This window comes from Gemmatimonadales bacterium (genome assembly GCA_036500345.1).
Lineage (GTDB): Bacteria > Gemmatimonadota > Gemmatimonadetes > Gemmatimonadales > GWC2-71-9 > Palsa-1233.
Map to the genome: position 1 here is coordinate 170,769 of DASYCE010000032.1, position 44,634 is coordinate 215,402.

Genomic DNA, 44,634 nt, shown 5'->3' on the forward strand with positions numbered 1-44,634 from the left:
TGCAGCGCCAGCGTCGGTGACTTGCTCATCGCCGCTTGCTGGAGGTTGACCAGGCGGGCGTTGCTGCGAGGGCAGAGCTGATCGTACACCAGGAAGTTGACGACGGCGACGCAGGTGGCTGCGAGGAGTGCCGGGCGCGCCATCCGCCAGACGGAGATGCCGTTGGCGTACATCGCCACCATTTCGAGGGCGGCGGCGAGCTGGCTGTAGCCATATAGCGTGCTGACGAGGACCGCCATTGGCAGGGTGAGCGCCACCAGCGCCGGCAGGAAGAGAAGTACAGCTTCGACCATGATCCAGGCGGGGAGCGATCGCCCGCCGAAGCGCTCGATCAATGGCGGGAGTGACTGCAACAGCATCATCCCCGTGAGCGCCGCAACACCCCACAGAAAGGGGCCCGTCAGAGACCGCAGGATGTGGCGGGAAATCAGGCGCATTCTGGCTCAAGTCGCGGTAGCTTTGGACGTTACCTTGCAAACTAATCGGCCCAACCTTCGTTTCGTGGCGCGTCTCGCGCTCTTCGTTGCCGTGGCCGTCGCGGGGCGGTCGCTCCCGGCGGCGGCCCAGGGCGAAAGCCGCGTCGTGCCGGCCGATAGTGCGGGCTTTCTCAATCGCTCGCTCCTCTCCCAGTACGTCACCTCGATCCCGACACTGGAACCTCGCCTGCTCCGCGGGCCGCTGTTGCACGATCCGGCGCGGCGCCTGGAGCCGCAGGTCCTCTCGGCCTTCGACTCGGCGCTGGCGGCCACCGCCGCCCTGGTCACGACCGGCGTGCGACACCAGTCCGTGATGCGCCGGCTCATGATCCGGTCGCTGGCGGTCGACACGGCGGCACAGGACACCCATCACGGCCTCTTCGGACTTTCGCCCAACACCGCCGACGTGCTGTTCGACGGCAACTGGGAGGCGCAGCTCAGCTCCACGAAGCAGCGGAACCTCTCATGCACCCCGGCGCAGGCGGCGCAGCTGTCGTCGGGATGTTTCGGCGGATTCGGCGCGCCGAAGATCGACAACTCGGTGCAGCTCCGCTCGGCCGGCGTCTTCGCCCAGCGCTTCCACATCAACATCGATTTCGATTCGAAGCGCGACTACGCCGCAGGGAACATCGTCAGCGGCTACTACCAGGGGCTGGAAGACGAGAAGCTGCAGCGGGTCAACATCGGAACGGTGCAGTTCATCGCGCCGCCGTCGCGCTTCCTCACCGCCAGCATCCCGTCGAACAACTTCGGCATCAGCGCGCTGGCGGTATTCGGCCCGGTCTCGGTGCAGGCGATCGCCGCGACGCAGAAGGGGAGCGTCGTGGCCGACAAGCACTACGTGGTGGGAAGTACCACCGTCGAACCGCAGGACCGGCTGGTCCGCGACCTCGACTACGAGCAGGGGCGCATTTTCTGGGTGGTCGACCCGCGGACGATCCCCGGCTACCCCGCGGTCGACATCCTCAACAGCAGTGCGATTTCGCTTCCGACCGATCAGCAGCCGGCGGAGGTCCGCATCTATCGGTACGTGTCGGCCAATCAGGTTGCCGGCGCGAACTCCAACTATGACGGCGTCACGGCGACCGGGCTCAATGGGTCGGAACACGTCGGACCGCTGCGCTGGCGCCTGCTCAAGCCGAACGTCGACTACTGGATCGACCCGTCGGGCCTCTGGTTCATCCTCAAGACGCGGATCGATCCGAACGACAATCTGGCGGTCAGTTACACGACGAAGGCAGGAACGCAGGTCGGATCGATCCCGGTCACGGACAACCCCGCCGCGCGCGACTCGGTCCGGCTGATCTACCTGCCGAACCGCGGCCCGGCGTCACCGATCTTCCCCTACGAGATGCGCCAGGCATATCGCGTGGCAGGAACATCGCTGGTGCGCAGCTCGCTCACTGCGTCGATTCTCGTCGCCAACTCCGAGCGCCCGGCCAATTCGCCCGGGACATTTCTCTCGCTCCTTGGCCTGGCGGTCCCCGCTGATCCGGCGGCGCTCGATGTCGACAACCGCCTCTTCCCGAGGGTTCGTGACGCCGGTGCGAGCCAGGTGATCCAGGATGCTTTGCTGATCTTTCCGAGTGCACAACCATTCAGCAGTACCGGCCTGAGCACGGCGGAGCGGAACGATTCGCTGTATGCCACCCCGGAGTACCTCCTCCTCAGCCAGGGGCCGCCGTCGAAGTTCCAGTTGCATCTGCAATACAACGCGGCGGGCGGCGCGGGGAATTCGATCACCCTTGACGCGGTGCAGATCACGGAGGGAAGCGAGCACCTGACGGTGAACGGGCAGCCGCTGGTGCGGAACGTCGACTACACCATCGACTACATCACCGGCCGAGTCACCTTCCTGAACCCGACGGCGCTCTATGGCAACGGGACCGCCGACGTGGAAGCGTCGTTCGAGCAACGCGGTCTCTTTGCGGTTGCTCCGACGAGCATCGGAGGGCTGACGGCGACATGGAACCTCGGCCTGCGAAAGTCGATCTCCTTCGCCGGGCTCTACCAGGCCGAAGCGACCGGGTACACTCGTCCCGAAATCGGGTACGAGCCGAGAGCGTCGCTGCTGCTGGGGATGACCACGGATCTGCAGTGGGACACACCAGCGATCACCCGGTTGTTCAACCATTTCCTCCCGAAAGCGTCGACCGCGCCGTCGTCGGTCCAGGTCACCGGCGAGCTGGCGATCTCGCGGCCTGATCCCAACCGGTCGGGCGACGCCTATCTCGAGGAGTTCGAGAACAACAACGATATCAAGGTCCCGGCGAGCCAGAACTTCTGGCTGATGGGTTCTCTGCCGCAGTCGAATGCGGGAGTGGAATCAACCATTCCGCAGGGATTCGATTCGACCAACGCGGTGCAACTGATTCTGCAGAATCTGGTGCCCAGCACCCACGATTCCATCACGCAGCTCACGCCCACCGACATCGATCCGACGGTGGCGCTGACGAAGTCGAGCACGCCGACGATCGAGCCGGTGCTGTGGACGACACTGCACGCCGACACCGCCGGCGGCATCGTGGATTTCCAGTCACGGTCGCACTGGACCCAGCCGGCGCGGCCGGGGCAGCCCCGGTTCCGCTCGATGACGACCGCGCTCTCGGCGACGGGGACCGACCTCAGCCGCAACGACTATTTCGAATTCGCGCTGTACCAGTCGAGCGACCATCCGATCGACAAGGCGCAGATGAAGATCGTCATCGATCTCGGCCGTGTCAGCGAAGACGAACTCTCTATCGCGCCAACCTCCTTCCACGTGCTGGGGCCGGGTGACGCGATTCCGAAGGGCTTTGCGGTCGGGGACACCATCTATACCGGCAGGCAGTACATCGGCTCGGGGCGTCTCGATACGGAGAAGAGCTCGTTCGGCACCTGGAACGCCACAACCGATGACAACGGCATTCTCGCCGACCGCCCCGATTCGCTGCTCGGGCCCAACGGCAGTGTGGTCCACTTTCCGACGCTCTGCGAGGATTCGCTCGGCACGACGATCTCGTTCTTCCCGTGGGGCGATCTCGGTGCGCGATGCTCGCGACACAACGGCGTGGCGGACGCCGAGGATCTCGATGGCGACAACGTCCTCGATGCCCAGGGTTCCGCTGACAATGTCTTCCGGTATGTCGTCGACCTGCACGCCGATTCAGTCCGCAGCCATGTCATCGTCGACCCGACCTCGGGGGCGAGCGCCTCGTGGACGATCTATCGGGTGCCGCTCCACAACGCCACCGACACGATCGGCTCGCCCGACATTCATCTGGTCAAGCAGCTGCGGATGACGTTCGTCGCGCCGGGGACGACCGCCGATGCCGAACTCCCGGTGCGATTTGCGCTGGCGTTGATGCAATTCACCGGCGCGGCGTGGGCGGCACGCGCCGACCGGCCGATCGCCACATTGTCGGGGCCGACCGCAGGATTTTCCGGTTCGGTCCTGGTGGGGAGCGTCTCGACGCAGGACTCGGCGTCGTCGGGGCTGGGGTACACCTCGCCGCCCGGGATCGGCGACGCCGCGGCGACCGTGTCCGTGACGCAGACGCAGGCGGCAGAGCAGATCAACGAGACGTCATTGCGGATCCAGGTGGCGTCGCTCGACAGCGGTCAGCGCGCGGAAGCGTATACGCGGCTCGCGAGCGGAACGCGAAACCTCCTCGCCTATCGGGAACTTCGCGTCTGGATGCACGGTCACGGTCCCGGCTGGGACAACGGACAGCTGCAGGCGTATGTGAAGGTGGGGAGCGACGCCTACAACTTCTACCTGTACCGCGCGCCGGCGCACACGACGACGTGGGATCCGGAGATGCTGATCGACTTGCAGCAGTGGCAGGACCTGCGCGATCAGATCGAGAACGCCCGATTGCGCGGCGCGTTGCCTGACCCGGCGGCAGCGCGCGCGTGCGGTGGCGATTCGACGGCGTACGTCGCCTGCAACGGCAACTACATGGTCCAGGTTCGCGATCCGCAGGTCAACCCGCCGAATCTCGCCGCCGTGCAGGAACTGGCGGCAGGGATCTACGATCCGGGCCCGAGCGCCATTCCGATCGCGCAAACCGAACTCTGGGTCGACGATATCCGTGTCTCGCAGCCGGTGTCGTCCATGGGGGTCGCCGGTGCATTCACCGGCCATGTCAGCGCGTCGGATGTTGCCACCTTCGACGTGGCCGGCGTGTACGAGAATGGCCAGTTTCACCTGATGGGACAGGATCCGACGTACCAGAACACCTCGTCGCTGACCACCAATGCCACGGTGCATTTCGACAAGTTCCTGTCGCCGCGGCTCTGGCTCCGGATTCCGTTCAACATCGCGAGCTCATGGGGATGGGTGGCGCCGCAGCTGATCAGCGGTACCGACGTCAACGCGACCGGTATCGATGGGCTCCGGCTGCCGCGCAACGATGCGACGACCTGGTCGTTGAGCGTGAGCCATGTGTCGCACGTCGGCGAAGCGAACCTGACTCGGCTGATGTTCAACCCGATCTCGTTCAACCTCAACGGATCCGGCGCGACGAACATCTCGTCGCTCTCGGATGTCACGTCGTCGTCGTGGAGCGCGACGGTCGGATACTTCCTGAACAATCCACGCCGCACCTACCGGCTGCACCTCGGAGGGCTGACCAGCGGACTGCCGCGCTGGCTCCGCCAGAGCGCCGCGGGCCAGGGAGTGACGAACGCCGCGTTCGCGCCATGGCCGACGGCGATCCAGTTGCAGTCGTCGCTGTCGCACACGATGGGCGACATCGCGTCGTTTTCCGTCCCGATCCGGACGCTGGCCGATACCATTCTCAAGCCGGTGACGTCGGAACAGTTTCTCTGGCGCAACCTGGCGGGAATGAACTGGGATCCGCTCGGCATCCTGCATTTCACCAGCAGCTGGTCAAGCACGCGCGATCTGCGCCAGTACAGCGACTCCACCACCCTTGGCCGCGTGGTGAACGCGTCGCATCAATCGCTGTTCGGAACCGACGTCGGTGTTGAGCGCGACCGCACCATGGCCAATACCTTCGGCTTTGCGCCGAGGATTTCGAGCTGGCTCGCGCCGCAGGTGACCGTCGGCACCAACTTCATCCTGTCGCGCTCCCTGACGACCCGCAATCCGGTGCAGATCGTCGGCGACACGGCGGGTGCCTACATCCTGCCGCAGACGCTCGACAATTCGCGCGCCACCGAATTCCGGCTGTCGATGGATCCGAGGATCCTCGCGCAGCGGATCTTTGGTGATTCGGGCGGATTGTCCAAGGCGCTGGTCCGCGTCCGGCCGATCGAATTCTCGCGCCGCTCGACGATCAGCTCGACGTACGACCTCGCGACGTTCTCCCCGGACCTGTCGTACCAGCTCGGTCTCGGGTCATTCGATTCGTTCCTGCACCACCAGGGGCAGGACGCGATTGGCGCGGCGAAGGGGACCACCACGAATGTGACGGCATCGGTCGATCTGCCGTCGGGCTTCTCGGCGCAGCTTGCCTATTCGGCGAGTACCAACGACCAGTCGCAGCGGCTGAGCACCGGCGCATTTCTCACCACGACCGGCACGACGCAGAGCTGGCCGCAGGGGCGGTTCAACTGGTCGCACGTCTTTGCCTCGGGGCCGCTCCTCCAGATGGGGGCAAGTTCGGGGGTGCAGCGTGATCACTCGACGTCGATCTCTCCCTTCACCGACGGCACGGTCAGCAGCGCGGCCCAGACCAGCAGCCGTGTGACGCCGAGCCTGACCCTCGCGTTCCGGAACAACGTCCAGTTCATCGCCAGCGGCGAGAACGACCAGAGCAGCACGGTCTCCGACGGGAACATCACGCAGACGACGTCGTTGATGCTGAACGGCACGCTGTCGTGGAGCACCAGGTTGCCGAGCTTCATCTCCGCGACCCGGCGCAGCATCACGCTCAACTTCACCGTGAGCCAGAACAACAACAATTCCTGCATCCAGCGGAGCACCGATTCGACCTGTGTCCCGTATTACGACCTGCGGCGGTTCGAATTCCAGTCGGGATTTGCGGCGTCGCTGCAGCACGCGATCCGGACCGGCTTCCAGTTGAGCTACGTGCTGAACAACGTCGTCTCGCTCGGCCAGCCGACCCAGACCATCACGCTCAATGTATTCTTCAGCGTACCCCTCAACAGTCTGGGGATGTAGATGCTCGGTCGAATCCGCTGTGTTGCTCTTGCGACGCTCGCCACCCTCATCGGTTGCGGGGCGGGGAGCCCGCCGGCCAAGGAGTTCAACGGCAAGGCGGCGCTCGAGTACCTGACGACGCAGGTGGCGTTCGGTCCGCGGATCCCCGGAAAACCGGGCCACGCCGCGATGCTGACGTGGCTCGATTCGATGGCTCGCGTGCGCGCCGAGAGCGTCACCGTGCAGCGGTGGTGGCATCACACGGCGTCGGGCGATTCGATTCCGCTGGCCAACGTGCTGGCGCAGTTCAATCCGAAGGCGACCCAGCGCGTCCTCTATGTTGCGCACTGGGATACCCGCCCGCACGCCGACAACGACAAGACCGACAAGAACGGCGTGATGCCCGGCGCGGATGACGGCGGTTCGGGAGTGGCGATCCTCCTCGGAGTGGCCGATGCGCTCAAGAAGGCGCCGCCGACCGTTGGCGTCGATCTCCTCTTCGTCGATGGCGAAGACTACGGCGATTTTGGTCCGCCGATGGTCGACGTGCTTCTCGGTGCGGCGTATTACGCCAAGCATCAGCTCGCGCCGTCGCCGATGTTCGCCGTGCTCTGGGACATGGTCGGACACAAGGATCTCAGGATTCCGCAGGAACAGTTTTCGACCATCGCCGCTCCGGACCTCGTGAGCCGCGTCTGGAAGATCGCCGACCAGATGGGGTACGGTCACATCTTTACCGATGAGAAATACGGCGGGATCACCGACGATCACATACCACTGATCGATGCCGGCATTCAGGCGATCGACATCATCGACATCAACTATCCGTACTGGCACACCACGCAGGATACGCCCGACAAGGAGTCGGTCGAGAGTCTCGAGGCGGTGGGCAACGTCGCCGTCGGCGTGATCCGTCGCGCCGGGAAGTGACGACGACCGCGCGAACGAGAACCGCCTTGCGCTGAATCCGCCCTCGCGACGGCCGCGCCCGCGGCATCGTCGAGGGGATGAAAGACCTCTTCGCCGCTCTCTCGCGCCGCGAACGCCGCGCGATCTCGATCCTCCTCGGGCTTGCGGTTGCCGGCCATCTCCTCCGCGCCTTCGCAGCCGCACCCTCGGCGCCAAGGGTTGCCGCGCAACTCTTCGCACCGGGGTCGGATGGCGACCCCATCGCACACCGCGACTCGATCCGGCGGCTCTCGCGGCCGCTGGCCCAGGGAGAGCGGGTCGACGTGGACCACGCCTCGGCGGAGGAGCTGGCACGGCTTCCAGGAATCGGGCCGGCCCTGGCCAGGCGAATCGTGGCGGATCGCGAGAGCCATGGTGCGTTCGGCGGTGTGTCGGGGCTCTCCCGGGTTCACGGAATGGGGAAGGCGTTGATCACGAAGCTGATATCGCGCCTCAGCTTTGGGGGCGTCCCGGCCGAAGCTCAAGTGACCAGCGAGACCGACTCCGTCGACCTCAACCATGCCACTGTTGCGGATCTGGTGGGTTTGCCGGGGATCGGACCGTCTCGCGCCAGGGCAATAATCGCATTTCGCGACAGCGTAGGGCCATTTCGCGAGGTGGATGACCTGAAACGTGTACCTGGGATCACTGGAGCCCTGGTCAAGCGGCTGGATGGCCGAGTGGTGGCCCGCTGACCGACAACCCGGCGAGCTGACTCGCCAGTCAAGGCATCCCCTTTGCACCCACGGGCCGGGATGACCGCGCCGAATCCGTCTGCCGCCCCTCCCGCCGATCCCCGTCACGCCACGGATCGGCTGGGCGAGCTGTTGCTGGCCCAGGGGCTGGTCACCCGCGATCAGCTTGCCGCCGCATTGCAGGAGCATCGTGCGTCGCACCACCGCCTGGGGCTGATCCTGGTCCGGCAGGGAGCGATTGACGAACTCGAGCTGACGAAGGTCCTCGCCCGCCAGTACCGGATGCCTGCGGTCGACCTGTCGCGTTTCGAGGTTGATTCGCGGATTCTCCGGCTGATCCCGGCCGACCTCGCCCTCAAGCGAATGGTTCTTCCGCTCAAGCGCGAGGGGCGGACGCTCACGGTCGCGGTGGCAGACCCCGCCGACCAGGGGCTGCTCGAAGACCTCAAGTTCATCACCCGCTACGACCTCTTCGCGGTCCTCGCCGGCGAGCAGACGCTGCGCGCGCTCCTCGAGCGCCACTATGAGAGCGGCGACGAGCAGCTGCAGACGATCCTCAAGGAGATGGAAGGAATTGGCGAAGACGTCGAGGTCGTCTCCGACGAAGATGAAGACGCGGCGGCCGCGGCCCAGCAGCTCGTCGATGATGCACCGGTCGTCAAGCTGATCAACGGGATCCTGACCGACGCCGTCAAGCGCGGCGCCTCCGACATTCACATCGAGCCGTTCGAGCACGAGATCCGGATCCGCTATCGGGTCGACGGCGCGCTGCAGGAAGTGATGAAGCCGCCGCTCAAGATGAAGGCGGCGCTGACCTCGCGCATCAAGATTCTGGCGCAGCTCAACATCGCCGAGCGGCGGGTGCCGCAGGACGGGCGGCTCAAGCTGAAGATGGGGACGCGGGTGATCGACTTCCGCGTGTCGACGCTGCCGGTCCTGTTCGGCGAGAAGATCGTGCTCCGGATCCTCGACAAGGGGAACCTGACGCTCGATCTCACCAAGTTCGGCTTCGAGCCGAAGGCCGAAGAGGACCTGATGCGCGCCATTCTCAACCCGTACGGCATGGTGCTGGTCACGGGGCCGACCGGTTCGGGGAAGACCACAACGCTCTACTCGGCGCTGCAGCGGATCAACACCGTCGAGACGAACATCATGACCGCCGAAGATCCGGTGGAGTACAACCTGCCGGGGATCAATCAGGCGCCGATGCGTCCGGAGATCGGCCTCACCTTCGCGGCGGCGCTGCGTGCATTCCTGCGCCAGGATCCCAACATCATCATGATCGGCGAAGTCCGCGACCTGGAAACGGGCGGGATCGCGATCAAGGCGGCGTTTACCGGGCACCTCGTGCTATCGACGCTGCACACCAATGACGCGCCGAGCACCGTGATCCGCATGATCGACATGGGGATCGAGGCGTTCAACGTGGCGAGTGCCGTCAACCTTGTGGTGGCGCAGCGTCTGGTCCGCCGGATCTGCACCTCGTGCCGGGCGCCGGCGACGTACACCAACGCCGAACTCAAGTCGCTTTCGGCCGACATCGAATCGCTCCGCGGAATCGCCTTCCAGAAGGGGACCGGCTGCGAGCAGTGCGGCGGGACCGGCTATCGCGGCCGCGCCGGCCTGTACGAGGTCATGGCAATGTCGCCGGCGCTTCGCCGCATGGTCCTCACCGGTGCGTCGACGGTGGAGCTGCGCGATCAGGCGGTCAGCGAGGGGATGCTCACGCTGCGGATGGACGGGATGAAAAAGCTGGAGCGGGGAATCACGACACTCGAAGAAGTCGTCAAGGAGACCGCCGAATGACGCTCAACCTTCGCTCGCTCCTCGAAGAGATGATCGCCAAGGATGCGTCCGACCTTCATCTCACCACCGGGGTGCGCCCCAAGTTGCGCATCGACGGCGAACTCGCCGACGCCGACGGGGAAGAGGTGCTGGCACCGAAGGACACCCTGTCGCTCGCCTATTCGGTGCTGACCGAAGCGCAGAAGAAGCGGTTCGAGCAGGAAGACGAACTCGACTTCTCCTTCGGCATCCAGAACCTGGCGCGCTTCCGCGGCAACGTCTTCAAGCAGCGCGGCTGTGTTGGCATGGCGATCCGGATGATCCCGTTCATGGTGAAGTCGTTCGACGAGCTCAAGCTCCCGCCGATCACCGCCAAGCTCGCCGAGCGGCCGCGCGGCCTTGTCCTCGTGACCGGGCCGACGGGATCAGGGAAGTCGACGACGCTGGCGGCGATGATCGACAAGATCAACAAGGAACGGACCGGCCACATCATCACGGTGGAAGATCCGATCGAGTTCATTCATCGTCACCAGAGTTGCATCGTCAACCAGCGGGAAGTCGGTACCGACACGCCGTCCTTCTCGTCGGCGCTCAAGTACGCATTGCGCGAGGATCCCGACGTGATTCTCGTCGGCGAAATGCGCGATCTCGAGACGATCTCGGCGGCGCTCACCATCGCCGAAACGGGCCATCTCGCGCTGGCGACGCTGCACACCAACTCGGCGCCGGAAGCGATCAACCGCATCATCGACGTCTACCCGAGCAACCAGCAATCGCAGGTGCGGGCCCAGCTCGCGTTCGTCCTCGAAGGGGTGATCACCCAGACGCTCCTGCCGCGCGCCAAGGGCCGCGGCCGGGTGATGGTCGCCGAGATCATGGTCGCCACGCCGGCGATCCGTGCGGTGATCCGTGACGACAAGGTGCACCAGATCTACTCGCTGATGCAGGCCGGCAAGAAGCATGGCATGCAGACGATGAACGATTCGCTCTATCAGGCGTACATGAGCCGGGAAGTCGCCAAGGAGGACTGCATCCGGGTGTCGCCCAACTCGGCCGAGTTCCTCCGGTCGATCGGCGAGACGCCGATGGAAGAGGGCGCCATCATGGAAGCGAAGCGATGAGCCGACGCTATTAAGAATGATTCATAGCCACTGGAGTCCCCATGCCCGTCTTTGAATACACGGCGAAGAACGCCACCACCGGCCAGATCATGAAGGGGAGCTACGACGCTCCCACGCGTGATGAGGTCATCGGCCACCTGCGGAAGAACCGGCTCCTGCTGGTGTCGCTCCGCGAGGCGCCGCGGGAGATCAAGCTCGCCCTGCCGGGGCGGAGCATCAGCACGCGCGATGTGGTCATCTTCACCCGCCAGTTCGCGACGATGATCAACTCGGGTCTCCCCCTGGTACAGTCGCTCACGATTCTGGCGGCGCAGACGCAGAATCCACGGCTCAAGGACGTGACCCGGTCGGTCGTGTTCGACGTCGAGGCCGGCAATACCCTCGCCGACGCGCTCGCCAAGCATCCCAAGGCGTTTCCGCAACTGTACGTCAACATGGTGGCGGCCGGCGAAGCGGGCGGTATTCTCGACACGATTCTTCTGCGCCTGGCCGCGTTCCTGGAAAAGAACGACAAGCTGATCCGCAAGGTGAAGAGCGCGATGATCTACCCGGCGGTGATCTTCACCGTCGCGCTGGGCGCCATCGCGATCCTGCTCATCTTCGTGATTCCTGTCTTCCGCACGATGTTCGACTCGGTGCACATGGAATTGCCGCTGCCGACACGGATCGTGATCGGGCTGTCGGACTTCCTGCGCTCGTTCTGGTGGGCCGTGGCCGGTGCGGTCGCCCTGGGCGGTTTCCTGTTCAAGCGGTTCTACGATACACCGATCGGTCGCCGCCGCGTCGACGGCCTGCTCCTGGCAATGCCGGTGCTCGGCGACGTGTTGCGCAAGTCCGCGGTGTCGCGATTCACCCGGACCCTCGGTACGCTGGTATCGTCGGGCGTGTCGATTCTCGACGGACTCGAGATCACCGCCAAGACCGCAGGCAACACCGTCATTCACGACGCGATCATGGCGGCGCGCACGTCGATCGCCGGCGGCGACACGATCGCCGCTCCGCTCGACAAATCCGGCGTCTTCCCGCCGATGGTGATCTCGATGATCGCAGTCGGCGAACAGACCGGCGGCCTCGACGAGATGCTCAGCAAGATCGCCGACTTCTACGACGACGAAGTGGACGTCGCCGTGAGCGGCCTCCTGTCGCTCCTCGAGCCGATCATGATTCTCTTCCTCGGCGTGATCGTCGGCGGGATGATCGTGGCGATGTACCTCCCGATCTTCGGAGTGATGCAGACAGTGCAGTAATCGCGGCATCCGCGGTGATACGGAGCGGGAGAAGGGGCCATGCCTCTTCTCCCGTTTCGCGTTCCGGGCCATCCCCCGCCCCATTGAGCGCCCGTTCGCGTAATATTCGAGACCCTCTTCCCGGACAACTTTGCATGCGCGTTTCGCGTTGTGTCGTCGCGGCAATCGCTCTTGGCCTGGCCGCCGCCCCGCTGGCGGCGCAGGACAACTACGAGATCCAGGTGTATGGCTCCGAGCTCGTCGCCCCCGGCGCGACGATGGTCGAGCTCCACAGCAACTACACCAACCATACCGGCGTCGACATCGGGCCAGGGATGGTGTCGACGTATCACGCGCTGCACGAGACGGTCGAGATCACCCACGGCTTCAATTCGTTCTTCGAACTGGGGTACTACAACTTCACGTCGATCAATCCCGATGGCGGATTCAACTGGGTCGGCACCCACCTGCGGCCCCGGTTCTCGGTCCCCGCCAGCTGGCACTGGCCGGTCGGCGTGTCGATCTCCCAGGAGTTCGGCTACCAGCGGAAGGAATTCTCCCCGGATACCTGGACGTACGAATTCCGTCCGATCATCGACCAGAAGCTCGGGCGCTTCTACTGGGCGGTCAATCCATCACTGGAGCTCTCGCTCAAGGGCGAGGGGCAGCACAACGGCTTCGAATTCTCGCCCAATGTGCAGGTGGGCCTGGACGTGAGTCGCCGGGTCAACCTGGCGCTGGAGTATTACGGCAACTTCGGGCCGCTGTCAGGGTTCGATCCGGTGTCGCAGACTGAGCAGGAGCTCTTCCCGGCGATCAACTACGATTTCGGGCCGGACTGGGAGTTCAACCTCGGCGTCGGGATGGCGCTCACCAGCCACACCGATGTGGTCGGTCTCAAGATGATCATCGGGCATCGATTCGGGATCACCAACCGGAAAACGCCGTAGCCATCCAGTATTAGTTTTTTCCCCGACTCTTTCGGAAAGTTTTCCATGTTCCGCATGGCTTGTGTCGCGTCATGTATCCTGGCGATGCCGCTTGGTGCCCAGGTGGTGCAAGGGCTTCCTCCCAATCCGCCGCTTCGGCCATCGGAGGCGGTGGCCGACACGTCGATCTTCGCGCCACTGGTCCTGCCGAGCGCGAACCTGATCCGGACGGGGAGCGGGGCTCCCGGCGCGCGCTACTGGCAGAATCATGCCGATTACGACATCGCGGCGACGCTCGACACGGCGGCGAAGACGCTGCACGGGCAGCTCACCCTTCGCTACACCAACAACTCGCCCGATACGCTGCAGTACATCTGGATCCAGACCGAACAGAACGCGTTCAAGGCGAATTCACTGAATTCGTACATCTTCCCCGCCGATTCCCGATTTGGCGCCAAGAATTTCGAGGGCGGGGACGTCATCGAACACTTCAATCAGGTCCTTCCCGGTGCCACGCGGACCGCGGCGGGTCGGCACCTCCCGCTCCACCTGCGCGACAACGAAACAGTCACCAAGGTTGATCTCGCCGAACCGCTCGCGCCGGGACACACCGCCACGTTCGATGTCGCCTGGCACTTCCTGATTCCCGAGCACGGCGCCGACCGGATGGGTCGCGACGGCTCGCTCTACGAACTGGCGCAGTGGTATCCCAGAATGTGCGTCTACGACGACGTCCGCGGCTGGAATACCGAGCCGTATCTCGGCCAGGGCGAGTTCTATCTCGAATATGGTGATTTCAACGTCGCCGTGACCGTCCCCGCCGGCTACATCGTCGCCGCAACCGGCACGCTGCAGAATGGCCCCGAGGTGTTGACGCCCACCGAGATCTCGCGGTTGGCGGCGGCGTCCAAGTCGGCGACGCCGGTCCACATCATCACCGCCGACGAACTGAAGAGCGGTTCCGCGCGCCCACGGGCCACGGGGACGATGACGTGGCGCTTTGCTGCGAAGGATGTGCGCGACGCCGTCTGGGCCGGATCGCCGGACTACCAGTGGGACGCGTCGAGCTACAAGGGTGCGATGGCGAACGCGTATTTCCGTCCGTCCGCGGCGTTCAACTGGAACGATGCGGCCGACCAGGCCCGCATGTCGATCATGGAATACTCGGAACGCTGGTATCCATATCCGTGGCCGCAAATCTCCGCGGTCGAGGGACCGATCAGCGGGATGGAGTATCCGATGCTCGCGATGGAGACGGTGAGTCGCGACAAGTACGATCTCTACAACGTGGTCACCCACGAGATCGGCCACATGTGGTTCCCGATGCTCGTGGGGTCGAACGAGCGGGAGTACATGTGGCAGGACGAAGGGTTCAACACCTTCATCAATACCTTCTCCGAAGCTCGCCGCTACCCCGAAAAGGGCGATCAGATGGCGCGCGCCGCCGAACAGCGCACCGAGATCGAGTATGTGATGCGCGTCGGTGCTGACCAGCCGGTGATGATCAATCCTGACCGGATCGACCCGAACCTGCTGGGGATCTCGGCATACGACAAACCGAGCGTCGGCCTGCAGCTTCTGCGGCAGGAGATCCTCGGGCCGGCCACGTTTGACGACGCCTTCCGCACCTACGTCAAGCGCTGGGCGTTCAAGCATCCTACCCCTGCCGATTTCTTCCGCACGATGGAGGATGTGAGCGGTCGCCGGCTCGACTGGTTCTGGCGCGAATGGTTCATCGAGAACGCGCGCTTCGACCAGGCGATCGACACGGTGGCCATCCGGCAGTCAGGCGATACCAGTCAGGTCGCCGTGATGTACGGCAACCGGATGCGCGGCGTGCTGCCGATTCACGTCCGGTTCACCTTCGCGGACAGCTCGAAGCAGGACTTCACCTATCCGGCGGAGGTGTGGAGCACCAACACCAGCCACTACGTGCGCGAGTACGCGTTCGTCGGCAAGAAAGTCGCGAAGATCGAGCTCGATCCCGATCACCTGCTGGTGGATGTGGAACGGACCAACAACTCCTGGACGCCGAAGTAGCGGTTCGCTGACGGGATGGCCAGAAACGAAGAGGGATCTCGATCGCCGGTCGAGATCCCTCTTCGTTTGTGCGGTAGCTGCTGGTCAACGATCGATCGGCTGGGCGGCGGAACTGTCTGGCCGGGCGCGGCGCCGCATGCCGAGCGAGTCGCCGAACGGGCGCCGTCCGCCGCGGCCGCGGAACGCCATCGCCGAATCACCGGGCCGCCCGCGGCGCAGCATCGCTCCGTTTCCCATCGACGGGGCGCCGAACCGTCCTCGGGGCCCGAGTGCTGCAGGGCCGCGCATCATGCCTGGACGCATCAGTCCGCGCCGCATCTCCATCGGTGCACCTCGCATCGCCATCGGTGGCCTGCGGTTCGCCATCGCATTGCGTCGCATCGCCATGCCGCCGCGTCGTGGTCCGCGAAAGCGCGCCATCCGGGCCCGCATCACGCCGTTGGCGCGGCCGAACCTCCGTCCATGCCAGCCGGCGGCGTCGAGCTCCTTGCGCATCCGGTCGCGGGTGCGCCGAAGCGATGCGCGCTGATTGTCGAGCTCCTGCTGATACCGTTGCCGGATCGCGTCAAAGCGCTTGGCCGAGTCGGCGCTCGACCGTGGCGCTGCGGCGCGGGCTCTCGGCGCGGGACGAGCCGGCACCTGCGCCGTGAGAGGAACTGCAAGAAAGGTTGCTGCTGCCATCACCATCCACGCGTTGCGCATCGGATCCTCGTCGTTGGCGTGTCGTGTCCTTCAGATCGTACGCGCGCGAGATGGTGGTGGTTGTCCTACTTGTCGATCCCCGACCACGCGGACCATCCGCCCAGGAGATTCGTGACGTTGCGAAATCCCATCTGCTCGAGCATTGATGCACCGATCGCCGAGCGCGATCCTCCAGCGCAGTGCAACGCGACCGGCGTGTTGCGATCGATCGACGCCATCGCCCGGGGGAGCGTGCCGAGCGGATGATGCTCGGCGCCATCGAGGTGTCCCGCGGCCCATTCATCGGGATCGCGCACGTCGACGATGACCACTCCGTGCCGCTGCAGCTGCTCCACCTCGGCCATCGGAACCTGCTTGCCGCGGACCAGCGATCCGTCGCGCTTCCCGGCGTCGAGCAGCCCTGGTCCGAACATCCCCTTGACCCGGTCGATGCCGATGGACGCCAGTGCCGTCCGGGCGCCGGCGCCAATCGCCGGAGTCGGTGCCAACAGGTAGATGTCGCGATCGTAGGGAACCAGCCATCCCGCCCATTTGGTGAACGCGCGTGCGAACGGGATGTTAAGCCACCCCTCGCGGTGCGCCTCGGCAAACGCTCCTTCGAGCCGGACATCGATGAGGAATGCCTTGTCGCCAAGGGTGTCGAGCGTGGCCGGATCAAGGATGGGGAGATCGGTGGACGGCAGGACCGGCGGACCTTCGCGGTTGAGTCGTTTCATTTCGGCGAAATACACCGGCGGCTCCGATTGCCCCTCGAGCACCGATGCGACGAACGCTGCTTCGTCCCGAGCGATGAACGCCCAGCTGGAGAGCCGCTCGTACCCCAGCGTCGATGACGGCACCGAGCCGAGTGCCTTGCCACATGCGGAGCCGGCGCCGTGCCCCGGCCAGACCTGCATGTAATTGGGATACGGCGCGAGGCGTTGCAACGAACGGAACAACGCCGCCGCAGCGGCGCGCTTCGAGTCGGCAACTCCCGCCGCACGTTCGAGGAGATCAGGACGGCCGACATCGCCAACGAAGACAAAGTCCCCGGAGAGGATCGCAAACGGCTCGTTGCTCCGGGCGAGGTCGGTGACGATGAAGGAGATGTGCTCGGGTGTGTGTCCGGGGGTGTGGAGGACGTCGAGGCGGACGCGTCCGAACGAGATCGAATCGCCGTCATGCAGCAGTACCGCGCCATCCGACGCCGCGAACTGGTATTGCCACTCCGTGCCGCCTTCTCCCGACAGGAGCGGTGTCGCTCCGGTTGCCGCGGCGAGCTGGCGCGTCCCCGATGCGAAGTCGGCGTGGATGTGCGTTTCGGCGACACGGGTGATCGTGACGTGCTCCTGCCGCGCCGCGACGAGATACTGCTCGACGTCGCGCGCCGGATCGATCACGATCCCTTCGCCGCACTGTTCGCAGCCGATGAGATAGCTCGCCTGGGCGAGGCGGTCGTCGTAGAAGCGGCGGACAATCACTGTGCTGTCCTCCCAAGGGTGCGCTCGAGGAGCGCGCCGAGACGGACGCCGGCGCGGAGCAGGCGTTCCTGGATGATTGGACGTGCGCTGTCGGCGTAGTGCTGGTCGATCACCAGTGATTGCGGCAGATCGCGATAGACCATGTCGCGGGCGATGTCGTGCGATTCCATTGCCCACTGGACCGCCGTGCCGCCGCTGATCGCCGCGACATCGGGCCGGTGCGAGAGTTCGTTCATGATGTTCTGCTCGATCTGTTCGTCACTTTCGCCCCATGAGAGCAGCAGTCGGCTATCCCAGAGGGAGTGGAGATTGGTCGGGTTCGCGTCGAACGTGAGCTTGATGCTATTGCCGCCCTGATCATTGCGGTCGCCGGCGTGCAGCGGTTGATGTACGTCGCCGACGAGATGGACCACCCACTTGAGCGCCGTGCCGCGGGTCGAGTCGGGCAGGGACCGGTTGCCGAGGATCGCCGCCTGCCGCGTGATCTGCACGATAAGACAGTCGTCGTTCTTGCAGTCGCGCGACGGGACGTAGGTCGAGTCATAGACCTCGATGTTGACGTAGTGCCACGGCGACGTCTGCGGCATCTCCCGGCGATGTTCGTCCGCCCAGGCAGCGACGTCAGTGATATTCTGGCCGTCGAGGAGGCGCCGGGTTTCGTCGGCCACGGCAGGGGAGAGTCGGTTGAGGGCGACCTGCGCCACGATCCGGTGTCCGTCCGCTCCCCAGAATCGGGTCAACGACTCCGATCGTGGCGTGGGAACGAACATGACGGCGGCCGCGCCGATCGAGGCGACGTGGCGGGAAATGAGCATATCCGATCCGAAGCTGGGGTCACGCCCGAGCGCCGCGGCTCGGGAACGTCCACATTGTAGCCGGAGCAACCGTCAAATGCATACCGGCGGCAGAGGGTTCCCCACCGCCGGGAACAGCTGGCGGGGACGCGACAAGGAGCAGGGAATGGGCAGGAAATTGTGGGTATTCCTGGCGTTGGTCATGGTGGTCGCGGCGCTCCGGCTCGGGGCGCAGGACACCCTCGGGTCACGCATCACCAACGCGGGGGCGGTACGGGCCAACGCGGCGACCGATTCGGTCTTCATCTCCCGGACCCGGCTCGCCGATACCGTCGACATCGGCGATTTCGCCAGCGCGATGCTCGCCCGCATTGGCGCGCCGCCGTTCGACGATTCCCTCGGCTTCCGGGTCTTCTCCGATGGTCGATCGATCAGGATCCGCGGTCGCCTGATGGATTTTCCTCCCGATTCCCGCGCCGAACTCGGTCCGATCTTCTCCTTTCTCGACTCGACCTCAGTCTGGGAGGCGCAGATCTCGATGCCACAGCGGGACAGCGGCATCATGCGCTTCCGGCTCGACCGCGTCACAGTCCGGGGCTTTCCGATTCCCGACCTGCTGCTGCTCGCGGCAGTGAGTCAGTACAGCAAGCGCTACCCCGGAATGCTGCAGGCAGGTGGGCGCGCGTTTGATGTCGGCATGCCGAAGGAAGCGAAGGTTTCGCTGATCACCAACGGGATCGTGCTGAAGATGCCGCCGAAGCCTTAGCTTTGGGGCCGATGCACGACCCCTGGGCCGCCCTGCGGCATCGCGATTACCGACGGTTTCTTGCGGGACATTTTGCCACCACCCTTGGTGTCCAGATCCAGGACATCATCGTGGCGTGGCAGATGTATCTCGACACCCACGACCCGCTTTCCCTGGGCCTCGTCGGCCTTGCGGAGGCACTCCCCAACATCGCGACATCGCTCCTGGGCGGGCACGTCGCCGACCGGATGGACCGGCGGCGGCTCGCGATGATCTCGACCTGGATCCTCCTCGCATGTGCGTTCATTCTGGCGGCGCTTGCGGGAATCGGGACACAATCGCGGCATTGGCGCGTGGTCGGTGTCTATCTGGTCGTGGCGATCAGCGGCGTGGCGCGCGCCTTCCTGCAGCCGGCGCGAACCGCTCTCGGCGCCGGGATGATGCCGCGCGAGCTGCGGTCCAACGCGGTGACGTGGCGCAGCACCATCTGGCAACTCGGCGCCGTCATCGGGCCCGCACTCGGCGGTGTGCTCAACGCCGCCGTGGGGACCCGCGGGAGTTATCTCGTCGGCGCCGCGCTGGTCGCGATCGGGTTGATTGCGCTCTGGGCGATCGAATTCCGCGGTGTGCCATCCGAAGCGGGGAACGCCGTGCCGATCCGCGAGTCACTGGCCTCGGGGATTCGATACCTGCGCGGGCAGCAGGTCCTCCTCGGCGCCATGACGCTCGACCTCTTCTCGGTGCTCTTCGGCGGTGCGGTGGCACTCCTCCCGGTCTTTGTCGTCGACATCCTGCACACCGGCGTGTGGGGGCTCGGCCTGCTGCGCGCAGCACCGGCGGTCGGCGCGTTGGCAATGTCGATCTGGCTGGCGTGGCGGAAGCCGATGCAGCGCGCCGGCCGGTCACTGTTCATTGCCGTCGCGGCGTTCGGCCTCTTTACCATCGGATTCGGGCTGGCGCGCAGCATCTGGCTCTCGTTCGCGTGTCTGGCACTGGGCGGTGCCGCCGACATGATCAGCGTGGTGATCCGCTCCACGCTGCTGCAGCTGCTCGTCCCCGATCACCTGATGGGGCGCGTGACGAGCGTCAATCAGATCTTCATCGGATCGAGCAACGAGATCGGGTCCTTTGAATCGGGGATCACCGCCAAGATCATGGGAGCGGTGCCGGCGGTGCTGATGGGAGGATTCCTCACGCTCGGCGTGGTCGGCGCCACGGCGGGGCTGGCGCCGCAACTCGTTGCCGTCGGCAGCCTCAACGACGTGCGGGAGGTCCCCGCCTAGCTGCGGCGGAGCCGCCGCCAGTCGAGTATCACAGCGATGACCTGCGTGGTGATGGTGATCGCGCTCTCGGCGCACCAGCGACAGAATGATTTCATCACGAAGAATTCGTAGTACTTGAGCCGCAGCGTGAACAGGAACGCAAAGACGATCAGGATCGTCAGCACGGTCGTCACGGTGCGGTTCATGTAGTACTTCGGATTGAGCCCAACCATCGCCGTGATCAGGATCAGCGTGTAGCCGATCGTTCCGATCAGCGCCACATCGATCCCCCAGAACATTCCCCACCGCGACGTCATCACGAATTCGCAGGAATGCTGCGCATTGCACACCAGCGGCCCCATGTAGCCGAGCTTCCAGAGGTGCAGATAGAGCGCGACAAGGCCGGCGATCACCGACGTTGCGGCGATCCAGTGCCGGGGGGTGAACCCGGGCTCTGCTGATGTGGAGTTGGTCACGGCGGGATTCTATCGCGTCGGCGCCCAATTGGGAATCTCGATCGTGGTACCTTTGGCACCCACCCATGGCCGACGCTTCCGAAACCGTTCAACCGGCGCTCCGCCGGCGCACCTTCGCGATCATCTCGCATCCCGATGCCGGGAAGACGACGCTGACCGAAAAGCTGCTCCTCTACGGCGGCGCGATTCATCTCGCCGGGTCGGTCAAGGCGCGAAGAGCGGCACGGCATGCCACTTCGGACTGGATGGAGCTCGAGCGGCAGCGCGGCATCTCGGTCACGTCGAGTGTGCTGCAGTTCCAGTATCGCGGCTACCAGGTCAACCTCCTCGACACGCCCGGTCACGCCGACTTTTCCGAGGACACCTATCGCACCCTGATCGCGGCGGACAGTGCCGTGATGCTTCTCGACAATCGTCGTGGCGTGGAGGAACGGACTCGACAGCTGTTCGACGTCTGCCGGTTGCGCCGGATGCCGATTTTTTCGTTCGTCAACAAATGCGACCGGCCGGGCGGCAACCCGTTGCAGCTCGTCAGTGACGTCGAGGCCGATCTCGGTCTCGGCATCTACCCCGTGACCTGGCCGATTCACGCCAGCTCCGGATTCGTGGGCGTCGCAGACCGCCGCCGCCGCGAAGCGCTCCTCTTCGACCGCGCCGCCGATCACGGAGCGACACTGGTCGGCACCCGCCGCCTGTCGCTCGACGATCCGGCACTCGCCGAGCTCCTTGGCCCGGAGGGGGCGAGCACCCTGCGCGATGAACTCGACCTCCTCGATCATGCGGGACATGCATGGGATGAGGGCGCGGTCCTCGATGGAACACTCTCACCGATGTTCTTCGGATCGGCGCTCTCCAACTTCGGCGTCGAACCGTTCCTCCACGACTTCCTCGATCACGCACCTGGCCCGCTGCCGCGGCCGGCGACACCGGCCGATGTCCGACCCGACGACGCGGAATTCACCGGCTTCGTCTTCAAGATCCAGGCGAACATGGATCCGAGGCATCGCGACCGGATCGCGTTCGTGCGCGTCTGCTCGGGTCGCTTCACGGCGGGGATGACGGTGTCGCTGGCACGCACCGGCAAGGCGCTCCGCCTGTCGCAACCGCAGCAGTTCCTGGCGCGCGAACGGGTGGAAATCGAGGAGGCGTGGCCCGGTGACGTGATCGGCGTGCACGACCGCGGAACGTTGCGGGTATCGGACTCGCTGTCGCTGCGCGGTGACGTCACCTTCAGCGGTATTCCGCGATTCGCGCCGCAATTCTTCGCCCGCGTCGTCGTGGCCGATCCGCTGCGCCGCAAGCACCTCGACACCGGGCTCCGCCAGCTCGGAGAAGAGGGTGCGGTCCAGGTCTTCTATCAGGAGTCGATTGCCGGCCCGGTCCCGATCATCGGTGCGGTTGGCTTGCTCCAGTTTGACGTGCTCCTCTTCCGGCTCGACAACGAGTACGGCGTGCCGTGCAAGCTGGAGCCGCTGCCGTTCAAGCTGGCGCGATGGGTCCGCGGGAGCGATGACGCGATCGAACGCGTGGTCGAGGGGCGATCGCGCCTGCGCCTCTACGACGCCAAGGGGAGTTCGATCCTTCTCTTCGAGGATGAGTGGTCGCTGCGGCACACACTGGAAAAGGGCGAGGGGCTCGAATTCCTCGACGTCGCGCCGTGACGATCACGAACTGCAGCTGAGTGCCAGATCGGCCGCCCACGCCGGCGGCCGGCCTGCAAATCGCTCTGCCCCGGGATGCTCGTCGAACGGCGCCGCGACAATCGATCGCAGCTCGTCAATCGACGCGAACTCTCCGCTCTCCGCCGCCACAATCACTTCCTGCGCCATCCAGTTCCGGAGGACGAACTTCGGATTGGTTCGCAGCATCCGTTGGTGCCGCTCCGCGTCGATCGAGTGCTCGCGGCGGAGCCTCGCGGTGTACCGCGCGAGCCACGGTTCGATCGCTGGGCTTTGCTCGACCGCATCGCGCACCGCGCCTGCGCTGCTGCTGGCGTCGGGATTCGTCGCGGAAGTGACGCGCGACAGGGCGCGAAAGGCTCGCGTGTAGTCGCCGCGGGCGGCGTTCAGGATCGCGAACAACGCTGTCGCGAGGTCGGCGTCGTCCGGCTCGTGCGCGACCAGTCCCAGCTTGGCGCGCATCAACCGCCCCAGCTCCGCGTCGAACACTTCGCGATACGACTCGAGCGACGCGAGTATGTCGCTCTCCGTGAGCAGCGACCGGAGCGCCTCGCCGAGCCGGGCACAATTCCAGAGCCCGACCATCGGCTGCTGGTCGAAGGCGTAGCGGCCGGCTGGATCAGAGTGATTGGGAATGAAGCCGGGATCGTAGCGATCGATCCAGCCATACGGGCCGTAGTCGAGGGTGATCCCGAGGATCGACATGTTGTCGGTATTGAGGACACCGTGAGTAAAGCCGGTCGCCGTCCACGCCGCCATCAGCCGCGCGGTGCGTGACACCACCTCGCGGTACCAGCCTGCATATCGCTCGGCGGCCGCGAGAGTCAGCAACTGCGGCAGGTGGAGTCCGATGACGTAATCCGCAAGCTGTGCCACCGCGTCGAACATCGACCGCGACGCGAAGACCTCGAAACTGCCGAACCGGACGTGCGTCGGGGCGATCCGGACCAGGACTGCGGCGCGCTCGACCGTTTCGCGGTACACCGGCAGATCACTCGCGACGATCGCGAGCGCGCGTGTGCTTGGAATGCCGAGGCCGTGCATCGCCTCACTGGCGAGGTATTCGCGGATGGTGGAGCGGAGCACCGCCCGTCCATCGCCCATCCGTGAAAAGCGCGTCAGCCCCGATCCCTTGACCTGAACATCCCACCGCTCGTGCCGGTCATTGACGACCTCTCCGAGGAGAATGGCCCGTCCGTCGCCGAGCTGTGGAACCCAGACTCCGAATTGATGGCCGGCGTAGATTGCCGCCACCGGATCGGTACCCGCGATCGGTCGATCGCCGTTGATTCCGGCGACAAAATCGGGATCGCCGCCGGCATCCGGGCCCAGGTCGAGCAGTGCGGCGGCATCGGGGTTGAAGGCCGCGAGCCGCGGCTGGGTGAGCGGAGTCGGCGTGACGCGCTGGTAGAATATTCCGGGGAGCCGGGCGAACGAGTTGTCCCAGGTCAGGTCGTCGAGATGGCGGGTCACGATCGAAAGGTATCGGCCCGCTGAAACCTTGGTCGGGTTGGATACGTTTAGGATTGCAACAATGCCGGCTGGGCCGGCGGGAGCGCGCCGATGACTCGGAAATACTGGATGGGGATCGTCGCCGGGATGCTGGCGATCTTCTGCGTGGGACTCTTGGTGGCCAAGGGGATCAACCGCGGCACGAGCTTCGTGAAGAGCAACTTCCCGTCTGCGATGCCGTTGATGGTCGACGCCGGCTTCCGGGTCGACGGTCGCCGCCTTGGCGACATTCAGCGCCTGCAGTTCATCCGGTCGCAACCAGGGATGGTCGATTCGGCGGTCCTCACCGTCGCAATGAAGGACAGTGGCAGCGTGTCGGCGGTGAACGATTGCGTGCTTCGGGTGACCAATGGCCAACCGTTCGGAAGCCACACCCGCTTCGCCTGTGTCTCGAAGGCGGATTCGGCTGAGCTCGACCTGATGCCGTTCGGACACGTGATCCTGGAGCCGTCGGGGAAGACCGTGACGCTCTATGCGCCGGGTGACGACATCGACGATCTCCACGAGCACGCGTATCGCGGCACCGGCAGCAGTGATTCGGGGAACGTCGACATCCAGGCCGCCGACGACAAGGTGTCGATCAAGGTGAATGGGCAGGAGATCGTCCATATCGACGGGCATGGCGATCACGGGATGGTCGTGATCCGTGATGCGCATGGGCATCCGATCGTGCAGATCAACGGCGACAGCGGCTCGGTGAAGATCAACGACGCCCAAGGCCACGCCAAGGTCGACATTCACGGCGGCGATTCGAGTCACTAGCGCGCCCCGCCGCCCGCACCTGCCCGGCGGGGCGGTACGGATTACGTTTCCCGCCCCGCAACCGGACCTGCCGTGGCGTTGATTTCAGCCAGTGGGCTCGGCGTCTCTTTCGGCGCCGACGTCCTTTTCGATGACATCACCTTTCAGATCGAGCGCGGCGAACGGTGGGGTGTGGTCGGTCGTAACGGGACCGGCAAGACCACGCTGATGCAGCTGGTGATCGGCTCGCGCGAGCCTGATCGCGGTGTGGTCGCGCGTACGCCGGGGATGCGCGTCGCGGTGATGGACCAGTATCGCGACCTGGGCGGTGCCCGGACGGTGTGGGACGCCGCGGCGCGGGGATTCGCGGAGCTGCTGCAGCTGGAGCACGACCTGGGCGCGCAGGCTCACGCGATCGGCGAGATGGGCGACCGCGTGACGCCGGAGATGCTCGACCGGTACGCGCGCGATCTTGAGCGGTTCGAGCATGGCGGCGGCTACGAAGCCGCGGCGCGGGTCGACGCCGTGCTGGCGGGGCTGGGGTTCGACCCGGTCGACGCGAAGACGCGCGATGCCGAAACGTTGTCCGGTGGCGAGCGGGGACGCCTCGCCCTTGCGGGACAGCTCGCCGCGCCGGCCGACCTGCTGATCCTCGACGAGCCGACCAATCATCTCGATCTCGCCACTGCCCGGTGGCTCGAAGCGTACCTGCACGATCTCGACGAAGCGGTGCTGCTCATTTCGCACGACCGCGCCTTTCTCGACGCCGTCGCCGATCACGTCCTCCACTTCGAGGGTGACACGGCCACGCCGTACAGCGGGAATTATCAGCGCTTCATCGTGCAGCGCGCCGAGCGGCGGATGGCGCTCGAACGCGCGGTGAGGAAGCAGGACGCGAAGTTTGCGGCGGAGGAAGACTTCATTCGGCGCAACATCGCGGGTCAGAAGACGAACCAGGCGAAAGGGCGGCGCCGCCGGCTCGAGCGAATGCCGCGCCTCTCGCCGCCGCCGGGTTCGGACGGCGCGATGGCCGTGGCGTTCGCGCCCGGCGAGCGTGGTGGTGATCAGGTCCTTGCCACCGAGCGGCTCGAAGTGCGCGTGGGTACTCGGCAGCTTCTCGCGCCATGGTCCGGCGCGCTGCGACGGGGAGATGTGGTCGGCCTCATTGGCGCCAACGGCGCGGGGAAGTCGACGCTGCTGCGCACCATTCTGGGCGAGCGGGCGCCCGACGGCGGATCGGTCCGCATCACGCCGTCGATCACCACCGCGTACTACCGCCAGGATCTCGGTGACGTCGATCCCGCCGCCACGCTGTACCAGCTGATCGCCGCGCGGCGTCCCGCGTGGAATCGCGGCCAGATCCAGGGCCATCTCGGCCGCTTCGATTTTTCCGGCGACTCGGTGCAGCGACGCGCGTCATCGCTGTCCGGGGGCGAGCGCGCCCGGGTCGCGCTGGCGCTGATGATGCTGCAGGAAGCGAATCTCCTCGTGTTCGACGAGCCGACCAATCACCTCGATGTCGAATCGATCGAGGCGCTCGAAGACGCCGTCGAGGAATACGAGGGCACGGTGATCCTCGTCACGCATGACCGGGCGCTGCTGACCGCGCTTGCGACACGAATCTGGTCGCTCGAAGGGGGAACGATCCGCGACTACCCCGGGAGCTTCGCGGAATGGGAGGCGGAGCGGGCCGCCGCCCGTCCCGCGGCGGCCGAAGCGAGGGCGCGACGCGCAGCCGAGGAGAAGCCGGCGCCGCCGCAGCGATCGGATGCCTCGCGGCGGCGGACGGCGGAACGGACGCTGGCCCAGGCGGAGGAACTGGTGGCGCGCAGCGAGGAGGATTTGCAGCGGCTCGAACGAGAGCTGGCCAATCCGGCGCTCTATCAGAACTCGACTCCCGCCGTCGATGCGAAGGCACTGACCGCGGCGCGCGACCGGGCGCGGCGCGCCCTCGACCAGGCGTACGCCGCATGGGATGTGGCGACCAAGGCGCTTGACGAGGGCTGATCGTTAGATTTCACGCCATCCCGGAGCGTGCCGATGACCACCGCGCCTCACCCCCTCGACGCTGCGCCCGATCGCGCCGGGAGCCGCACGCGCGGCATCCGGCGGCACGGCGTCCTGGTACGGGTCACGCACTGGCTCAACGCGCTCTTTCTGGCCGGGATGATCGCGAGTGGCCTGCAGATCTACGCCGCCTATTCCCATTTCGGCTATCACGGCAACACCTTCGGCGCGCCGAATCCCTTTGACGCGACGCGTTACAGCGTTCCCCATGCCGTCACGCTCGGGGGGTGGCTCGCCGGTGGCCTGCGATGGCATTTCACGCTGGCGTGGCCGTTTGCCATCACCGGCGTGGCGTACGTCCTCTTCCTGATCTTCTCCGGCGAATGGCGCGCGATTCTCTTCCGTCCGCGCGACATTCCCGCAGCATGGCAGATGACGCGATACTATCTCCGGTTGCGCCGGGATCATCCGCCGCAGGGGAAGCACAACGCCCTGCAGAAGAGCGCGTACACCGTCGTGCTTCTCCTGGCGATGCTCTCGATCGCGACCGGATTCGCGATCGCCAAGCCGGTGCAGCTCTCCTGGCTGACGGCGATCTTCGGCGGCTACGAGTGGGCGCGCTACTGGCACTTCGTCGCGGTATGGACGTTCATGGCGTTCATCGTGGTGCATGTGGTCGCGGTCTTCGCCTCCGACCCGGCGTCGCTTCGCGCCATCATCACCGGACGGTATCGCGGCAGGTTCACGGCGAATGAGTGATCCGCGCCCGCATCTCCCGCGCCGGGATTTTCTCCGCGCGATCGTCCCGGCGATTCCGGCGGCGCTTGCCGCGTGCGGCTGGGACGGCGGCCGCCGGCTGCAGCCGGTATTCAACCGCGTCATCGCCTTCAACAACCAGCTTGGCGAGGACCTTCAGGCGGTGACGCACCGCACCGCCAATCCGACGCAACCGCCGCGCGGCCAGATGCCGGCGTACTACATCTCGAAGCATCTGCCGCAGTTGAGTGATCCGGCCACATGGCGCCTCGAGGTTGGCGGGCTGGTCCGGACGCCGACGCAGTTCACGCCCGAGATGCTCGGCGCGCTGCCGCACATCAGCTATTCGGTGACCCATCACTGCGTGGAAGGATGGTCGGTGGTGAAATCATGGCGCGGCGTGCCGTTTTCGACGATCGCGGCACTGGTCGGTCCGACGTCGGGCGCGCGATATGTCCGGTTCGACTCGTTCGACGACAACTATATGAACGGTTGGGATATCGAGAGCGCGATGCATCCGCAGACGATTCTCGCCGATGGCTTCGAGGGGCATCCGCTCGGGCCGGAACACGGGGCGCCGTTGCGGCTCTATTCGCCGATCAAGCTCGGGTACAAGCTCACCAAGTATCTCACCCGCGTCACCTTCACCGATACGAAGCCGGGCGGCTACTGGGAAGACATGGGGTATCCCTGGTTCGGCGGCCTCTGATCAGCTGCGGCCGCGCCAGCGATCCCAGGCGCGGCGATCCTTCTTTCCCGGCTTGCCCTCCCGCTCGAATGCCGGCGCGAGGCGGAGTTGCTCGCGAAGCCGTTCGCGCGCGTCACGCGATTCGGGCGTCTCCTGATAGAGTGCCGACGCTGCCGCGGCCGATCCCCGGCGCTCCGCCGTCCCCGTGACCAGCAGCCGATAGTCGTACGGGGGGATCCGCAGCTGAACGGTATCGCCCGGGCGGACGGAGCGGGCCGGCTTGGCGCGGTCACCGTTCACATCCACCTTCCCGCCATTCACCGCTTCAGTCGCCGCCGAGCGGGTCTTGAAGAACCGGGCCGCCCATAGCCATTTGTCGAGGCGCACGCTCTCGTCGGACATCCATCAACTCTAGTCTGCCGTAGTGCTGGCCTCTACCACACACCATATTTCGGATCTTGACGTCCACCCCGCCATCCTCCGCTGTCGCCCACGAACCGAGCGGCGACCTGCCCGTTGCGACGCCGCAATCGGCGCGGGGACTCGGGCGTCTCTCGATTCCGGGTCCGCGGACGCTGCTGCGCGGGATCATCTTCGCACGACTGCTCCTGATGGCGCTCTCCCTCGGACGCGCGCTCGGTCCGATCCAGGGTCAGACCGACGCCGCGCTCGGATCGATCCTCGGTGTGATGCTGGTTGCGCTGCTCGCGTCGGCATGGCTGGCATGGCGGATCTTCCGGCGGCTCGCGACGATTCCGGGGCCGAGCGCGCTGCTGCTGCAGGCCGCGGTGGACATCATTGTCGTCACGTCGCTGATCTCGTTCACCCGCGCCGCGGCAACGTCCGTCGCCGCCCTGTACGTGGCGCTGGTCACGGTCTACGCGCTCCTCCTCCCCGTGGGACGCGGCCTTCTCGCCGTGGGATTTGCGGTGGCATGTTACATCGCGGTCAGCATCCGGGCGCCGCTCGAACCGCCCGACATGCGATTCTGGACCCAGGTGGGAGTGATCGCCTTCGTCGGTGCGCTGATCGCCGTGCTGGGGAACCGTCTCACCGATGCATCGCGCGAGCAGCGCGCACTCACGGCAGCGCTGCTTCAGGCCCGACTCGAAGCCGACGAAATTCTTGGCAGCATCCAGTCCGGGGTGATCTCGATCGACGGCGACGGGCGGCTCGGCTACCTGAATCCGCGCGGGCGCACGATCCTGGGAAGCAACGGCGTCGGATTCGTACCGGGCCAACCGGTGCTCGATGTCCTTCGCGCGCGGTCGCGGGAGCTTCACGACGCGATCGAACGCGGCCTGACCGATGGGCGACGGATCGCGCGCGGTGAGGCGCAGGTCCGCCGATCGGACGGGTCGCTCTTTCCGGTCGGCCTCAGTACCACGACCTTCATCCGGCCCGGAAGCAATCGCCGCGTCGTGACCGCGATTTTCACCGACATCTCCGATCTCAAGCGCCTCCAGGAATACCGGTTGCGTGCCGAGCGGCTGGAAGCGGTCGCCGCGTTGAGCGCCTCGCTGGCGCACGAGATCCGGAATCCGCTGGCGGCGATTCGCAGCGCCGTCGAACAGTTGGCGCGATCGGTCGGTCCGGATGAAGATGACCAAACGCTGGCGCGCCTGGTGATGCGCGAAAGCGAGCGACTCAACCGCCTCCTGAGCGAGTTTCTCGATTTCTCCCGGGTGCGCGCCAGTAATTTCGAGCGGCTCGATCTGCTGGCGCTGGTGAATGACTCGGCGCGGGTGATTCGTGAACATCCCGAAGCCCGCGGAGTAGAGGTTGTCGTCGAAGGAGAGCCGGTTGAACTTGACGCCGACACCGACCTGCTCAATCGCATCGTCAGCAACCTGTTGCTGAACGCGGCGCAGGCGCTGGCCGGGAAGGGGCGGGTCGTCGTCTCCGCGGGTCTCGCACGGCCGGGCGAGGGATTGAGCGGGTCGGTCAACCGGCCAGTGAAACTGATCGTCCGCGACAACGGGCCGGGGATCCCCGAATCCGTGCGCGAGCGACTCTTCGAACCGTTCGTGAGCGGGCGGCCGGGCGGGAGCGGTCTCGGCCTCGCCATCGTGCAGCGCGCGGTGGCGGCGCACCGTGGCATCATCGACTTCGTCACCGCACCGGGCGCGGGGACCACCTTTTCGATCTTTCTGCCAGTGACTTGGAACCGGGAGGACAGGGCATGAGCCAGCAGCCGTCCGTGTTGGTCATCGACGACGAATCCGGCATTCTCGACACCCTTCGCATTCTGCTCAAGAAGGAAGGATTCGAGGTCACGACCGCGCAGGGAGGGAAGGCGGGGCTCGATGCGATTCGCGCCGGTGTTCCCGACCTGGTCCTGACCGATGTACGGATGCCGCAGGTGACCGGTCTCGACATTCTGCAGGCGGTGAAGGAGGCCGATCCGATCACTCCGGTCCTGCTGATGACCGCGCAGGCCTCGCTGCAGAGCGCGATCCAGGCGGTGAACGCCGGAGCCTTCTATTACCTGCAGAAGCCATTCGCCAATGATGAGTTGCTCGCGATTCTCCGGCGGGCATGCGAGTTCCGGCAGATCCGGGTCGAGAACAAGCAGCTCAAGCAGGAAATCAGGCGCACCGGCGGCGGCCCGCGCCCGGTGGTGACCCGGCCGGTGGGAAAATCGCGGCGATTCCTCGACGTGCTGCGCCTCGCCGACGTGGTGGCGCCGACCGACTCCACCGTGCTGATCGGCGGCGAAAGCGGCACCGGCAAGGAAGTGCTCGCGCGTTATATCCACGACGCGTCTCTGCGCGCCGAGGGGCCGTTCCTGTCGATCAACTGCGGCGCGCTTCCCGAGACGTTGCTCGAGAGCGAACTCTTCGGTCACGTGAAGGGGTCGTTCACCGGCGCCGTGCGCGACAAGCAGGGACTCTTCGCGGCGGCGCGCGGTGGCACCTTCTTTCTCGACGAAGTTGGCGAAATGCCGCCGTCGCTGCAGGTCAAGCTGCTGCGGGTGCTGCAGCAGCGCGAAGTGATTCCGGTCGGCGCCACCGAGGCGCTTCCCGTCGACGTGCGCATCATCGCCGCGACCAATCGCGACCTCGACGAAGAAGTCCGGCGAGGCAACTTCCGCTCCGATCTCTTCTACCGGCTCAACGTGCTGGCGATGGATCTTCCGCCGCTTCGCGATCGGCGTGACGACCTCCTGCTGCTGATCGATCGTTTCCTCCAGGATCTGGCCAGCGATCGTGGCATGGATGTGAAGGCGTTGTCTGCCGAAGCGCTCGATGCGGTGATGGTGTACGAGTGGCCCGGTAACGTGCGCGAGCTGCAGAATGCTCTTGAGCACGCGACGGTGCTGACCAAGGGATCGCTGATCGAGCCGCAGCATCTTCCCGAGCGGATCACCCGGCAGAAGAAGGAGCCGCTGATCGCCGAGCGCGCGCAGCCGAATCCGCCGCTCGACCTGATCGAACGGGCCTACATCATGTTCGTTTTGCAGGCCGAGGGCGGAAACAAGACCCGCGCCGCCGAAGCACTCGGGATCGACCCCAGCACACTCTATCGCAAGCTCTCCCGCTACGAAGAGGTCGAGGCGAAATAGTGGCCCAGGCCGCCGCGCTGATCCTGCTGGTGTTCGGCTGGTTGCCGATCGCCAACTGGATTCCCGGCGGCCACGACGCGCCATGGTACGCCACGCGTCTCACTGACTGGTTGAGCGGCGGCGCGATTGCACTGGGTGTCGGCATCGTCACGGCGATCGTGCTTCGACAATCGCCCCGGCTCTGGCGCGACGGCGCGTGGGCCGCGGTCGCGCGACGATGGAGAGGATTGGATCGACGCGCCGACGGCGTGATCGCCGTGCTGTGCATCGTGGTGTGCGCATTCGTGTCGCGCGCGACGTTTTCGACGAAACCGCTCTTCATCGACGAGATCATCCAGGTCTACCAGGCCCGCATCCTCGCCTCCGGTCATCTCTGGCTGGCCGCTCCACAGTTCCCGCAATTCAGCAGTGCACAACTCCTCCTCGACTGGGGCGGGAAAGTGTACGGGCAGTTTCCGGTGGGCGGCCCCGCGATGCTGGCGCTCGGCGTGCTGGTGCATGCGGTCTGGCTGGTGGGACCGGTCGCGACCGGCATCGGAGTGTATTGCTTCGCGCGGTTGTTGCGGCGGGTCGAGGGGCACGACGGGACGGCGCTCGCCGCGCTCCTGCTCTATGCCTTTGCACCGTTCACCGTCTTTCTCGGTGGAACGATGATGAACCACGTCACCGCGACGACGTGGGTGCTCGCTGCGGCGCTGGCGCTGGCATGTGCCGCGGAGGATGACCAGCCGCATCCGCGCGCCGCGTTCCTGCTGGGACTGGCGCTTGGTGTAGCAGCGACGATCCGTCCGGCTGATGCCGCCGCGTTTGCGCTGCCGGCCGCGGGGTGGCTGCTGTGGCGCGCGCGTGCGGGGAGGGGCCATCTCGCAGCGCTGCTGCTGAGCGGGCTCGGCGTCGCGTTGCCGATGGTGGCGCTCTTCTACGTCAACGCCCAGCAGACCGGTCATCCGTTCGAATTCGGGTACATCGCGATGTGGGGGAGGTCGCATGAGATCGGCTTTCACGCCGCACCATGGGGCGCCGCCCACACGCCGGCGCGCGGGGTGGAGCTGATCAACCTCTACTTCCTGCGGCTCCAGGACTACCTCTTCGAATCGGCGGGACCGTCGCTGCTCTTCGCGACGCTGGCGCTGGGCTTGACCCGGCGAATCAGATCGTTCGATCGCTGGGTGCTCGCGGCGTCGGGGCTGCTCGTGCTCGGCTACTTCGCGTACTGGCACGACGGCTTCTATCTGGGACCGCGCTTCTTCCTCCCGCTGACACCGTGGCTCGCGTGGTGGACCGCCCGGCTTCCGGTTGTGCTGCGGGCGCGAGCGGTGGCGGTTCCGGTGGTCCGCGGCACGGTGGCCGCAGGGGTGACAGCACTCCTCCTCGGTGCAGCGACCAGCGTCCCGATTCGCGCCGAACAGTATCGCAACGCCGATGTCTCGCGTCACTTCGATGTCGATTCGGCCGCGGCGTCGCAGGGCGTCCACGACGCGCTGGTGCTGGTGCGTGAATGGTGGGGCGGCCAGCTCGTGGCGGAGATGTGGGCGATGGGGGTGAATCGCGCCGATGCGGAGCACGACTATCGCTGGAACGACGCCTGCCGGTTGCAATCGGCGATAGACGAGACCCGGGCGGACGGGAGCGGGCCCGCGGGGCTCGCCCGCCGCCTTGCCGCGTTTCGCGGCGATTCAGCCCGCCTCGTCGTGAACCGGGCCCACTCCGATACTGCTGTCCGTATTGTGCCGGGATCGGCGTTGAGCCCGAAGTGCCTGCGCCGCATGGCGGAAGACAGCGCCGGTTTCGTGACCTATACGCCGCTCCTGCTGGTTCACGGGCATGGGAATCGCTACGTGCGGGATCTGCATGCCACTGATTCCCTGTTGCATCCGTTCTCGCATGGCACGCCGGTGTGGCTGCTGACCGAAGCGCCGCAGGCCGGGGCGCCGCTCCGCTTCGAGCGCGTGTCGGCGGATTCCGCGGAGCGTGACTGGATGATGCCGTGACCCAGGTCGCTGCGCTGATCCTGCTGGTGTTCGGCTGGTTGCCGATTGCCAACTGGATTCCCGGTGGCCACGATGCGCCGTGGTATGCGGGCCGGCTGAGCGAGTGGTTGAGCGGCGGAGCGATCGCACTGGGCGTCGGGATTCTCGCCGCGATGTCGGTGCGCCGATGGCCGAGGCTCTGGCGCGAAGGTGGATGGACTCGCATCGCCGCGCGTTGGCGTACACACGATCGCAATGCCGATGCGTTCATTGCGCTGGTGTCCATTGCCGTCTGCGCCGTCGTGGCGCAAACGATCCTCTCCGCAAAACCGCTGCTGATCGACGAAGTCATCCAGCTCTATCAGGCTCGCATCATCGCAGCCGGACATTTCTGGCTTCCTGCACAGAAGTACACCGAGTTCACCAGCGCGATGCACCTCCTCGACTGGGACGGGAAGGTGTACGGGCAGTTCCCGGTGGGTGGGCCGGCGATGCTGGCGCTCGGTGTGCTGCTGCACGCCGCATGGTTGGTGGGGCCGGTCGCGACCGGAATCGGCGTGTATCTCTTCGCCCGATTGCTGCGCCGCGTCGAAGCAGAGGACGGAACAGCGCTCGCGGCGGTCCTGCTCTACGCCTTCGCGCCGTTCACGGTCTTTCTTGGCGGGTCGATGATGAACCATGTCACCACGACGACGTGGGTGCTGGCCGCGGCGCTGGCGCTGGCGTGGGCGGTGGAGGATGACCGGCCGCATCCTCGCGCGGCGTTGGCGATGGGACTGGCCCTCGGCATTGCCGCGACGATCCGTCCGACCGATGCAGCGGCGTTCGCACTTCCGGCTGCAGGGTGGTTGCTCTGGCGTGCGCGTGCAGGAGGTGGGCACCTCGCCGCGCTGCTGCTGAGCGGGGTCGGCGTGGCACTGCCGATGGCGGTGATGTTCTACGTCAACTCACAGCAGACGGGTCATCCCTTCGAGTTCGGCTACATCGCGATGTGGGGGAAGTCGCACGAGATCGGTTTCCATGCTGCGCCCTGGGGGCCGGCGCACACGCCGGCGCGTGGACTGGAACTGATCAACCTCTACTTCCTGCGGCTGCAGGACTACCTCTTCGAGGCAGTTGGACCGTCACTGGCATTTGCCACGCTGGCGCTGGCGCTGACACGACGAGTACGGGCGTTTGATCGCTGGGTGCTGGCGGCGTCGGGACTCGTGGTGCTGGGATACTTCGCCTACTGGCACGACGGGTTCTATCTCGGGCCGCGCTTCTTCCTGCCGTTGGCTCCGTGGCTGGCATGGTGGACTGCGCGGCTACCGGCGGTACTGCGAGCACGGCGCGTGGTCGCTCCAGTCGTGCGCGGGACGGTCGTGGCCGGCGCGACGGCGCTCCTGCTCGGCGCGGCCACCGGCATCCCGATTCGGGCCGAGCAGTATCGCAACGGTATGCTCTCGATGCGGTTCGACATCGATCGCCTGGCAGCCGAGAGTGGTGTGCACAATGCCGTCGTGCTGGTGCGCGAGAGCTGGGGCGGTCAGATGGTGGCGCGGATGTGGGGACTGGGCGTCACGCGCACCGATGCAGACCATATCTATCGAACGACCGACGCCTGCCGTCTCGAGGGCGCGATCACGGCGACCGAAAAGGATCACGGTGACGCGGCGCAGCTCAAGCAACGCCTTGATCCCTTTCGCGGAGATTCGGCACGGTTGATCACGGTGACCAACCTTCCCGACACCACGGTCCGGTTCCTCCCGGGCGAGTCACTGACTCCGGTATGCGGCCGCCGGATTACCGAGGACCGCGCCGGATTTACACTGTATACGCCATTTCTCGTCGAACACGGCAGCAGCAACGTGTTCGTCCGCGACCTGCACGCGCTCGATTCGCTCGCGATTGCCCAACATCCGGGCATGCCGATATGGATCGTCACCGAAGGGAACCGGCTGGGAAGTCCACTCCGCTTCGAGCGCGTTCCGCTGGATTCAATGCGCCGGGAATGGGAACAGGACTAGCGCGTGGGGCGCGTCAGAATCCAGCTGGGCGCGAGGATGTCCACTTCTTCCTGATCATGCTTGCGCTGCCACGAGCCGAGATCGAAGTAGGGTGGTGTTGCGGTCCATTGCAGGGTCACGGCGGGGAGCGGCCCGCAGGGATTGTGGTCGTCGAGGACGGCGTTCCGCAGTAACGGTTGATGGAGCCGATCAGTGACTGCTTCGCACGTCGCCTCGGTGATCACCGGAAGCGCACTGTCTGGGACACCGATCGCTGCTGCGTACTGCCGGAGTTCTGGCGCCGTCACCGGCCAATGGCGACCACCCTGCCGCGGCGAAACAACGAACACCGTATCGAGCTTCGGCAGGCGCGGAAAGGTCCGGGCGATCGCCGCGGCGATATCGGCAATCGAGCGCTTGTTGCCGACCGTCCGTTCCGACACCGACGCGCTGTACCCGATGACCACCAGCCCAGCGGCCAGCGCCAGCCACCGACCGGATTTGACGTGCAGCACGATCTGGTCGAGTGCAGCGACGAAGAGTCCGGCGCTCGCGACAAAAAAAGGAATGCCGTAGAAGGCCGAGTACCGGGGCCAGAGCGCGTACAGCAATGCGCCCGCGATCGGGCAGGACGCGAGGCCGGCGATCCAGATCCGTCCCTCGCGACTCGCACCTCGACCGAGCCACATGATCACGCCGGCCGCCATCACCGCCAGGTAGACGACGTTGGCCGGAAACAGGGCTGTCTGCGCGCCGGCCGACCAGAACCGATCGGGGAGGACCATCGCCTGCAGCGTGTTCCAGAAGACGGCGAAGGACAGGCTTCCGGCGGCGAATGACTTGGCGTAGGCGTGGGTGACTGCGTGTGAGAGCGCCCATTCGACCGACCAGCCCTCCAGTACCAGAACGACCAGGAGCAGACCTGTGAGCCAGTAAAGCCGCGGAGACGTTCGGGGGAAACGGAAACCGGTGCCCGGGATCCAGCAGACAGCCAGTGCGATCACGGCCGGCAGGCAGATGCCGATAACTTCCTTCGAGAGAAGTACCGCCGCGGCAAGGACGGTGATGAGCGACGCTCGCATGCGCCATCGATCTGTATGCTGATACCCCGACGCCGCCAGGAACAACAGCAGCAGCAGTACCACCGCGAGCGGCTCACCCATGATGAAGAGCCACCCTTCTGTCGACGGGACGGCAATCGGGAGAAGGATTCCACCAATGACCGCAGCGGTGAGCGTGCCGCCCGCGCGACGAACAACGGCGACGAACAGGCTTGCGGCAAGAAGCATGAGGATGGCACGTTGCCACTGCCAGAGCACCGTGTTGTCCCCCGCGATCGCCCAGTTGACAGCCAGTTGGAGATAAGTCAGGTAGTTGGCCCGTCCGTCGGCGCGGGTAAAGGTGCAGAGCGCCTGGAAGGCCGACCACAAGCCGGTCGAGCGGTGGAACAGCGGCAGCATCTCCCCGTAATCCCAGACCGGGAATGCGCTTTGCACCCACGGGCGGACAACGACCAAGGAGAGAATCGGTGCCAGGTGAGCGAGCACGAGTTGCGCTCGGGATGGGGCTCGGCGCGGCGCCGGGAGTGACGATGTCATCGGGTCGGTCATCGCGACGCCCGCGGTCGGTTGCGTGACACCATCATCGTGTCCAATCTGCCAGGTGCGGGATCCGTCGATCTTCATCGCCGGCGATCGATACTCGATCCATGCCTGCCGAGCCTGCGGAATTCGGTTTCTTGATCCCCAACCTGACGCTGCGGCGCTTGAAGTCCTCTATGGCGAGCAGTACTTCGCGCACCGCGCCCCCGGAGCCCCGGGATATGACCGGTATCTCGCAGAAATCGAGAATATCCGCAGTACGTTCGATGATCGGCTCCAATACCTTCCCGATCCCCGCGCCGGCAACGCGCTGATCGACGTCGGTGCAGCGGTCGGGCTCTTTGTCGAACGCGCCCGCGCGGTGGGCTGGAACGCCGAAGGTGTCGAGCCGAGTCAATGGGCTGCGGGCTATGCCCGTGACATTCTCGGCCAGCCGGTCCGGCATGCGATGCTGGAGACCGCGGGCTTCGCGCCGGGCAGCGCCGACGTCGTCACGATGTGGGAAGTGATCGAGCATCTCCCTGATCCCGCGTGCACTCTGCGTGCCGTCCGCGATATTCTCCGCCCGGGCGGGTCGTTGGTCCTCTCGACTCCCGATGCGGGCAGCAGGGTGGCCCGCCTCCTTGGCCGCCGGTGGCTTGGCTGGTCCAAGGTGCCCGAACATCTCTTCTTCTTTGACAGACCGACGTTGCGCCGCGTGCTGGAAGAGTGCGGCTTTCAGGTCGAGTCGATGCGCTATGTGCCGCTGGTCGTCAGCCGGCAGTACCTGCTCGACCGGGTGGGACAGATGATCGGTATCAACGCTCATCGCCGACTTCCGCAATCGTGGCTCGAGCGGCCAGTCCGCATCAATCCATTGTACGACTTGCTCGTTGCGGCGCGAAGACTGTGACAGAAATCGCCGTCAGCGTCATTCTGCCATGTTTCCGATCGACCCCGGTCGCGCTCCGGACCGCCGAGGTGCTTGCGGCGTACCTCCCGACTGTCTTTCCGACGTGGGAACTCATCGTCGTCGACGATGGTGAGAACGAGTTCGGCACCGCACCGCTTCCCGATGCGGACAATGTCCGGCTCATCACGCATTCCAGGAACCTCGGCAAGGGCGCGGCGGTGCGTACCGGAATGCTTGCTGCCCGCGGGCGGATTCGCATCTTCACGGACATCGACATGCCGTATGATCGCGAACTGCTGCCGGTCCTCGCGGATTACATCGATCGGTCGGGGTTTCATCTCGTCATCGGCGACCGGACCTTGCCGGGATCGCACTACGCGGCGGCGACGAGTCCGGCGCGGCGGATGCTGTCGGCAGTCGCGTCACGCGTCATCGGCTCGCTCGTGACGGGCGGATTCTTCGATACGCAGTGCGGGATCAAGGCGATGCGCGGCGATGTGGCGGACGCGCTTTTTCCGATGATCCGGACCCGGCGTTTCGCGTTCGATGTGGAGATCGTGTATCTGGCACTCAAGCACGGGCTCGATGTGAAGCGGGTGCCGGTGCACCTGCGACGCAACCTCGAGTCCTCGGTCCGGCCGTTTCCGGACGCGGTGCGCAGCGCGATCGACATCCTTGCGATCAAGCTCAGGCAGCTCCGACGCGAGTACGACAATCCCGAATTGGCAGCGATCATCTTTGACGAACATGCCCGGGCGCTCGCGCGCAATCATTCCCTGCCGACGAGCGCGCCCACCGATCGATCGGAATCCACCCGCTGACGGCGCCTGACTCAGTGTCCCGATGAGGCCGGCGGCGCAAACAACGCCACCCCCACCCGGTTCGGCCCCATGTCCCAATGCACCACCAATTGCCAGTCTGCCGCCCACGACGGCGGCTTCCCCGCGTTCGGCCAGATCTGCAGCAGCAGGCACGGCACCTTCCCCGGCTGATCGGCGTAGCGTGCCGAAATGTTCGGCACCGCGATCGGCCGGAAAACGGTCGTCGGCTGGAGCGATCGCGTCAGCGCCATGACGGGATATTCCCACGCGTCAGGCCACGTATGCGTCCCGACGTCGCCGCAACCGCTTGCTGCGATCCGGTCGACGATGTCGAGATACGGACGCGCCAGCGCCGGCTCGTACATGAAGTACGTCAACGATCTCGGTGTCGTCAGTACACTGGGCCTCGGCGCGATGGTGTTCCCCGGAATCGACAGCAGCGGACGGGTATACCCGAGGAGCGCGACCGGAAGCGCGCCGATCAGCAGGATGCCGATGATCATCTGCCTCGGCACCTTCGCCAGTCGATCGAGCTCGCCGGCGGCGATCGCCGCGGCCAGCACGAAGAGCGGCGTCTGCAAACGGCTGTTGTAGCTCTGCCACTTGAGTTCGGCGCAGAAGATCACGAACGCCCCCGCCAGCGCCATCACGATCCACGCCGATGTTCTGCGAGGCGGCGACCGGAACAGCGCCACGATGCATCCGGCGATCAGCAGGAGGTGCAACGGATTCGGCGCCGATTCCTCGTGGGTGTTCCACGGTGTCGGAATGAACTTCGGATTCCACGTCGTCCGTTGGTCGTCGGGATTGACACCCAACGTGCGCGACAGGCCGGACACGCCATCGGTCACCGCTGAGTTCACGCCGGACCATGGTGTGCCGAGGTGCAAGCTCAGGTTCCGGAGCACGTTGACGAACACCTGCGCTGGCGCATGCGTCTGCATCGCCGCGTCGTTGCGCCAGGTCGCATCGCCGGCGGGATCGCCGAACACTGCCGCATTGCGCGCCATCTGCGGGCCAGCGATCAATGCGATCGCCACACACAGTCCCGCACAGAACGCTGCCGCGGACCTCCACGATCGCCTCGCCACCAGCACGATGAGCGGCAGGAGTGCTGCTCCAGCGAAGAGGAGTCCGGTCTGCTTCGTCGCGGTTGCCAACCCGAACGCGAGCGCGGCGAACGCGGCATCGAGCCGTCGCCTGCTACCCAGGAAGCGGTATCCGAACCCGCACGCGACAGCGCACCAGCACGCGGCGGTGAGGTCGGTCTGCGTCCCGCTCGACTGCGCCACCGCCATCGGGAGCGTTGCCACCACGATCGCGGCGAGCACCGCCGCACGAGTGCTTCCGCCCAGCACGCGTGCCAGCAGCGCCGCGCCGCCGCAGGCCCCCGCGAATCCGATCCACTGCACCATGCTGGCGAACCGGTCACCACCGCTGAGCAGCTCGAACTGCAGCACGCCATACTCCGCCCACGACGGCATGAAGAGCTGGCGGGTGTTGAATGTGGCGAACGGCCGCAGCGATCCTTGCTGGATCCACCGTTCCACCCGTACCAGATGGTAGGTCAGCCCGTCGTACGAATTCGGGGCGGAGCAGAGCGCGACGACCAGCGTCAGCGCCAGGAGCAGCGCGACGGGCCAGAGCGCCAGGAGTGCAGAACGATCAATGGTCGCGTGGGTGTCGACCCCCCGTGCGCGGCGCGCGACGATCCACGCCGCTCCGCTGGCGATGATCCAGAGTGTTGCGCTCCCGGTGGCGTTGAGGAGCCCCGCAGCCGATTGCAGTTCCGTCCCGATCGAGACGACGACACCCAGGACAATGAGAGCGGCGCAACCACTCTCGAGCACGCCGTATCTCGTGCGCTGGAGCGCGGCGACCCACGCAAGCCACGCAACCAGCGGGAGGAGAATCACTCGCTGCCCGTCGTCGCCGAGCTGTCCGCCGCCGCTCGAAGCCGGCGAATCCGCACCAGTTCCGACGCAAATTCGCCCTGGCCACGATCGAGCGCCTCGCGAGCGATTCGTTCGGCGTCATCCCATCGCCGCTCGGCCATCAGGCACTCGATCAACTTGGCGCGCAGCAACGAGCCAGTCGGATCGAGCCGCAGCCCCGATTCAAGGATCGGAATCGCTTCGGCGTAGCGTCCATCGGCTCGGAGAAACTGTCCCAGCCGGTCATTCACTTCCGGATCGTGCGGCCAGAGCTTCATCGCATGCGTGAGGTCGGCGATTGCCAGCGAATCCTTTCCCGCGCCTTCCCAGTAGATCCCCGCCGTCCGCCACGCGCGGTACGCATCGGGCGCATCCACGGTCAGTGCGGCGTGAAAGTCCGCTTCGTCTTGCCACGTCGGCACGCGCAGGGCACTTCGCACCGCCAATCCGGCGCCCCACGCAGCGAGCACGGCCACCAGCGTTCGGAACACGGTTTGACGATCGGCAGGACGGGTGGCCACGAGCCGGTCGAGTACCCCGCCCACGACCATCGCCAACCCGATACTTGGGAGAAAGAGAAGTCGCTCCGCCATCACGACCCCGGTCGGCGTGAGCACGTTGCTGATCGGGGCCAGCGTCATTGCAATCCACAGCAGTCCGAACGCCACCACCGGCGCGCTGCGCTTTGCGCGTGCGAAGCCGGCAATCCACAGGAGCACCAGCGCGATGCCGACCAGGTGTTCGACGCGAAACGGCCCGCCGATCGGAACTCCAGGTGGCCCGTACTCCGCCTGCAGATGTACCGGCCACGCGATCAGCCGGACGTACCGCAGAAGGATCGCGAGAAACGTCAGCGACCGGCCACCGATCCCCTGACCCCCGAACGCCGCCGCCGGGACTTCGCCGGTCGCTGACAACAGCACGCTGGTGCGAAAGAGAAAGAGCAGCACCGACACCATTGTCACCGGCACCAGCAACCGTGCGACGACTCCAGGCCGCCGGTCGAGCGCCAGGGTCCATTCGGCGCCGAGGAGGAGCGGCACCAACACGAATCCCTGCTCCTTCGATCCCATGGCGATGATCGCCACGGCGATCAGTCCGACCACCGCCCTGGTCGTCGCCTGCCGGAGCCGGGCGTCGAGGTAGATCAGCGCCGCCGCGAGCAGTGCGATTGCGACCCAGAGCTCGGACTGGCCGACGATGTTCGCGACCACTTCGACGTGCACCGGGTGGACCAGAAAGAGGATCGTGGCGCCCGCGGCTGCGAGTTCACCGATTCCGAGCCGGCGCATCACCGCGAAGAGGAGCGCGCCGATCGCGAGGTACATCACCAGCGAGACGAGATGAAAAAGCCACGGCGCTCCGTGACCGAGCCACCATTGCGCCGCGAATCCGGCGATGGTGACCGGACGCCAGAGCGTGCCGAGCCAATACGGTGCGGCCGGAATGGTATGCCACAGTGCCGGGTCGGTGACCCGCGGATTCTGCGTGATCGCCGGAACATCGTCGTAGACGAATCCGTTGCGGATGCTGAGCCCCATCGCGGCGATTCCCGCCACGGCGACTGTGGCGACGATCCACCGTCGACGCGCCGTCATCGTTTCGGAATGCTGTCCACGGGTGGCGGCAGATTGACTGTATGCGGCGGAGCGTGCACCCGGTCGGCGCTGTCGGCGATTTCAGCGTATCGCGCCAGCGTCGTGTGCTGCGGGCCATACGACGCGCCGAGGCGTGCTTCGACTGCCGCCTCCTTGTAACGACCGAGCCAGAGGAGGCAGGCCACTTCCGAGCCGCGTACACCATTGTGTGCCGGCATCATCGCCAGCACTTCCTTGTACAGATTCAGCGCCGGTTCGCACATCGCTGCAGCACGATACTTGTCCGCCAGGTCGATGTAGACGGGCACCGCCGCGGGATAGAGGTCGATCGCCTTGCGGTACTCGAGTTCGGCCGTCTTCTTCATGTTGACGCCAAACAGGACCGAGGCATAGGCGTGGTGCGCGCGCCAGCTCCTCGGCGCATCGATGACCGACTGGAACCAGAGCGTCGCGGAATCACGCCACACCATCTGGCGCGACATGCTGCGAGACAATCCCATCGCGAGCAGGACGATCGATCCAGTCGCCGCGGCGATCCGCCCAGGCGATCCGCGACTGTATAGCCACGCGCCAGCGAGCCAGAGGATGTCGGCACCGGCGATCACCACGCCGACGCTGCTGAGGAAGAGGGTCCGCTCGGCGAGGACGATTCCGGTGGGAATCAGGACGTTGCTCACCGGGATCAGCCCGATCGCCGTCCAGAGGATCCCGAACGCGACCACCGGCCGGCGGTGCCAGCAGTACCACGCCAGGACGAAGGTGGCGATCAGCAGCAACGCGCCGAACGATTGCGCGGTACCCCAATGCGTTGTCCCGACGATTTCTCCGGGTGAATAGTCGGCCTGCAGGTGCGCGGGCCAGAACAGGAGCCGGTACCACTTCGGTACCACGCCGAGCATCGTGATCGCGCGGCCTCCGACATGCAGCCCGCCAAGCGCCTCGGCGGTGAAGCTCCCCTTGGTGTTTCCGGCGAGGACGATGGTGCGCACTCCCGCGACGCATACGGCAACGAGGACAAACGCGAGATACAGCGGTCGCAGGAGTACGAAGCGTTCGCGCCAGGTCCGCCCATCGTCGATGATGGTCAACTCGGCAGCCACCAGCATCGCCGGGAGCATGGCACCGCTTTCCTTGAACAGCATCGCGACCAGGTAGCCGAACACCATCAACGACATCGAGCGCCGGGTGATCGCGTCGCCGCTGCGACGGTGATCGATGTATGAAGCCGTGAGCATCGCCACCAGGATCCCCACCACAAGTTCCGCCTGGTTCACGGCAACGGCGACCGCTTCCACGTGGACCGGGTGGATCGCAAACCACGCGGCCGCAACCCAGGCCGCCCCCGGGCCGAGGCATCGGCGGGCGAGTCGATAGACCGCCAGCACCGCGCCGAGATAGAGGAGAACGGAGACGATACGGAAGATCGGTTCGTGTCCGCCACTCACGACCCACTGAACGGCAAACGACAGCATGGTCAGCGGCCGGTAGAGATCTCGCGGATAGGGCCACGGCCAGTACGCCTGGCCGAAGAGAACCCATGGATGGGCGAGGGTGTGGACCAGGCCGTTGACCTTGATGATCGGCAGGTCGTCCTGGACCCACGTGTTCCAGAGGCAGGAAAACGTCGACCCGAGAGCGAGGAGAACGAGTCCCGCCAACCCGGCCCAACGCGGGAAGCGGATGTGCCTTGTGGAGGCATTCATCCCGTTTCGCCCCGGCACGGATAATGAGTGGGAAGGTGACGTTTTCTCATGCGGTTGACTCCGGACTTGCAGACTTCAAGGCTTTCCGCTGCCGAGTCCCGCGAAATGCGCCAGGATTATCTCGGCGAAGACCTTGTGTGACAACAACTTATCGGCAAGCCCCGTGCCGTGGCACCGCGATTGCCAATGTTTTCGGCCAGCAACGCGGGGCCCCTATTTTGACCTTTGCGCTGCACAGTTTCCTCGGCAACCATCACTGGAGAGAGAGACATGTTGCGCAATCGCAAGGGCTTTACCCTGATCGAGCTGCTGATCGTGGTCGTGATCATCGGCATTCTGGCGGCCATCGCCATCCCGAAGTTCGCCGCGACGAAGGACAAGGCGAAGCTGGCGTCGGTGAAGTCCGACGTC

The 44,634-nt window shown here is 65.7% G+C and carries 33 protein-coding genes (1 of these 33 cut by a window edge); 22 read left to right on the top strand and 11 right to left on the bottom strand.

All coding sequences use genetic code 11. The annotated features are described in order from the left end of the window. On the bottom strand, positions 1–437 hold the 5' portion of the coding sequence (locus VGM20_15110) for an LptF/LptG family permease (GenBank protein ID HEY4102198.1). 1,165 nt of this gene lie to the left of the window's left edge; only the first 437 of its 1,602 coding nucleotides appear in the window; its start codon is at positions 435–437; its stop codon lies beyond the left edge, outside the window. A gap of 64 nt (positions 438–501) precedes the next feature. Here VGM20_15110 and VGM20_15115 point away from each other — a divergent pair, with 64 nt between their 5' ends. The 8 genes from VGM20_15115 (at position 502) to VGM20_15150 (ending at position 15,329) form a co-directional block, all read left to right on the top strand. Next, entirely contained in the window at positions 502–6,606 is a 6,105-nt protein-coding gene (locus tag VGM20_15115) for a hypothetical protein (protein ID HEY4102199.1), read from the top strand. Beyond that, the gene (locus VGM20_15120) at positions 6,607–7,515 is read left to right on the top strand and encodes a M28 family peptidase (protein HEY4102200.1); all 909 of its coding nucleotides are present in this window, start codon (positions 6,607–6,609) and stop codon (positions 7,513–7,515) included. Positions 7,516–7,592: 77 nt separating this feature from the next. Then, positions 7,593–8,228 carry a helix-hairpin-helix domain-containing protein gene (locus tag VGM20_15125; GenBank protein HEY4102201.1) on the top strand — a complete coding sequence of 212 codons (636 nt, stop codon included), beginning with the start codon at positions 7,593–7,595 and terminating at the stop codon, positions 8,226–8,228. 60 nt (positions 8,229–8,288) lie between these two features. Then, a complete protein-coding gene (gene pilB / locus VGM20_15130; GenBank protein ID HEY4102202.1) occupies positions 8,289–10,034 on the top strand; it encodes a type IV-A pilus assembly ATPase PilB in 1,746 nt (581 codons plus the stop codon). Beyond that, the gene (locus VGM20_15135; GenBank protein HEY4102203.1) at positions 10,031–11,134 is read left to right on the top strand and encodes a type IV pilus twitching motility protein PilT; all 1,104 of its coding nucleotides are present in this window, start codon (positions 10,031–10,033) and stop codon (positions 11,132–11,134) included. Before pilB ends, VGM20_15135 begins: the two co-directional genes overlap by 4 nt. Positions 11,135–11,175: 41 nt before the next feature. Continuing rightward, entirely contained in the window at positions 11,176–12,381 is a 1,206-nt protein-coding gene (locus tag VGM20_15140; protein ID HEY4102204.1) for a type II secretion system F family protein, read from the top strand. Positions 12,382–12,515: 134 nt separating this feature from the next. Then, entirely contained in the window at positions 12,516–13,310 is a 795-nt protein-coding gene (locus VGM20_15145) for a hypothetical protein (protein HEY4102205.1), read from the top strand. Between the two features lie 45 nt (positions 13,311–13,355). Next, on the top strand, positions 13,356–15,329 hold the full coding sequence (locus VGM20_15150) for a M1 family metallopeptidase (protein HEY4102206.1): 1,974 nt from the start codon (positions 13,356–13,358) through the stop codon (positions 15,327–15,329). An 84-nt stretch (positions 15,330–15,413) separates the two neighbouring features. Here VGM20_15150 and VGM20_15155 read toward each other — a convergent pair whose 3' ends face one another. The 3 genes from VGM20_15155 to VGM20_15165 all read right to left on the bottom strand — a co-directional run bounded on the left by VGM20_15155 (position 15,414) and on the right by VGM20_15165 (position 18,306). Then, the gene (locus VGM20_15155) at positions 15,414–16,031 is read right to left on the bottom strand and encodes a hypothetical protein (GenBank protein HEY4102207.1); all 618 of its coding nucleotides are present in this window, start codon (positions 16,029–16,031) and stop codon (positions 15,414–15,416) included. Positions 16,032–16,096: 65 nt separating this feature from the next. Beyond that, the gene (locus tag VGM20_15160; protein ID HEY4102208.1) at positions 16,097–17,491 is read right to left on the bottom strand and encodes an MBL fold metallo-hydrolase; all 1,395 of its coding nucleotides are present in this window, start codon (positions 17,489–17,491) and stop codon (positions 16,097–16,099) included. Beyond that, a complete protein-coding gene (locus tag VGM20_15165) occupies positions 17,488–18,306 on the bottom strand; it encodes a S1/P1 nuclease (GenBank protein ID HEY4102209.1) in 819 nt (272 codons plus the stop codon). The genes VGM20_15160 and VGM20_15165 overlap by 4 nt, the downstream gene beginning before the upstream one ends. 145 nt (positions 18,307–18,451) lie before the next feature. Here VGM20_15165 and VGM20_15170 point away from each other — a divergent pair, with 145 nt between their 5' ends. After that, positions 18,452–19,051, top strand: coding sequence for a hypothetical protein (locus VGM20_15170; protein ID HEY4102210.1), 600 nt, complete (start codon positions 18,452–18,454; stop codon positions 19,049–19,051). 11 nt (positions 19,052–19,062) lie between these two features. After that, entirely contained in the window at positions 19,063–20,313 is a 1,251-nt protein-coding gene (locus VGM20_15175; protein HEY4102211.1) for an MFS transporter, read from the top strand. Here the strand turns inward: VGM20_15175 and VGM20_15180 are convergent. Then, positions 20,310–20,768, bottom strand: a complete 459-nt coding sequence (locus VGM20_15180; GenBank protein ID HEY4102212.1) for a vitamin K epoxide reductase family protein — start codon at positions 20,766–20,768, stop codon at positions 20,310–20,312. The two genes, VGM20_15175 and VGM20_15180, sit on opposite strands and share 4 nt — an antisense overlap. Before the next feature lie 65 nt (positions 20,769–20,833). Between VGM20_15180 and VGM20_15185 the strand changes: the two genes are divergently transcribed. Continuing rightward, positions 20,834–22,429, top strand: coding sequence for a peptide chain release factor 3 (locus VGM20_15185; GenBank protein ID HEY4102213.1), 1,596 nt, complete (start codon positions 20,834–20,836; stop codon positions 22,427–22,429). 3 nt (positions 22,430–22,432) lie between these two features. Here VGM20_15185 and VGM20_15190 read toward each other — a convergent pair whose 3' ends face one another. Beyond that, a complete protein-coding gene (locus VGM20_15190) occupies positions 22,433–23,920 on the bottom strand; it encodes a YdiU family protein (GenBank protein HEY4102214.1) in 1,488 nt (495 codons plus the stop codon). Positions 23,921–24,010: 90 nt separating this feature from the next. Here VGM20_15190 and VGM20_15195 point away from each other — a divergent pair, with 90 nt between their 5' ends. The 4 genes from VGM20_15195 to VGM20_15210 all read left to right on the top strand — a co-directional run bounded on the left by VGM20_15195 (position 24,011) and on the right by VGM20_15210 (position 28,172). Continuing rightward, the gene (locus tag VGM20_15195; GenBank protein HEY4102215.1) at positions 24,011–24,721 is read left to right on the top strand and encodes a hypothetical protein; all 711 of its coding nucleotides are present in this window, start codon (positions 24,011–24,013) and stop codon (positions 24,719–24,721) included. Positions 24,722–24,793: 72 nt separating this feature from the next. Further along, complete coding sequence (locus tag VGM20_15200) at positions 24,794–26,707, top strand: ABC-F family ATP-binding cassette domain-containing protein (protein HEY4102216.1); 1,914 nt, start codon at positions 24,794–24,796, stop codon at positions 26,705–26,707. Between the two features lie 33 nt (positions 26,708–26,740). Continuing rightward, positions 26,741–27,466: a cytochrome b/b6 domain-containing protein gene (locus VGM20_15205; protein ID HEY4102217.1), complete on the top strand. Its 726-nt coding sequence runs from the start codon at positions 26,741–26,743 to the stop codon at positions 27,464–27,466. Then, on the top strand, positions 27,459–28,172 hold the full coding sequence (locus VGM20_15210; GenBank protein ID HEY4102218.1) for a molybdopterin-dependent oxidoreductase: 714 nt from the start codon (positions 27,459–27,461) through the stop codon (positions 28,170–28,172). The genes VGM20_15205 and VGM20_15210 overlap by 8 nt, the downstream gene beginning before the upstream one ends. Here the strand turns inward: VGM20_15210 and VGM20_15215 are convergent, their stop codons facing one another. Beyond that, positions 28,173–28,553, bottom strand: coding sequence for an RNA-binding S4 domain-containing protein (locus tag VGM20_15215; GenBank protein ID HEY4102219.1), 381 nt, complete (start codon positions 28,551–28,553; stop codon positions 28,173–28,175). 56 nt (positions 28,554–28,609) lie between these two features. Between VGM20_15215 and VGM20_15220 the strand changes: the two genes are divergently transcribed. Genes VGM20_15220 through VGM20_15235 form a run of 4 tightly spaced genes read left to right on the top strand, consistent with a single transcriptional unit; the run spans position 28,610 to position 35,695 of the window. Continuing rightward, complete coding sequence (locus VGM20_15220; protein ID HEY4102220.1) at positions 28,610–30,337, top strand: ATP-binding protein; 1,728 nt, start codon at positions 28,610–28,612, stop codon at positions 30,335–30,337. Continuing rightward, the gene (locus VGM20_15225) at positions 30,334–31,716 is read left to right on the top strand and encodes a sigma-54 dependent transcriptional regulator (protein ID HEY4102221.1); all 1,383 of its coding nucleotides are present in this window, start codon (positions 30,334–30,336) and stop codon (positions 31,714–31,716) included. Before VGM20_15220 ends, VGM20_15225 begins: the two co-directional genes overlap by 4 nt. After that, a complete protein-coding gene (locus VGM20_15230) occupies positions 31,716–33,707 on the top strand; it encodes a hypothetical protein (protein HEY4102222.1) in 1,992 nt (663 codons plus the stop codon). Before VGM20_15225 ends, VGM20_15230 begins: the two co-directional genes overlap by 1 nt. Continuing rightward, on the top strand, positions 33,704–35,695 hold the full coding sequence (locus tag VGM20_15235) for a hypothetical protein (GenBank protein ID HEY4102223.1): 1,992 nt from the start codon (positions 33,704–33,706) through the stop codon (positions 35,693–35,695). The genes VGM20_15230 and VGM20_15235 overlap by 4 nt, the downstream gene beginning before the upstream one ends. Here VGM20_15235 and VGM20_15240 read toward each other — a convergent pair. Further along, on the bottom strand, positions 35,692–37,359 hold the full coding sequence (locus VGM20_15240; GenBank protein HEY4102224.1) for a hypothetical protein: 1,668 nt from the start codon (positions 37,357–37,359) through the stop codon (positions 35,692–35,694). The genes VGM20_15235 and VGM20_15240 overlap by 4 nt on opposite strands. Here VGM20_15240 and VGM20_15245 point away from each other — a divergent pair. Both VGM20_15245 and VGM20_15250 read left to right on the top strand, forming a co-directional pair. After that, entirely contained in the window at positions 37,337–38,167 is an 831-nt protein-coding gene (locus VGM20_15245) for a class I SAM-dependent methyltransferase (GenBank protein HEY4102225.1), read from the top strand. The two genes, VGM20_15240 and VGM20_15245, sit on opposite strands and share 23 nt — an antisense overlap. Then, entirely contained in the window at positions 38,164–38,988 is an 825-nt protein-coding gene (locus VGM20_15250) for a glycosyltransferase (GenBank protein ID HEY4102226.1), read from the top strand. Before VGM20_15245 ends, VGM20_15250 begins: the two co-directional genes overlap by 4 nt. An 11-nt stretch (positions 38,989–38,999) precedes the next feature. Here VGM20_15250 and VGM20_15255 read toward each other — a convergent pair whose 3' ends face one another. Genes VGM20_15255 through VGM20_15265 form a run of 3 tightly spaced genes read right to left on the bottom strand, consistent with a single transcriptional unit; the run spans position 39,000 to position 44,223 of the window. Further along, entirely contained in the window at positions 39,000–40,904 is a 1,905-nt protein-coding gene (locus tag VGM20_15255) for a glycosyltransferase family 39 protein (protein HEY4102227.1), read from the bottom strand. Continuing rightward, positions 40,901–42,520 carry a tetratricopeptide repeat protein gene (locus VGM20_15260; protein ID HEY4102228.1) on the bottom strand — a complete coding sequence of 540 codons (1,620 nt, stop codon included), beginning with the start codon at positions 42,518–42,520 and terminating at the stop codon, positions 40,901–40,903. The genes VGM20_15255 and VGM20_15260 overlap by 4 nt, the downstream gene beginning before the upstream one ends. Continuing rightward, positions 42,517–44,223: a tetratricopeptide repeat protein gene (locus VGM20_15265; GenBank protein HEY4102229.1), complete on the bottom strand. Its 1,707-nt coding sequence runs from the start codon at positions 44,221–44,223 to the stop codon at positions 42,517–42,519. The genes VGM20_15260 and VGM20_15265 overlap by 4 nt, the downstream gene beginning before the upstream one ends. Positions 44,224–44,493: 270 nt before the next feature. Here VGM20_15265 and VGM20_15270 point away from each other — a divergent pair. Beyond that, positions 44,494–44,634 (top strand): prepilin-type N-terminal cleavage/methylation domain-containing protein (locus tag VGM20_15270; GenBank protein HEY4102230.1); only part of this gene is annotated, 141 nt, incomplete at its 3' end.

What these genes read in the sequence shown, in the direction of transcription:
- VGM20_15120 (HEY4102200.1), top strand. Translation starts at nt 6,607, where the DNA reads ATGCTCGGTCGAATCCGCTGTGTTGCTCTTGCGACGCTCGCCACCCTC.
- VGM20_15125 (HEY4102201.1), top strand. Translation starts at nt 7,593, where the DNA reads ATGAAAGACCTCTTCGCCGCTCTCTCGCGCCGCGAACGCCGCGCGATC.
- pilB (HEY4102202.1), top strand. Translation starts at nt 8,289, where the DNA reads ATGACCGCGCCGAATCCGTCTGCCGCCCCTCCCGCCGATCCCCGTCAC.
- VGM20_15135 (HEY4102203.1), top strand. Translation starts at nt 10,031, where the DNA reads ATGACGCTCAACCTTCGCTCGCTCCTCGAAGAGATGATCGCCAAGGAT.
- VGM20_15140 (HEY4102204.1), top strand. Translation starts at nt 11,176, where the DNA reads ATGCCCGTCTTTGAATACACGGCGAAGAACGCCACCACCGGCCAGATC.
- VGM20_15145 (HEY4102205.1), top strand. Translation starts at nt 12,516, where the DNA reads ATGCGCGTTTCGCGTTGTGTCGTCGCGGCAATCGCTCTTGGCCTGGCC.
- VGM20_15150 (HEY4102206.1), top strand. Translation starts at nt 13,356, where the DNA reads ATGTTCCGCATGGCTTGTGTCGCGTCATGTATCCTGGCGATGCCGCTT.
- VGM20_15155 (HEY4102207.1), bottom strand. Translation starts at nt 16,031, where the DNA reads ATGCGCAACGCGTGGATGGTGATGGCAGCAGCAACCTTTCTTGCAGTT.
- VGM20_15165 (HEY4102209.1), bottom strand. Translation starts at nt 18,306, where the DNA reads ATGCTCATTTCCCGCCACGTCGCCTCGATCGGCGCGGCCGCCGTCATG.
- VGM20_15170 (HEY4102210.1), top strand. Translation starts at nt 18,452, where the DNA reads ATGGGCAGGAAATTGTGGGTATTCCTGGCGTTGGTCATGGTGGTCGCG.
- VGM20_15175 (HEY4102211.1), top strand. Translation starts at nt 19,063, where the DNA reads ATGCACGACCCCTGGGCCGCCCTGCGGCATCGCGATTACCGACGGTTT.
- VGM20_15185 (HEY4102213.1), top strand. Translation starts at nt 20,834, where the DNA reads ATGGCCGACGCTTCCGAAACCGTTCAACCGGCGCTCCGCCGGCGCACC.
- VGM20_15195 (HEY4102215.1), top strand. Translation starts at nt 24,011, where the DNA reads ATGACTCGGAAATACTGGATGGGGATCGTCGCCGGGATGCTGGCGATC.
- VGM20_15205 (HEY4102217.1), top strand. Translation starts at nt 26,741, where the DNA reads ATGACCACCGCGCCTCACCCCCTCGACGCTGCGCCCGATCGCGCCGGG.
- VGM20_15210 (HEY4102218.1), top strand. Translation starts at nt 27,459, where the DNA reads ATGAGTGATCCGCGCCCGCATCTCCCGCGCCGGGATTTTCTCCGCGCG.
- VGM20_15215 (HEY4102219.1), bottom strand. Translation starts at nt 28,553, where the DNA reads ATGTCCGACGAGAGCGTGCGCCTCGACAAATGGCTATGGGCGGCCCGG.
- VGM20_15225 (HEY4102221.1), top strand. Translation starts at nt 30,334, where the DNA reads ATGAGCCAGCAGCCGTCCGTGTTGGTCATCGACGACGAATCCGGCATT.
- VGM20_15240 (HEY4102224.1), bottom strand. Translation starts at nt 37,359, where the DNA reads ATGAAGATCGACGGATCCCGCACCTGGCAGATTGGACACGATGATGGT.
- VGM20_15260 (HEY4102228.1), bottom strand. Translation starts at nt 42,520, where the DNA reads ATGACGGCGCGTCGACGGTGGATCGTCGCCACAGTCGCCGTGGCGGGA.
- VGM20_15265 (HEY4102229.1), bottom strand. Translation starts at nt 44,223, where the DNA reads ATGAATGCCTCCACAAGGCACATCCGCTTCCCGCGTTGGGCCGGGTTG.